Source organism: Arthrobacter sp. U41, from assembly GCF_007679325.1.
Lineage (GTDB): Bacteria > Actinomycetota > Actinomycetes > Actinomycetales > Micrococcaceae > Arthrobacter.
The window spans coordinates 193,913-249,740 of sequence record NZ_VEGI01000003.1; the positions used below are offsets into that span (position 1 = coordinate 193,913).

At 67.7% G+C, this 55,828-nt stretch carries 53 protein-coding genes, 1 tRNA gene and 1 pseudogene (2 of these 55 cut by a window edge); 27 read left to right on the forward strand and 28 right to left on the reverse strand.

All coding sequences use genetic code 11. The features are described from left to right. A protein-coding gene (locus FS787_RS12235; protein WP_144672686.1) for an aldo/keto reductase crosses the window boundary here: on the reverse strand, nt 1-461 show its start. The gene continues 508 nt to the left of window position 1, outside the view; 461 of the gene's 969 nt are visible here — the first part of the coding sequence; it begins with the start codon at nt 459-461; the stop codon falls past the left edge of the window. A gap of 124 nt (nt 462-585) precedes the next feature. Next, nucleotides 586-1,470, reverse strand: a complete 885-nt coding sequence (locus FS787_RS12240; RefSeq protein WP_144672687.1) for a helix-turn-helix transcriptional regulator — start codon at nt 1,468-1,470, stop codon at nt 586-588. A gap of 154 nt (nt 1,471-1,624) precedes the next feature. Here FS787_RS12240 and FS787_RS12245 point away from each other — a divergent pair, with 154 nt between their 5' ends. The 7 genes from FS787_RS12245 (at nt 1,625) to FS787_RS12275 (ending at nt 7,841) form a co-directional block, all read left to right on the forward strand. Continuing rightward, nucleotides 1,625-2,872: an MFS transporter gene (locus FS787_RS12245; protein WP_144672688.1), complete on the forward strand. Its 1,248-nt coding sequence runs from the start codon at nt 1,625-1,627 to the stop codon at nt 2,870-2,872. Nucleotides 2,873-2,916: 44 nt separating this feature from the next. Further along, nucleotides 2,917-3,762, forward strand: a complete 846-nt coding sequence (locus FS787_RS12250; protein WP_144672689.1) for an SDR family oxidoreductase — start codon at nt 2,917-2,919, stop codon at nt 3,760-3,762. Nucleotides 3,763-3,772: 10 nt separating this feature from the next. Beyond that, nucleotides 3,773-4,102, forward strand: coding sequence for a carboxymuconolactone decarboxylase family protein (locus FS787_RS12255; RefSeq protein WP_144672690.1), 330 nt, complete (start codon nt 3,773-3,775; stop codon nt 4,100-4,102). Nucleotides 4,103-4,126: 24 nt separating this feature from the next. Continuing rightward, nucleotides 4,127-5,011, forward strand: a complete 885-nt coding sequence (locus FS787_RS12260; RefSeq protein WP_144672691.1) for an aldo/keto reductase — start codon at nt 4,127-4,129, stop codon at nt 5,009-5,011. 72 nt (nt 5,012-5,083) lie between these two features. Beyond that, nucleotides 5,084-5,851: an SDR family NAD(P)-dependent oxidoreductase gene (locus FS787_RS12265; protein WP_144672692.1), complete on the forward strand. Its 768-nt coding sequence runs from the start codon at nt 5,084-5,086 to the stop codon at nt 5,849-5,851. A gap of 29 nt (nt 5,852-5,880) precedes the next feature. Beyond that, nucleotides 5,881-6,645, forward strand: a complete 765-nt coding sequence (locus FS787_RS12270) for an SDR family NAD(P)-dependent oxidoreductase (RefSeq protein WP_144672693.1) — start codon at nt 5,881-5,883, stop codon at nt 6,643-6,645. 80 nt (nt 6,646-6,725) lie between these two features. After that, the gene (locus FS787_RS12275; protein WP_222124071.1) at nt 6,726-7,841 is read left to right on the forward strand and encodes an FAD-dependent monooxygenase; all 1,116 of its coding nucleotides are present in this window, start codon (nt 6,726-6,728) and stop codon (nt 7,839-7,841) included. A gap of 158 nt (nt 7,842-7,999) precedes the next feature. Here FS787_RS12275 and FS787_RS12280 read toward each other — a convergent pair. The 5 genes and pseudogenes from FS787_RS12280 to FS787_RS12300 all read right to left on the reverse strand — a co-directional run. Continuing rightward, nucleotides 8,000-8,155: pseudogene (locus FS787_RS12280) on the reverse strand (DUF4193 family protein); the annotation flags it as partial. Between the two features lie 57 nt (nt 8,156-8,212). Further along, nucleotides 8,213-9,388: an ABC transporter ATP-binding protein gene (locus FS787_RS12285; RefSeq protein WP_186329181.1), complete on the reverse strand. Its 1,176-nt coding sequence runs from the start codon at nt 9,386-9,388 to the stop codon at nt 8,213-8,215. Continuing rightward, entirely contained in the window at nt 9,385-10,977 is a 1,593-nt protein-coding gene (locus tag FS787_RS12290) for an iron ABC transporter permease (protein ID WP_186329182.1), read from the reverse strand. The genes FS787_RS12285 and FS787_RS12290 overlap by 4 nt, the downstream gene beginning before the upstream one ends. Before the next feature lie 4 nt (nt 10,978-10,981). Next, complete coding sequence (locus FS787_RS12295) at nt 10,982-12,037, reverse strand: iron ABC transporter substrate-binding protein (RefSeq protein WP_144672694.1); 1,056 nt, start codon at nt 12,035-12,037, stop codon at nt 10,982-10,984. Nucleotides 12,038-12,202: 165 nt separating this feature from the next. Continuing rightward, the gene (locus tag FS787_RS12300) at nt 12,203-13,516 is read right to left on the reverse strand and encodes a glycoside hydrolase family 76 protein (protein WP_144672695.1); all 1,314 of its coding nucleotides are present in this window, start codon (nt 13,514-13,516) and stop codon (nt 12,203-12,205) included. Nucleotides 13,517-13,687: 171 nt separating this feature from the next. Between FS787_RS12300 and FS787_RS12305 the strand changes: the two genes are divergently transcribed. Both FS787_RS12305 and FS787_RS12310 read left to right on the forward strand, forming a co-directional pair. Next, complete coding sequence (locus FS787_RS12305; protein ID WP_144672696.1) at nt 13,688-14,521, forward strand: SDR family NAD(P)-dependent oxidoreductase; 834 nt, start codon at nt 13,688-13,690, stop codon at nt 14,519-14,521. Further along, complete coding sequence (locus tag FS787_RS12310; RefSeq protein ID WP_395940346.1) at nt 14,521-15,756, forward strand: acyl-CoA dehydrogenase family protein; 1,236 nt, start codon at nt 14,521-14,523, stop codon at nt 15,754-15,756. Before FS787_RS12305 ends, FS787_RS12310 begins: the two co-directional genes overlap by 1 nt. A 33-nt stretch (nt 15,757-15,789) precedes the next feature. On the opposite strand, the gene FS787_RS12315 is transcribed toward FS787_RS12310, so the two are convergent. From FS787_RS12315 to FS787_RS12325, 3 genes are all read right to left on the reverse strand, one after another. Continuing rightward, nucleotides 15,790-16,623 (reverse strand): DUF1684 domain-containing protein, encoded by an 834-nt coding sequence (locus FS787_RS12315; RefSeq protein WP_144672697.1) that lies wholly within the window; start codon nt 16,621-16,623, stop codon nt 15,790-15,792. A 95-nt stretch (nt 16,624-16,718) separates the two neighbouring features. Beyond that, nucleotides 16,719-17,948 (reverse strand): endonuclease, encoded by a 1,230-nt coding sequence (locus tag FS787_RS12320; protein WP_260982531.1) that lies wholly within the window; start codon nt 17,946-17,948, stop codon nt 16,719-16,721. A gap of 190 nt (nt 17,949-18,138) precedes the next feature. After that, nucleotides 18,139-18,765, reverse strand: coding sequence for a TetR/AcrR family transcriptional regulator (locus FS787_RS12325; RefSeq protein ID WP_144672698.1), 627 nt, complete (start codon nt 18,763-18,765; stop codon nt 18,139-18,141). A 117-nt stretch (nt 18,766-18,882) separates the two neighbouring features. Between FS787_RS12325 and FS787_RS12330 the strand changes: the two genes are divergently transcribed. The 3 genes from FS787_RS12330 to FS787_RS12340 all read left to right on the forward strand — a co-directional run bounded on the left by FS787_RS12330 (nt 18,883) and on the right by FS787_RS12340 (nt 22,892). Next, nucleotides 18,883-19,563, forward strand: coding sequence for an NADPH-dependent F420 reductase (locus FS787_RS12330; protein ID WP_144672699.1), 681 nt, complete (start codon nt 18,883-18,885; stop codon nt 19,561-19,563). Between the two features lie 165 nt (nt 19,564-19,728). Further along, on the forward strand, nt 19,729-22,545 hold the full coding sequence (gene ppc / locus FS787_RS12335; protein WP_144672700.1) for a phosphoenolpyruvate carboxylase: 2,817 nt from the start codon (nt 19,729-19,731) through the stop codon (nt 22,543-22,545). A gap of 41 nt (nt 22,546-22,586) precedes the next feature. After that, nucleotides 22,587-22,892, forward strand: a complete 306-nt coding sequence (locus FS787_RS12340) for a hypothetical protein (RefSeq protein WP_144672701.1) — start codon at nt 22,587-22,589, stop codon at nt 22,890-22,892. A gap of 53 nt (nt 22,893-22,945) precedes the next feature. Here the strand turns inward: FS787_RS12340 and FS787_RS12345 are convergent, their stop codons facing one another. Beyond that, complete coding sequence (locus tag FS787_RS12345) at nt 22,946-23,572, reverse strand: DedA family protein (protein WP_144672702.1); 627 nt, start codon at nt 23,570-23,572, stop codon at nt 22,946-22,948. Between the two features lie 90 nt (nt 23,573-23,662). Further along, nucleotides 23,663-24,640, reverse strand: coding sequence for an RluA family pseudouridine synthase (locus FS787_RS12350; protein ID WP_144672826.1), 978 nt, complete (start codon nt 24,638-24,640; stop codon nt 23,663-23,665). Nucleotides 24,641-24,797: 157 nt separating this feature from the next. Here FS787_RS12350 and FS787_RS12355 point away from each other — a divergent pair, with 157 nt between their 5' ends. Continuing rightward, nucleotides 24,798-25,454 (forward strand): helix-turn-helix domain-containing protein, encoded by a 657-nt coding sequence (locus FS787_RS12355; protein ID WP_144672703.1) that lies wholly within the window; start codon nt 24,798-24,800, stop codon nt 25,452-25,454. Beyond that, nucleotides 25,447-26,139 (forward strand): SRPBCC domain-containing protein, encoded by a 693-nt coding sequence (locus FS787_RS12360; protein ID WP_144672704.1) that lies wholly within the window; start codon nt 25,447-25,449, stop codon nt 26,137-26,139. Before FS787_RS12355 ends, FS787_RS12360 begins: the two co-directional genes overlap by 8 nt. Before the next feature lie 135 nt (nt 26,140-26,274). Here the strand turns inward: FS787_RS12360 and FS787_RS12365 are convergent, their stop codons facing one another. Then, nucleotides 26,275-27,783, reverse strand: coding sequence for a PLP-dependent aminotransferase family protein (locus FS787_RS12365; RefSeq protein WP_144672705.1), 1,509 nt, complete (start codon nt 27,781-27,783; stop codon nt 26,275-26,277). A 61-nt stretch (nt 27,784-27,844) separates the two neighbouring features. On the opposite strand from FS787_RS12365, the gene FS787_RS12370 reads away from it, so the two are divergent. Further along, nucleotides 27,845-28,474 carry a YitT family protein gene (locus FS787_RS12370; RefSeq protein ID WP_144672706.1) on the forward strand — a complete coding sequence of 210 codons (630 nt, stop codon included), beginning with the start codon at nt 27,845-27,847 and terminating at the stop codon, nt 28,472-28,474. 157 nt (nt 28,475-28,631) lie between these two features. Here FS787_RS12370 and FS787_RS12375 read toward each other — a convergent pair whose 3' ends face one another. The 7 genes from FS787_RS12375 to FS787_RS12405 form a co-directional block, all read right to left on the reverse strand. Then, nucleotides 28,632-29,495 carry a DNA-formamidopyrimidine glycosylase family protein gene (locus FS787_RS12375; protein ID WP_144672707.1) on the reverse strand — a complete coding sequence of 288 codons (864 nt, stop codon included), beginning with the start codon at nt 29,493-29,495 and terminating at the stop codon, nt 28,632-28,634. After that, nucleotides 29,488-34,608: a DEAD/DEAH box helicase gene (locus FS787_RS12380; protein WP_144672708.1), complete on the reverse strand. Its 5,121-nt coding sequence runs from the start codon at nt 34,606-34,608 to the stop codon at nt 29,488-29,490. The genes FS787_RS12375 and FS787_RS12380 overlap by 8 nt, the downstream gene beginning before the upstream one ends. Nucleotides 34,609-34,726: 118 nt before the next feature. After that, the gene (locus FS787_RS12385; protein WP_144672709.1) at nt 34,727-35,392 is read right to left on the reverse strand and encodes a DUF4232 domain-containing protein; all 666 of its coding nucleotides are present in this window, start codon (nt 35,390-35,392) and stop codon (nt 34,727-34,729) included. A gap of 101 nt (nt 35,393-35,493) precedes the next feature. Continuing rightward, nucleotides 35,494-36,276, reverse strand: coding sequence for a YcnI family protein (locus FS787_RS12390; RefSeq protein ID WP_144672710.1), 783 nt, complete (start codon nt 36,274-36,276; stop codon nt 35,494-35,496). A 135-nt stretch (nt 36,277-36,411) separates the two neighbouring features. Further along, complete coding sequence (locus FS787_RS12395) at nt 36,412-37,053, reverse strand: hypothetical protein (RefSeq protein WP_144672711.1); 642 nt, start codon at nt 37,051-37,053, stop codon at nt 36,412-36,414. A gap of 252 nt (nt 37,054-37,305) precedes the next feature. Further along, the gene (ppsA, locus tag FS787_RS12400; RefSeq protein WP_144672712.1) at nt 37,306-39,699 is read right to left on the reverse strand and encodes a phosphoenolpyruvate synthase; all 2,394 of its coding nucleotides are present in this window, start codon (nt 39,697-39,699) and stop codon (nt 37,306-37,308) included. A 149-nt stretch (nt 39,700-39,848) separates the two neighbouring features. Then, nucleotides 39,849-40,667: a pyruvate, water dikinase regulatory protein gene (locus FS787_RS12405; protein ID WP_144672713.1), complete on the reverse strand. Its 819-nt coding sequence runs from the start codon at nt 40,665-40,667 to the stop codon at nt 39,849-39,851. A 94-nt stretch (nt 40,668-40,761) separates the two neighbouring features. Here FS787_RS12405 and FS787_RS12410 point away from each other — a divergent pair, with 94 nt between their 5' ends. Together FS787_RS12410 and FS787_RS12415 are read left to right on the forward strand one after the other, a co-directional pair. Next, entirely contained in the window at nt 40,762-40,965 is a 204-nt protein-coding gene (locus tag FS787_RS12410; protein WP_144672714.1) for a hypothetical protein, read from the forward strand. 409 nt (nt 40,966-41,374) lie between these two features. Further along, nucleotides 41,375-42,151 (forward strand): type 1 glutamine amidotransferase domain-containing protein, encoded by a 777-nt coding sequence (locus tag FS787_RS12415; RefSeq protein ID WP_144672715.1) that lies wholly within the window; start codon nt 41,375-41,377, stop codon nt 42,149-42,151. Nucleotides 42,152-42,235: 84 nt separating this feature from the next. On the opposite strand, the gene FS787_RS12420 is transcribed toward FS787_RS12415, so the two are convergent. The 5 genes from FS787_RS12420 to FS787_RS12440 all read right to left on the reverse strand — a co-directional run bounded on the left by FS787_RS12420 (nt 42,236) and on the right by FS787_RS12440 (nt 46,269). Continuing rightward, the gene (locus FS787_RS12420) at nt 42,236-43,399 is read right to left on the reverse strand and encodes a S9 family peptidase (protein WP_144672716.1); all 1,164 of its coding nucleotides are present in this window, start codon (nt 43,397-43,399) and stop codon (nt 42,236-42,238) included. Between the two features lie 92 nt (nt 43,400-43,491). Further along, nucleotides 43,492-44,259 (reverse strand): SCO1664 family protein, encoded by a 768-nt coding sequence (locus FS787_RS12425; protein ID WP_144672717.1) that lies wholly within the window; start codon nt 44,257-44,259, stop codon nt 43,492-43,494. Next, a complete protein-coding gene (locus FS787_RS12430; protein WP_144672718.1) occupies nt 44,259-44,813 on the reverse strand; it encodes a DUF3090 domain-containing protein in 555 nt (184 codons plus the stop codon). The genes FS787_RS12425 and FS787_RS12430 overlap by 1 nt, the downstream gene beginning before the upstream one ends. A gap of 24 nt (nt 44,814-44,837) precedes the next feature. After that, nucleotides 44,838-45,530, reverse strand: coding sequence for a histidine phosphatase family protein (locus tag FS787_RS12435; protein WP_144672719.1), 693 nt, complete (start codon nt 45,528-45,530; stop codon nt 44,838-44,840). Between the two features lie 487 nt (nt 45,531-46,017). Next, the gene (locus tag FS787_RS12440; protein ID WP_144672720.1) at nt 46,018-46,269 is read right to left on the reverse strand and encodes a hypothetical protein; all 252 of its coding nucleotides are present in this window, start codon (nt 46,267-46,269) and stop codon (nt 46,018-46,020) included. 708 nt (nt 46,270-46,977) lie between these two features. Between FS787_RS12440 and FS787_RS18000 the strand changes: the two genes are divergently transcribed. The 3 genes from FS787_RS18000 to FS787_RS12450 all read left to right on the forward strand — a co-directional run bounded on the left by FS787_RS18000 (nt 46,978) and on the right by FS787_RS12450 (nt 48,167). Then, nucleotides 46,978-47,151 carry a hypothetical protein gene (locus FS787_RS18000; RefSeq protein ID WP_186329183.1) on the forward strand — a complete coding sequence of 58 codons (174 nt, stop codon included), beginning with the start codon at nt 46,978-46,980 and terminating at the stop codon, nt 47,149-47,151. A gap of 196 nt (nt 47,152-47,347) precedes the next feature. Further along, nucleotides 47,348-47,725: an Imm8 family immunity protein gene (locus tag FS787_RS12445; RefSeq protein ID WP_144672721.1), complete on the forward strand. Its 378-nt coding sequence runs from the start codon at nt 47,348-47,350 to the stop codon at nt 47,723-47,725. Between the two features lie 28 nt (nt 47,726-47,753). Continuing rightward, nucleotides 47,754-48,167 carry a hypothetical protein gene (locus tag FS787_RS12450; RefSeq protein ID WP_144672722.1) on the forward strand — a complete coding sequence of 138 codons (414 nt, stop codon included), beginning with the start codon at nt 47,754-47,756 and terminating at the stop codon, nt 48,165-48,167. A gap of 488 nt (nt 48,168-48,655) precedes the next feature. Here the strand turns inward: FS787_RS12450 and FS787_RS12455 are convergent. Continuing rightward, nucleotides 48,656-48,745, reverse strand: a tRNA-Ser gene (locus tag FS787_RS12455). 172 nt (nt 48,746-48,917) lie between these two features. Between FS787_RS12455 and FS787_RS12460 the strand changes: the two genes are divergently transcribed. The 4 genes from FS787_RS12460 to FS787_RS12475 are packed head-to-tail and all read left to right on the forward strand — an operon-like array spanning nt 48,918 to nt 52,907. After that, nucleotides 48,918-49,967 (forward strand): zinc-binding alcohol dehydrogenase, encoded by a 1,050-nt coding sequence (locus tag FS787_RS12460; protein WP_144672723.1) that lies wholly within the window; start codon nt 48,918-48,920, stop codon nt 49,965-49,967. A 4-nt stretch (nt 49,968-49,971) separates the two neighbouring features. Beyond that, on the forward strand, nt 49,972-50,370 hold the full coding sequence (locus tag FS787_RS12465) for a 6-carboxytetrahydropterin synthase (RefSeq protein WP_144672724.1): 399 nt from the start codon (nt 49,972-49,974) through the stop codon (nt 50,368-50,370). Nucleotides 50,371-50,377: 7 nt separating this feature from the next. Next, nucleotides 50,378-51,646: a glycosyltransferase gene (locus tag FS787_RS12470; protein WP_260982532.1), complete on the forward strand. Its 1,269-nt coding sequence runs from the start codon at nt 50,378-50,380 to the stop codon at nt 51,644-51,646. 4 nt (nt 51,647-51,650) lie between these two features. Next, on the forward strand, nt 51,651-52,907 hold the full coding sequence (locus FS787_RS12475; RefSeq protein ID WP_144672726.1) for a DNA glycosylase AlkZ-like family protein: 1,257 nt from the start codon (nt 51,651-51,653) through the stop codon (nt 52,905-52,907). Between the two features lie 55 nt (nt 52,908-52,962). Here FS787_RS12475 and FS787_RS12480 read toward each other — a convergent pair whose 3' ends face one another. Then, complete coding sequence (locus tag FS787_RS12480; protein WP_144672727.1) at nt 52,963-53,466, reverse strand: nucleoside deaminase; 504 nt, start codon at nt 53,464-53,466, stop codon at nt 52,963-52,965. Between the two features lie 62 nt (nt 53,467-53,528). On the opposite strand from FS787_RS12480, the gene FS787_RS12485 reads away from it, so the two are divergent. The 3 genes from FS787_RS12485 (at nt 53,529) to FS787_RS12495 (ending at nt 55,507) form a co-directional block, all read left to right on the forward strand. Further along, nucleotides 53,529-54,389, forward strand: a complete 861-nt coding sequence (locus FS787_RS12485; RefSeq protein WP_260982533.1) for a phosphatase PAP2 family protein — start codon at nt 53,529-53,531, stop codon at nt 54,387-54,389. Nucleotides 54,390-54,401: 12 nt separating this feature from the next. Continuing rightward, on the forward strand, nt 54,402-55,037 hold the full coding sequence (gene upp / locus FS787_RS12490; protein WP_144672728.1) for a uracil phosphoribosyltransferase: 636 nt from the start codon (nt 54,402-54,404) through the stop codon (nt 55,035-55,037). Nucleotides 55,038-55,129: 92 nt separating this feature from the next. Further along, nucleotides 55,130-55,507, forward strand: a complete 378-nt coding sequence (locus FS787_RS12495; protein WP_144672729.1) for a glyoxalase superfamily protein — start codon at nt 55,130-55,132, stop codon at nt 55,505-55,507. A gap of 18 nt (nt 55,508-55,525) precedes the next feature. Here FS787_RS12495 and FS787_RS12500 read toward each other — a convergent pair whose 3' ends face one another. After that, nucleotides 55,526-55,828, reverse strand: the final stretch of a protein-coding gene (locus FS787_RS12500; RefSeq protein WP_144672730.1) for a hypothetical protein. It continues 483 nt past the right edge of the window; only the last 303 of its 786 coding nucleotides appear in the window; its start codon lies off the right edge, out of view; the stop codon is at nt 55,526-55,528.

Consider the following 55,828-nt stretch of genomic DNA (forward strand, 5'->3'; position numbering starts at 1 on the left):
CGGACCTTGCCAGCCTTCACAAGATCGTGCAGGGCTTCCATGGTTTCCTCGACCGGGGTCTCGGGATCGAAGCGGTGGATCTGGTAGAGATCGACGTAGTCGGTGCCTAGCCGGGTGAGGGAGGCATCGATTTGTTCCATGATCGCTTTGCGTGAGAGGCCGGCACCGCCGGGTCCGTCGTGCATTTTGAACATCACTTTGGTGGCGAGGACGACGTCCTCGCGGCGGGTGTATTTCGTGATTGCCCGGCCCATGATTTCCTCGGCGGTACCGAATCCATAGATGTTTGCGGTGTCCCAGAACGTGATGCCCAGCTCGACCGCCTGCCGGAAGATCGGCTCGGCCGCGTCGTCATCCAGCGCCCAGTCGGTGAATCCGCGGGAGGAATCACCAAAACTCATCCCTCCAAGGGCGATGCGGCTGACTTTCAGGCCGGAATGGCCCAGACGTGTGTACTCCATAATGTGTCCTTTCAACGGCGCACGAGACCCAGGGCGGGGCAGGTGCAATCGGTGGTGTGAGGCGACGGGTTCCGGCGGCGACATTCGTGGAGTCCCGCCATGGTCCTGGCGGTGCTGGGGGCAGCTAGGGGTTTTGGGGTGTTGCGGCCGCGGAGTCGGTGCTCTGCTGGGTTGCGGCCCAGCTGGAGAGCAGCTGCAGGGCGTCGTGGGATGGCGTTCCGGGTTCGGCGCTGAACGTGATGAGCATCAGGCCGGGATCGGCCGTGAGTTCCAGGACTTCGAAGTCCAGAGTGAGTTCTCCCACGGCGGGGAGGTGGATGCGTTTTGATCCGCTTTTGTGCTGGTGGACGTTGTGCGCTGCCCACCGCAGCCGGAATTCATCACTGCGGGTGGAAAGCTCTCCGACGAGGTCAGAGAGCTGACGGTCGTGCGGGTCTCGTCCGGCCGCGGCCCGCAGCATGGCGACGCATTCATTCGCCGCGCGGTCCCACTCGGGTGCGAAGTCCCTCCCTCGGGGATCCAGGAAGATGAACCGGGCCTGGTTCGGCGGCAGGATCGCGGTGTCGAACTGGGCCGCGTAGAGTGCCCGGCCCATCCGATTGGCCGCGATGATGTCAAGCCTGCCGTTCTGCACGACCGCGGGCAAGTCAGTCATGGCGTCAAGCATCCGCTGCACGGTGGGCCGGACGCGCTGCTCCGAAGCCCGGGGGCGCCGGGAGCGGACACTGTTCTCCGACGCGCGGATCAGGTCCCTTAGGTGCCGCTCCTCGACGTCGTTGAGGCGCAGGGCCTGGACCAGGGACTCGAAGATGCTCTCGGAGACGCCACTGAGGTTTCCGCGCTCGAGCCGGCTGTAGTACTCGACGCTGACCTGGGCGAGCATCGCAACCTCTTCCCGGCGCAGCCCCGGCACCCGCCGCCGGCCATAAGACTGCAGGCCAACCTGCTCGGGCGTCAGCCTGGCCCGGCGGGAGGTCAGGAACTCCTGAATGTCATCTCGGATGCTCATGCCTTCAACGGTATGCCGGAGGGCTGGGCCGTAACCATGCCCTGTCAGTACATGGCTTAGGCGGGTCTGTTTACGCCCGTATGGAGCGTGGTCTCGTAGATATAGACGGCGATCAAACGCCGACCACATCCCCCTCGAAGCGAAGGTTTACTCCATGCCCTCCACCACCAAGAAAGCCAGGCTGCCGCTTGTTGTGCTGCTCCTGGCCATCGGCACGTTCCTGATGAGCACCACCGAGTTCGTCATCGCGGGCCTGCTGCCCAACATGGCCTCAGACCTCGGTGTCAGCGTCTCGCAGGCTGGGCTGCTGATTACCGCGTTTGCCATCGGCATGATCGTCGGTGCCCCCACCATCTCCGTCGCGACCATGCGCCTGCCCAAACGCCTCACCCTTATCCTGTCCCTGCTGATCTTCGCGGTCGGCCACATCGTTGCCGCCCTGAGCCCGGCGTTCGAAGTCGTGCTGATCGCCCGCGTCATTACCGCCCTGGCCACCGGTGCCTTCCTGTCCATCGCCGCTGTCGTGGCCACCTCCGCTGCCGGCCCCGCGAACGCTTCCCGCGCCATGGGCGTGATGATGAGTGGCATGGGCCTGGCGATCGTGGCAGGCGTGCCTCTGGGCTCCTTCATCGGCCAGGCCATCGGCTGGCGCGGCATCTTCTGGGCACTGGCCATCCTCGCCGCCATTGCGGCCGTGGTCATCGGCAAGTTCGCTCCCGCCGAAGACCACCAGGAAGCCATCACCCTCCGCTCCCAGCTCGGCGTGCTGCGCGAGGGCAAGCTGTGGCTCGTCCTGGCGGCGACCGCGCTGGTCTCCGGAGGATTCCTCGCCGCCTACTCCTACATCTCTCCGCTCCTGACCGAACGCACCGGCATCTCCGAAGCGGCCGTGCCGCTGCTGCTCGTTGGCTTCGGCATCGGCGCCCTGCTCGGTACCGTTGTGGCCGGGCGGACCGGGGACCGCAAACCGCTCGCCACGTACTTCGCCATCGGCGGCGGCTCAGCCCTGGTGCTCCTGATGCTGATCCCGCTCTCCACCTTCGTCGTGCCGACCATCGTGCTGGTCATCCTGCTCGGCTTCACCGGCATGGGCGTCACCGCCATCGCCACCCCGCTGGCCGTCCGCTTCGGGCACTCCGGCCCCTCCCTTGCCGCAGCCCTGACCGTCTCCGCGTTCAACGTCGGCATCGCCGCGGCGACCTGGTTCGCCGGCGTCGCCCTCGACTCCACCCTCGGTGCCACGGGCCCGGCAACGGTCGGCGCAGCCATGGCCATCCTTGGCCTGATCCCGCTGGTCATCCTGGCCCTCATGCGCGCCACCCGGACCACCACCCCGGCCCCGGCAGCCGAAACCGCCGGCCACGTCGCCGCCGCGGAGCTCGATCACGACGTCCTGGTCTGAGCCCGGCCATCCCAACAGCCACCCCAACCACCAGAGGAATACCAATGACTGAGAACAACCAAGTCTGGATGATCACCGGCGCGGGCCGCGGCATGGGAGTCGACATCGCCAAAGCCGCCCTCGCCGCGGGCCACCGGGTCGTCGCGACCGGCCGTAACACCGGCGCTGTAGGGAACGCCCTCGGCACATCGGAAGACCTGCTCATTGTGAAGCTTGACCTCACGAAGCCCGAGGACGCCGAAGCAGCTACGGCCGCAGCGATCGAGCGGTTCGGACGCATCGATGTCCTGGTGAACAACGCCGCGAACTTCTACGCCGGGTACTTCGAGGAAACCAGCGACGCGCAGGTCCGCTCCCAGCTCGAAACGAACCTGTTCGGACCCATGAACGTCACCCGCGCCGTCCTGCCCGTCATGCGCAAACAGCGCAGCGGCCACATCATCACGATCTCCTCGCAGGCAGGCATCGTAGGCGGCGAGTTCATCGCCGCGTACGCCACCAGCAAGTTCGCTGTTGAAGGATGGATGGAATCGCTTCGCTACGATCTGGAACCCTACGGGATCCGGACCACCATCGTGGAGCCCGGCTTCTTCCGCACCGAGCTTCTTGTCGAGGACGCCTCCACCATCTGGGCCGAACTTTCCATCGATGACTACGCCGCCCGCACCGCAGCGACCATCCCTGGATGGCGGGAGATGAACGGCCAACAAGCCGGTGACCCCGAAAAGCTCGGCACCGCCCTCGTCAGGATCGCCGGCGAGGACCACCCCCCGCTGCGATGGGTTGCAGGAGCCGACGCCGTTGCCGTCATCGAACAGAAAGCCCGCGACATCCTCGCCCAGATCGACGCCCACCGCGAACTCTCCATCCACCTCGCCCACGACGCCTGAGGAGTCACTCATGACCGACGAGAACACGCAATCCGACATGGAAAAGATGTTCGGCGGCTTCGCCCCGAAGCTCGTCTCCCTCACCGACGACGTGCTCTTCGGGGACGTCTGGGAACGCGAGGGACTCTCTCCTCGTGATCGGAGCCTCGCCACGATCGCCGGCCTCATCGCCGCCGGAAACATCGACCAGCTGAACTGGCACATCCCTTACGGCATCCAAAACGGCCTCACCGAGACCGAGATCAAGGAAGCCATCACCCATCTGGCGTTCTACGCGGGCTGGCCCAAGGCCGTCTCCGCGATGAACGTCGCCAAGAGCATCTTCAACAACCAGTCCTAGACGCCACGAAGGAAGAGAAGAATCATGCCTGAAAAGAACCCGTACGTCACCTTGAACAATGGTGTCCAGATGCCTGCCCTGGGCCTGGGCGTTTACCAGAGCTCACCGGAAGACACCACAGCCGCGGTCGACGCCGCGCTGCGGGCCGGTTACCGTCTGATCGACACCGCCGCGGCGTACTTCAACGAACGCGAGGTCGGCGAGGGCATCCGCCAATCCGGCGTCGACCGGTCGGAGATCTTCATCGAGACCAAGCTCTGGATCAGCGATTACGGCTACGACGAAGCCCTGCGCGGCTTCGAGAAGAGCATCGGCAAACTCGGCGACGACCAGGTCGACCTGTTGCTGCTGCACCAGCCCCTCGCCGCAGACTTCGAGAAGACCATCGCCGCCTACCAGGCGATCGAAAAGCTCCTCACCGACGGCCGAGTCCGTGCCATCGGTGTCTCCAACCAGACCCCGGCCCAGCTCGAGGAACTCATCGCCCGCACCAGCGTGGTGCCCGCCGTGAACCAGATCCAGGTCCACCCGTATTACTCCCAGCCTGAATGGCGGGCGGCCAACACACGCCACGGCATCCTCACCCAGTCCTGGTCACCCATCGGCGGCTCCTACATCTACGGCGATTACGAGAAGAACCCGCTCGAGGACCCCGTCATCACAGAGATCGCCGCGAAATACGCGAAGACCCCGGCCCAGGTCATCCTCCGCTGGCACCTCGAGCACGGCTTCTCCGCCATCCCGAAGTCCGTCAAGGCCCACCGCATCGCCGAGAACTTCGACGTCTTCGACTTCACGCTCACCTCGGAGGAGGTCGCTGCCATCGATGCACTCGACACCGGCGTGCGCGGCGGCCCTGACCCCGACTCACTGACCCTCGAGAACTACGGGTTCCCGATCCCCGCTTAAAACAGACGGACCCGGGCGGGGCGCTTGACCGTCCCGCCCGGGCCCGCCACCCTAAGGAAAAAGACCGCCAACATGGCCCGCATCTTCATCACCGGCTCAACCGACGGGCTCGGCCTCGCCAACGCCCGCACCCTTATCAACGCCGGCCACGAGATCCTGCTTCATGCCCGCACCCGGGAACGCGCCACAGCCCTGGATGACCTCGCCCCGCAGGCTGCCGGGATCGTGATCGGTGATCTGTCCAGCGCCGTCGAAACCCGGGACCTTGCCGGGCAGGTCAACAAGCACGGGCGGATGGACGCCATCATCCATAACGCCGGCGTCTACCTCTCACGGCAACGTATTGCCACCCCGGAGGGGCGTTCCCGGACGCTTGCCGTCAACGTGCTCGCCCCCTACATCCTCACCGCCCTGATCGAACGGCCGGACCGGTTGATCTACGTCAGCAGCGGCATGCACCACAGTGCCACCGCAGACCTGCAGGACATCGACTGGACCAGGCGGGGCTGGGACGCCGGCGCCGCCTACTCCGAGAGCAAGCTCCACGTCTCGGCACTGTCCGCCGCCGTGGCCCGCCACTGGCCCACGGTGCTCAGCAACTCGGTAGACCCTGGCTGGGTGCCCACCAAGATGGGCGGCCCCGGCGCGCCGGACGATCTGGCCATGGGCCACGACACCCAAAGCTGGCTCGCCGTCAGCAATGACCCCGCCGCCCTGGTCTCCGGCAACTACTGGCACCACCGCCGACAGCGGACGCCGGCACCGGAAGTCACAGACCCGGACTTCCAGGACAGGTTCACCGACAAACTCGCCGAACTGACCGGCATCACACTCTTCTGAAGAACAAACCGAGCAAGAAGGAACACAGCATGCAGTTGGAAGGCAAAATCGCCCTCGTCACCGGCGCCGGCACAGGCATAGGCCGGGGCACAGCCCGACGCCTGGCCGATGAAGGCGCGTTCGTCTACGTCACAGGCCGGAACCTCGAACCCCTCGAGAAGGTGGCCGCAGACATCGGCGGACGTGCCCGCGCCGTCCGCGCGGACGTCACAAACAAAGCCGACATGGACCAGCTCGCGGAGCTCATCCGCCAGGAACATGGCGGGCTGGACACCATCTTCGCCAACGCCGGCGGCGGCCACCCCATCCCCCTGGAACAGATCACCACCGAAGACTTCGACCGGCAATTCGGCGTCAACGTCAAAGGCGTCCTGTTCACCGTCCAGGCCATGCTGCCGATGCTGCGCGACGGAAGCTCCATCATCATCAACACCTCCATCACCGCCGACATGGGACTCAAGGACTTCAGCGTCTACGCCGCCACCAAAGCCGCGGTACGATCCTTCGCCAAAAGCTGGACAACCGACCTCAAGCACCGCCGGATCCGCGTCAACGGTGTCAGCCCCGGCGTCATCCCCACCGAGGCCTACACCACCGAGCTGGGCATGACAGAAATTCAGGTCCAGGAATACGTCGACCTCGTCACCCCCGAAGTCCCCGCAGGCCGGGTCGGCACCGCCGAAGACATCGGCGACGCCGTGATCTTCCTCGCCTCCGACGCCAGCAGCTACATCACCGGCATCGACCTCGTCGTCGACGGAGGCATGACCGCCGTCCACGCCGGCAAAGCCTGACCCCTCGCTGTGGCCCGCGACCAGAGCGGGCCACAGCACCAAAACCAACACCCCACCCCCACAGGAGACAGGAGACCCGCGTGCGCGCAGACAGCCGCCCCACCACCAAACCCACGGAGCAGCCCAGGTCACCCGGTACGGCTCTCGTTGTCGGGGCGTCCCTCGCCGGGCTCATGACTGCCCTGACGCTCTCCAGGACCGGCGTCCACGTCACCTTGCTCGAACGCTCCGATGACACCGGCCGCACCGGAGCTGCCCTCCACGTCCAGGACGGCCTCCTCGAACGCATCACCGGCCTCCCCACCGCCCACGTGCCCCAGCCCCTCGCCCCCGGGATCCAGACCTGGTTCGCCGTCCACGGCGCACTCCGCGCGGCCATAGAAACAAACCCCCTCATCGAGCTCCGCCAAAACACCACCGTGCGCAAGGTCGGCCAGGATGCACATTCCGCGTGGATCCTCACCTCGGACAAAGAAAGAATCACTGCGGACATCGTGATCGGGGCCGACGGCCACCGCAGCACCGTTCGCCGGCACATCGCACCGGAACACCCCGATGCCACCTTCGCCGGCTACGTCATATGGATCGGCATCGCCGACGAATCAGCCATCAGGGCCGGGCGCTGGCCACAAGACGTCGCGTTCCTTGGCGACAATGACAACACGCTGCTTGGCTACCCCCTCCCGGGCGCCGACGGTTCCCCCGCGCCAGGATCACGCCGCCTGGGCTGGGCCTGGTACGACTCCAGCAGAAACGGACTGCTCCGCTCCACTGGCAGCGTCAACGGCTCCGTGGTGCGGCACTCGCTCATGCCCGCCGGTATCCCGAATGCGACCTACCTGGAACTCGCCGCACAGGCCCGGGAGCTGTTTCCCTCACCCTGGAAAGATGCGATCCTCGACAGCATCGAACGGCGAGCCGTCATCGGCACACCCATCGCCGAATACGTCCCCGCACGACTCGCCAACGGCCGGGTCGCCATCGTCGGAGACGCCGCCCACGTGCCAACCCCCATGACAGGCAGCGGCTTCGCCGAATCCCTCTACGACGCCGAAACCATTGCCAACGCCATCACAGACTCCGGCACCACCACCACAGCACTGCTCAACTACGAGAGCGCAAGAATCCGCAGCGCCCGGAACCTGGTGCAATCCGGACAAGGATTCAGCCGATCCTTCGCCCGACGCGCAGCCTGAACCAATTCAGGTACTTTCCGATCACCCAAAACAGACCCAGACACACCGAAGCCCCCCGGAGTCTCCGGCACCAACCACCACCTGTGTCTCATAACTTCCGTGTCCCGAATCCCTAGGGTTTCGAGACACGTACGGCTGGAGACGGCACCCGCTGGACTTTATGAACCTGGCAAATAGGGCCGAATGGTCCATTGGGCTGCATAGCGGACACTGCTCTCCCGGGCGAGCTGGGAGCGGTGGCGGACCAATGTGCAGGAGTAGCCGGTGAATTGGTCTGCCGCCTGTGGGATGGACTGAATGATTGGTTCCTCCCCGGAGAGGGCGGTGCCGTACGGCGCTCAGCAGAACGAGGAATTTATCTTCTCCGGCGGCTAGGCCGGCGGCAGATCATCCACCGGGAACGCCACTGCTTCGCCGACGACGCGGAGGCACAGCTCCGTGCCGGGGCGGGCGATCGAGGCGTTCCAGTGCCGGATGGTGATGATTTCGCCGCCGCCGGGATAGCGGTGGTCGGCCACGGCACCGGCCGCGAGGACGGGCGGGACGGCGAGCTTGAGCCGCACAGTGGTTTCCGGCCCGAAGTAATCCGTGTCCACAACGACGCCGCGGATGGGGCCGTCCTCGGCGATCCGGATCTGTTCCGGGCGGAGCATAAGCTGGACCCGGCCCTGCGCCGGGGGCCTGCGCACGGGGATGCCGCCCAGGGAACAGGTGGCCAGCGAGCCTTCCATCCACGCGTCGAGGATGACGGCGTCGCCCAGGAATTCCGCGGTGGCGCGGTCCGCGGGGCGCGTGTAGACGATGAAGGGGTTGCCGATCTGCGCCAGCCGCCCGCCGCGCATCACCGCCACCTGGTCCGCGAAGGACAGCGCCTCGCCCTGGTCATGGGTGACCAGGATGGTGGTGACACCGGCGTCATGGAGCACTTTGCCCACGGCCCGGCGCGTGGCCACGCGCAGTCCGGCATCCAGGGCGGAGAACGGTTCGTCCAGCAGCATCAGTTCCGGTTCGCGGGCGAGGGCGCGGGCCAGTGCCACCCGCTGCTGCTGCCCGCCGGAGAGCTGGTGCGGGCGGCGCTTGGCCATGGCGGGGTCCAGCGAGACCATCTCCAGCAGTTCGGCCACCCGGGACTTCACGCCGCGGTGCCCGCCGGGGAGCTTGGCGGCGTCGAGGCCGAAGGAGATGTTCTGCCCGACGTTCAGATGCGGGAAGAGTGCACCGTCCTGCGCCACGTAGCCGACGTGGCGTTTGTGCGCCGGGACCCAGACACCTCCGCCGGCCACTTTGCCGCCGCTGAGCGAGATGCTGCCGCTGTCCGGGTGCTCAAATCCGGCGATCAGGCGCAGCAGTGTGGTCTTACCGGAGCCGGAGGGGCCTACGATCGCCGTCGTGCCGCCTTTGGCCACCGAAAGATTGACTCCCTGGAGGACGGCCTGGGAGCCGAAGGTCTTGGTGACGGAGTCGATTTCCAAATGGCTGTTGGTGCTGGTGGCCACGGAGGCGGCGATCCGCGGTTCCGGGAGCCGGGAGGGGCTGTAGTCGGTCACTGTCCCGCTGCTTTCTTGGACTGCTGGAAGAGAAGGTAGGTCATCGGTGCCGAAATCAGGATCATCAGCAGGGCGTAGGGTGCGGCGCCGGCGTAGTCGATTTCGCTGCTCTTGCTCCAGAATTCGGTGGCGAGCGTCCGGGTTCCGTTGGGGGAGAGCAGCAGGGTCGCGGTGAGTTCATTCACGATCGCCAGGAACACCAGGGCGGCACCGCCCGCGGCGGCCGGGGCGGTGAGCCGCAGCGTGACCCGGAGGAACGCCAGCAGCGGCGGTTTGCCGAGCGCCTGGGCGGCCTCGTCGAGTTCTTTCGGCGCCTGGGCCAGGCCAGAGCGGATGTTGACCAGCGCCCGCGGCAGAAAGAGCAACACGTAGGCCGCGATCAGCAGCGCCGACGTCTGGTACAGGTCCGGGGCCGCCTTGATGCTGACCGTCACGAAGGCCAGGCCCACAACGATCCCCGGCAGGGAGCTGGTGATGTAGTTGGACAGCTCCAGGGCCTTGCTGAACCAGCTGGGGTGCCGCACGGCCAGGTACGCCATCGGGAACGCGACAACGGTGGTGGCCAAGGCCCCGGCGAGGCCGTACATGAGGGTTTGCAGCAGGGCCGGCAGGAACTCGTCCGCGGCCCAGATCTCCGGGCCGCCGGCAACAATCCAGCGCAGCACGAAGGTCAGCGGAAGTCCGAAGGCCAACGCCGTGAGCGCGACCAGGAACAGCTGGGCCGGAAGGTGGTAGGCGTGCAACCGAAGACGCAGGGCACCGGCCTGGGCGCCCGAGCCGATCTTGGCGTACCGGGCACTGCCGCGGCTGCGGACTTCAATCAGGAGCAGGATCAGGCAGAGGAACACGAGGACACTGGCCAGCATGTTCCCGGCGGTGCCGTTGAAGGTGGACTGGTACTGCACCATGATCGCGGTGGTGAACGTGTCGAAGCGGATCATCGCGAAGGCGCCGTACTCGGCCAGCAGGTGCAGGGACACGAGCAGCGCGCCGCCGGTCATCGCGATGCGCAGCTGGGGCAGCACCACCCGGAAGAACGTGCGCCAGGCGCCGAGCCCAAGGGCGGCCGCGGACTGTTCGATGGCCGGGTCCAGCCGGCTGAGCGTAGCGGCGGCCGGGATGTATACGAGCGGGAAGTAGGAGAGAGTGGCAATCAGCACGCCGGACCACAGGCCCTCGAGTGACGGGACAGCGGAGACCCAGGCGTAGCTGTTGACGAACGCCGGGATGGCCAGCGGTGCGGCGAGCAGGACCGCCCACCACTTGTGACCGCGGAGCGTGGTCCGTTCCACCAGCCAGGCCCCGCCCACGCCCAGGGCCAGGCAGAGCGGCACGGTGATCGCTGTCAGCAGCACCGTATTGAGCAGGAGCTCGCCCACACGCTCGCGGAAGATCAGGGCAGCGGCGGTTTCCCACCCCGTGGCGGCCGTCATCACGATGACGTAGCCCAGTGGGATCAGGGAGAACAGGGCAATGAGGACGGCCAGGACGGACAAAGCGGAAACGCCGAAAGGCGGGCGGGGACGTTTGCCCCTGCCCGCCGTCGTCGTGCTTCCGGGAGTCCCGGGAGCCGCCAGCTTGGTTGTCACCTGGTTACAGCAGTCCTGCCTTGGTCATCAGCTCGGTGACCTTCGCGGAGTTGAGCTTGGCTGGGTCCACCGTGGGAGCCTCAAGTTCAGCGAGCGGGACCAGCTTCTCGTTCGCCGGGACATCGGAGGCGATGGCGTATTCGAAGGAGTTGCCCTTCTGGAGGATCTCCTGGCCCTGCTTGCCGGTGATGAACTTGACGAAGGCCTGGGCCGCCGCCGCGTTCTTCGAGGACTGCAGCACCCCGCCGCCGGAGACGGAGACGAACGCGCCCGGGTCCTGGTTCTTGAAGTAGAACGGGGCGACATTCTTGGAGTTCTCGCCGGTCTTGGCCTGGTCGCCGTAGTAGTAGTAGTGGTAGATCAGGGCGGCGTCGACCTCGCCGGCGTTGACCGCCTTCATGGCCGTGCTGTTGCCCTTGTAAGCCTTGGAGTTCTCCTTCATGCCCTTGAGCCATTCCTCGGTGGCGGCTTCGCCCTTGAGTTCGAGCAGGGCGGAGACGATCGCCTGGAAGTCGGCGCCGGACGGCGAAGCCGCCCACTTGCCCTTCCACTCCGGCTTGGCCAGGTCCAGCATGGACTTCGGCAGCAGGTCCTCGGTGAGTTTGGTCGTGTCATAAACCAGCACGGTGGAGCGGGCGGCGATGCCGGTCCACTTGTTGGTGGAGGGCCGGAAGTCGGCGGGCACCTGGTCGACGGTGGCCTTGTCGACGTCGGCGAAGAGGCCGGCGTTCTCCACCTGGGCCATGGCGGGGGAATTTTCGGTGAGGAAGACGTCGGCCGGGGATGCCTGGCCCTCCTGGATGATCTGGTTGGACATCTCTGTGTCCGAGCCCTGGCGCAGGGTGACCTTGACGCCGGTTTTCGCGGTGAACGCGTCCACCCATTCCTGCGTCAGGGATTCATGCTGGGCGTTGTAGACCGTGATCTCGCCGGAGATTTTGCCGTCAGCGGCGGCGCTGCTGCTGGGGGAAGTCGAGGCGCCGGAGCCACAGGCGGACAGGCCGAGCGCGGCGGTTGCGGCCAGCGCGATACCGGCCAGCGCATTGTTGCGGATCTTCATGGGGCTACTTTCTGCAAGGAAGTTCGTAGGAACCCTAGCCCCCCGTGAGCGGGGAAGTTAGGGCGTGCTCACTACGAAAAACTGTAGGTTAGCCAAACCTAAGCAACCAAGCCGAGAGCACTTTAAGTGATCAGGATCACATGAATTACGAAACTATTGCGTGACTTAATTCCCGGCCTGGGAAGCGGCGGGTGATTCCGCCGCCGGGCCCGCCTCGCCCGGCGCCGCCTCCTCAGGCGCTGTTTTCTCCGGCGCTGCGGTTTCCCGCTCACCATCGTCCGGCGCTGTCGGGTCAAACCTTCCGGCAATGGACGCGGCCGCTTCCAGCACCATCCAGGCCTGCAGCTGGGTGGAAAGTTCGACGGCGGCGCCCGCCGGGTAGCTGCGCCGGGCCGGCAGCTCGGGGCGGACGGAGAACAGGATCCTGCCGCCCTTGCGCGCCAGGGGTTCCTGGGACGACACGATGCGGCGGCCCTCCCAGAAGGCCACGGCGGTGTCGTTCACGAGTGTCGCGGCCGTACTCCGGACCTCGGGCGGAAGCCGTTCGTCGACGGCGGCCAGCGCCAGGTACCGGACGAGGATGCCGGTGAACAGCCCGCCGTCGCCGGTCCCCTCGCAGCGCAGCACCGTGGCGCTGCGCCCCATCAGCGGCGCCGGGAGGGTGAGGTTGCGGGCCACGGCGGCCACGAGCGCGGAAGCGCGGGCCAGGTTGGTGTCGCCGCCGAGTTCCAGCAGCGCGCCGAGGACCGGCCCCTGGTTGTAGGTGTAGATGGCGCTCTCCAGCACCACGTCGCCGCCCGGCGCGGTCCGCAGGCCGTCCTGGTACAGGCCCTGTTCGGGGTCGAAGAGCCGGGCATCGAGCCAGTCCAGCAGCGCCTGCGCCTTCGCGGCCTGGCCGGTGCGGGCGTAGTAGAGCGCCACGGGCGCCGTGGCCGGGGTGTTCTTGAAGTCCCGTTTCTTGCTCCAGAAGGTGCCGCCGCCCAGGTCATCCGTGGACGCGGAATCGAACTGCAGGGTGAGGCTCTGCAGGACCTTGGCGTTGCGGCGGCGTCCCGAGGCCTTGCGGCTGTCCTCGGCGAGTTTCTCCAGCCGCAGCGTGGAGAGCGCCAGCCAGGCCATGTCGTCGTAGTAGTTATTGACGAAGGTCAGGAAATTCCGCAGCCGGATCCCGGTGACCAGCCGGGAGGCGAGCCGGCCGGCGCTGGGGCGGTTCTCGCCGTCGAACCGCGTTCCGGGACGGCCCTCGGTGCCGAGTTCCCGGCGGCCGGTGTCCACGAGGCAGTCCACGTAGTGCGCCTGCCACCAGTAGTGCCAGGGCCGGGCGAGGTTCTTGACCCGGCCCGAGGGCCGCACCACCGCGGCGATGTGCGTCCCCGGCAGGAAGAAGAGCCGCTGCCCGAACAGCCTGGTCACCGAGCGGGCCGCCTCGTCTGCCCGGAACGACCAGTTGGGGGCGGTGGAAATTTCTGCTGGGGTCATGGCTCCAGCCTACTGGCGGCTGCGCGTCCGGACCGGGAGCGTCGCGGCGTCGCGGGGTGAAGGTGCGGAAAGTCCGCATTCCAGTTAACATTCACTAACTAATGTTCCCTGCAAATTCGTGGCGCTGCCCCAGCGCCGCGGCGGGTTCCGGTTCCACATCAAGGAGGATGCATGGACATCAAAGGTACAGTCGCGCTGATTACGGGCGGGGCCTCGGGCCTGGGTGCCGCGACGGCCCGGCGCCTGTTCGACGCCGGCGCCTCCGTGGTCCTGGTGGACCTGCCAACCTCCGCCGGTGATGCGTTTGCCGCCGAACTGAATGCTTGGGGGGAAGTCCATGTCGACGCCCCCGGTGCCGGCGACCGAAAAGAGGCGGCCCATAAGGCGGTTTTCGTTCCCGCCGACGTCACCAGCGAAGATGAGGTGCAGGCCGCCGTCGACGCCGCCGTCGCCCTCGGCCCGCTGCGGATTGTGGTCAACTGCGCCGGGATCGCCACCCCCGGCAAGGTCCTGGGCCGCGAAGGCGTGCTGCCGCTGGAGAGCTTCAACCGCGTCATCCAGATCAACCTCGTGGGCACCTTCAACGTCATCCGCCTTGCCGCGGCCGCCATGGCGGCCACGGAACCGGCCGGGACCGAACTCGGCGGGCCGGAGCGCGGCGTCATCATCAACACCGCCTCCGTCGCCGCATTTGACGGCCAGATCGGCCAGCCGGCCTACGCCGCCTCCAAGGGTGCGGTGCACGCCATGACGCTGCCGATCGCCCGCGAACTGGCGCGCTCGCTGATCCGGGTAGTCACCATTGCGCCGGGCATCTTCGAAACACCGATGATGGCCGGGCTGCCCCAGGAGGCCCAGGACTCCCTCGGCCAGCAGGTGCCGCACCCGTCCCGGCTGGGCAAGCCGGCGGAGTACGCGAACCTCGCGGCGCACATCGTGGAGAACGCCATGCTCAACGGCGAGACCATCCGACTCGACGGTGCCATCCGGATGGGGCCGAAATGATGCGGGCCGGCCTCGCCCAGTCCCCGGCTGCAGCTTCCGCGCCGCCTGCCTCCATCGAGGGGCTGCCGACGGCCGACTTCTTCGACTTCGAGTCGATGCTCAACGCTGCGGAACAGGCGAAGCTCGCCGAACTGCGGGAGTTCCTGGCCCGCGAGGTGGCGCCCTTCGCCGGCGACTGGTGGAACAAAGCCGAGTTCCCCGCGCACATCCTGCCCAAGCTGGCGGCCCTCGAACTCAGCGCACCGGCCCAGCGCGGCTACAGCAACCTGTTCGCCGGGCTGGTCATCGCCGAGATCACCCGCGTGGACACCTCCTTGGCCACCTTCTTCCTGGTCCACCACGACCTCTTTGTCGAGTCCCTCTACGGCTTCGGCTCCGAGGAGCAGAAAGCGCGCCTGCTCGACGACGCCGCGAACCTCCGGACCACCGGCGCGTTCGCGCTGACCGAACCGGAGCACGGCTCCGATGTGGCCGGCGGGATGGAGACCGTCGCCCGGCGTGTGCCCGGCGGCGGGCCCGACGGCGGCGACACCTGGGTGCTCAACGGCGCCAAGCGCTGGATCGGTAACGGGACGTTCTGCGACTACATGCTTGTGTGGGCGCGTGACGAGGCCGGCGGCGCCATCCGCGGCTTCATCGTGGACGCGACCCTGCCCGGTGTGACCCGGACCCGGATCGAGAACAAGATCGCGCTGCGGACGGTGCAGAACGCGGACATCGTCCTCAAGGACGTCCGGGTGGCCGAGGCGGACCGCTTCGCCGGGATCAACAGCTTCGAGGACACGAACGAACTGCTGCGCGGCTCGCGGATCATGGTCGCGTGGCAGGGTGTCGGCCAGCAGCTGGCGGCGTTCGACGTCGCCCGGCAGTACGCCGTCGAGCGCCAGCAGTTCGGCCGGCCGCTGGCGAAATTCCAGCTGGTCCAGCAGCAGCTGGTGACGATGCTTGGCAACGCGGTGGCGAGCATGGGCATGATGGTCCGGATCGCACAGCTGCAGGACCAGGGCGCCGCGGACATGCCGCAGGTGGCCCTGGCGAAGTCCTATGTGAGCGGCCGGATGCGGGAAACCGTGGCGATGGGACGGTCCCTGCTGGGCGGCAACGGGATTGTCACGGACTACCGGATGGCCAAGATTTTCGCCGACGCCGAGGCGATCTACACCTACGAGGGCTCGTTCGAGATCAACACGCTCATCGTGGGCCGCGCCGTGACGGGGGTTTCCGCGATCGTCTAGCCGGGCGGCTGCTGGCGCGTGGAACCCGGGCGCCTAGAACAGCCCGGGTTCCTTCTCCCCGGCCTCGATCCGGTAGTCCAGGCTGTTGTTCTTCACCGGCATGGGGCACGTGCCGTACGGGGTGAAGGCGCTGGGGTAGTTGATGGCCCGGTTGAAGTCCAGGCTGACGGTGCGGTTTCCCAGGGAGTCGACGCGGGGCCGGGCCGTGGAGACCTTCCGCCACTCATCGGTTAATTCCCCGTTGGTCTCGTCGTGGAATGTCACCGTCAGCGCGCCGAGCTTTTCCTCCTCGGCCTGCAGATGGAACTCGTGGTCCTTGCCAGGGAGCCGGAACACCAGTTCGCCCACGGAGCGGTGGACCCCGCCCACCAGCGGGTTGGCCGTGCCGATCGGGACGTCCACGGGCTCCGGGTAGGGAAGAAAGGTGGCCTCGACCACCAGGTCCGGCCGGTAGTCGAAGGTGGGGACGCCGTCGAACCCGGTGAACACGGGCGACGTCGAATCCCGGGTGCGCAGGGCGTACCTGTTGGCGCGCATGGCCAGTTCCACCACCACCTGCCGGCCGTCCTCGCCGCCGTACTGCACCCACAGCAGGGACTCCTCGTCGGACAGTGCGGCGATGATGGTGCCGTCCACGGGCTCGCCGGTTTCCACGAGCGTGAGCCCGTCGGCTGCCGCAGCGGTGAGGTACGCCGTCGTGCCGTCCGAGGACCAGCGACCGGGCACGAGTTCGACGGCGGCCGGCTTGTCTTCCAGCCACTGGAAGGACGTCAGCGTCAGCCAGCCGTAGTCGCTGGCCAGGGCCGTGTTGCGGCTGTTCCGGAAGCGCTGCCAGCGGGCGAGCAGGGCGTCAGAATCGGGATGCATGATGCTTGCGGGTTCCTTCCAGCGGCGAACGGCGTTGGCTACCACCCTAGGCCCCGCCCCGGCCCGCCGCTACCGGGCCGGGGCGGGAAGCAGCGTCAGTTCCAGATGGCGTCGGCGTACTCAGGGTGGTCCACGAACGGGTTGCGGTTGCCCTGCCACCGCTCGTAGATGCGCTGGTTGCGGCGCTGTTCGAAGGCGTCCGGCGGATCGATCCGGTTCCACTCCAGCAGGACACTCATTTTCCCCATGTAGGGGGCGGTTCCGTTGTTGACGAGGTTGTTCATTTCCAGGTCGGCGAAGCCGTCACCGCCTTCATAGCGGACCGCCATGTACATGATCATCCGGGCCACGTCCCCCTTGACCGCGTTGCGCGGCTCCCAGGAATCCGCGTCGGTGTAATTGCCCGGCGCCTCGGTGGACTGTGTGCCGCCGAGGTCGAAGTCCTTGTTGCCGCGGGCGGAGTTGACCGTTACATCGGTGGGCCTCAGGTGGTGAACATCGGTTCCCGGGCCGGTGGCCGTGCCGAAATCCCCGTGCGACTTGGCCCAGACGTGCTCCCGGTTCCAATCATCCACACCGCCGCCGTTGGTGGCCTTGGACTGGGAGCGCCCCGTGTACAGCAGGATCACGTTGCTGCTGTTGGCCGGGTCCTGGTCCGTGTCCTTCAGGGCGTCCCAGACCTGGTCATAGCTGAGCTTCTGCTGCACGGAGATGATCTGGTGCAGGCTGCTTTCCAGGGCCGCGCCGGTCTTGCCGGCGGCGGGAGCGTAGTAGTCGCCGGATGTGGGCGTGGGGGTGGGTGTCGGCGTGGGCGTTGGCGTTGCCGACAGGGCCATGGTGCTGGGACTCTTCAGGCCGGCGTGGGAGAAGTAGGCCGTCAGCTGCCCGGTGACGTCCACTTTCCTGCCCATCAGGGACGGCGTGGTCTGCAGGCCAAATCCGGATCGGTACTCCGTGGTGACCTGGACGTAGAGCATTTTGGCCGTGTTTGTCTCGGCGGCCGAATCGGCGATCGCAAGGGCGGTGTCGGAGGTGAAGCCGCTGCGGAGCACTGAGGTTGCGGACGTCGGCTGGCCCACGATGTAGCCGGTCACCGCGGCCGTGGAGCCGTTTTGGGTCGCGATGGCCTGGGCCACGGTGAGCGGGGCGGCGGCCTGTGAGCCGGGCGCCGCGGCGGACTGTGCCACGAGGCCGGCGAACAGCATGCCGAGGATCACGACGGCGGCGATTAGCGGATTCCGCGAATGCGCGGCGCCCACCGGTCTCGTGGCTGCGGCGGTCGCCGGTCCTGTGGTCGCAGCGGCCGGGCTGGGGGCTGGGGTCATGGCGAGCTCCTCGAAGCGGGGCGATCGCCGGGAACGGTCGCACACAGATAATTGACAGGTTTTGTCAAGACACTTCAAGATATGTCATTACGCGCCGGGCGGGAAGGGCTAATGCGTTGCGGCCGGCGGGATTTGTCCAGAGTTCGGCGTCTGTTCACCGCCAATGTCCGGAATGCCGGACGGCAGGAGTTCAGGTCCCGCCGGGTTCTGCCGTGCGCCCGAGGCTTGCGGCCACAAGTTGTGTCGCGGTGTCGCGGGCGGCGATGGCCGCCGCCGGATCGGCGTCGAGCACGCCGCTGGCGAGCCCGCCGTCGAGCACCAGGGTCAGGCTGCGGGCCAGCTGGTCCGGATCCGGGGCGCCGGCCTCCTCGGCCAGACCGCGGATCCAGGTCCGGACATGTTCCTTGTGCCCCACCGTCCGTTCGTGGACGCGCGTCCCGGAGGCGGACTCGGCGGCGGCGTTGATGAAGGCGCAGCCGCGGTACCCGTCCCGGCGGCAGGCGCTGGTCAGCGCATCAAACAGTCCGACGAGCCGGGCCGCAGGGTCGGGGCCGGCGGCTTCCGCGGCGGCGTGGAGCTGCCCGGTCCAGACGGCGTCGACCTTTTCCAGGTAGGCCAGGATCAGGTCGTCCTTGGCCGGGAAGTACTTGTAGAACGTGGCTTTCGCGACGCCCGATTCGGCAATGATCGTATCGATGCCTGCGGCCCGGAGCCCGTGGGCATAGAAGAGCCGGAAGGCCGTGGCCAGGATCTTTTCCCGGGCCTGCCCGGCGGGGGTGCGGGCGGCCTGCTTGCCCGTGGCTGCTGGCTGCGTCATGGCTCAATCGTACACAGACAAGTCTGTCTGTGATTGCTGTAGACAGATCTGTCTGATAGCGTCGTGCGCATCAGTAGACCAACCTGTCTACTCCATCGCTTTGAGAATGAGGACGCCATGAAGATTGCAGTGCTGGGTACCGGAACCGTTGGCCCCACGATCGCCGCGGCGCTGTCCGCCCTGGGGCACGACGTCGTCATTGGAACCCGAGACCCGCAGGCGACGCTGGCCCGGACCGAGCCTGGTGCGACGGGAGGCGCCCCCTTTTCCGAGTGGCACGCTGCGCATGGCGGAATCGGGGTCGGCACTTTTGCGGACGCCGGCGCCGGCGCCGACGTCGTCGTCAATGCCACCAACGGCGCAGGCTCCCTCGCGGCGCTGACAGCAGCGGGCGCAGAGAACCTGGCCGGTAAGGTGCTGATGGACATCGCAAACCCGCTGGACTTCTCCCGCGGATTTCCGCCGTCGTTGAACCCGGTGAACACGGACAGCCTCGGCGAGCAGATCCAGCGCGCCTTCCCGGAAGCCCGGGTGGTCAAGACGCTCAACACGATGACCGCCAGTGTGATGGTGGATCCGGCCAGTGTGGCCGGGGGAGACCACTCGGTGTTCATCTCCGGCAACGACGCAGCCGCCAAAGAGACCGTAGCCGGTTTGCTGAAGGACTTTGGGCACCGGGACATCATCGACCTGGGCGACATCACCACCGCGCGCGGCGCCGAAATGATCCTGCCGATCTGGCTGCGCGTCTGGGGCGCGCTCGGCACCGGGGCGTTCAACTTCAAGGTGGCCCGCTGACCCGGCCGGCCGGGTCGGGGGCCGCGTCCGGTGGGGCCGCCGACACTATCTGAGACGGATTCCCTGCCGGGCGCAGCTGCGGGTAGCATCCTTAGGGAAGAAAGTAACCCGGCTCACAGTATCCAGCGCAGTGTACGAGCCAAGTCCTCTCGAAAGATATTTTCCATGGCTGACACTGCAATGCATTCCGGCACCGATCTCGCGGCCGAACTCCGGGCCGACGTCCGCCGGGTGTCCACCCTCCTCGGCGAATCACTCGTCCGCCAGCACGGCCCCGAGCTCCTGGATCTCGTGGAGCAGGTGCGCCTGCTGACCAAGGAATCCAAGGAAGCCGCCCGCGGCGGTGCGGACGCCACCGGGCCGTGGAGCTCGTACGACGTCGTGGCCCAGGTCCGCGAGCTGCTCGGCTCCCTGCCCCTCGAGCAGGCGACCGACCTGGTCCGCGCCTTCGCGTTCTACTTCCACCTGGCCAACGCCGCAGAACAGGTGCACCGGGTCCGCGGCCTGCGCACCCGGCAGGAAAAGGACGGCTGGCTGGCCAAGGCTGTCGCCGACGTCGCCAGCCAGGCCGGCCCGTCGGTGCTGCAGGATGTGGTGAACGAACTCGACGTCCGGCCCATCTTCACCGCCCACCCCACCGAGGCCTCCCGCCGGTCCGTGCTGGACAAGGTCCGCCGGCTCTCCGACATCCTGGCCGTGGCCACGGCGGAGGGCACCTCGGCGCGGCGCCGCCAGGACCGCCAGCTCGCTGAAGTCATCGACCAGATGTGGCAGACGGACGAGCTCCGGCAGGTCCGGCCCACTCCCGTGGACGAGGCCCGGAACGCGATCTACTACCTCACCGGCATCCTGGGCGACGCCATGCCGGAGATGCTCGCCGATCTCTCCGAACTGCTCGCCGAACACGGCGTCAGCCTCCCCGTAGAGAAGGCCCCCCTCCGCTTCGGCTCCTGGATCGGCGGCGACCGGGACGGCAACCCCAACGTCACCGCAGCTGTCACCCGGGAGATCCTGCAGATCCAGAACCAGCACGCCGTCCGGATCAGCATCGGCCTGATCGACGGGCTCATCTCCATCCTGTCCAACTCAACGGCGCTCGCCGGGGCGGACCAGGAGCTGCTGGACTCGATCGACGTCGACCTGGGGAACCTGCCCGGCCTGGACCGGCGGGTCCTCGAACTGAACGCCCAGGAGCCCTACCGGCTCAAACTCACCTGCATCAAGGCCAAACTGCTCAACACCGCGCGGCGCGTCTCGGCGGGATCGGCGCACGAGCCCGGCCGCGACTACACTGCCACCGCGGAACTCATCGCCGAGCTTGGCCTGCTGGAGCGCTCGCTCCGCAACCACCACGCCGGGCTCGCCGCCGACGGCGCCCTGGCCCGGGTCCGCCGCGCCATCGCCTCCTTCGGCCTGCACCTGGCCACCCTCGACATCCGCGAACACGCTGACCACCACCACGACGCCGTCGGGCAGCTGATGGACCGCCTCGGCGGGCCCGGCGTCCGGTACGCCGAACTCAGCCGTTCCGAACGGCTGGAGGTGCTGGGTTCGGAACTGGCCTCGCGCCGCCCGCTGTCCGGCCACCCGATCAAGCTCGACGGCGTCGCCGACGGCACCTATGACGTCTTCCGCGAAATCCGGCGGGCCCTGCGCACGTACGGCCCGGACGTAATCGAGACCTACATCATCTCGATGACCCGCGGCGCGGACGACGTCCTGGCGGCGGCGGTGCTGGCCCGCGAAGCCGGGCTGGTCAACCTCTTCGGCGAGGCCCCGTATGCCAGGATCGGCTTCGCGCCGCTCCTGGAAACCGTGGAGGAACTGCGGGCCTCGGCCGAGATCGTGGACCAGCTCCTCTCCGACGCCTCCTACCGCGAGCTGGTCCGGCTGCGCGGCGACGTCCAGGAGGTCATGCTCGGCTACTCGGACTCCAACAAGGAATCCGGTGTGATGACCAGCCAGTGGGAAATCCACAAGACCCAGCGCAAGCTCCGGGATATTGCCGCAAAACACGGCGTCCGGGTGCGTCTCTTCCACGGCCGCGGCGGTTCCGTGGGCCGTGGCGGCGGGCCGACCTACGACGCCATCATGGCCCAGCCGAACGGCGTGCTGGAAGGCGAAATCAAGTTCACCGAGCAGGGCGAGGTCATCTCCGACAAGTACTCCCTGCCCGAGCTCGCCCGCGAGAACCTTGAGCTCTCGCTCGCGGCCGTCATGCAGGGCTCCGCGCTGCACCGCACCCCGCGCACCTCGGAGGACCAGCGCGAACGCTACGGCCACGTGATGGAGACCATTTCCGACGCCGCGTTCGCCCGGTACCGCACGCTCATCGACGACCCCGACCTGCCCGCCTACTTCATGGCATCCACCCCGGTGGAACAGCTGGGATCCCTCAACATCGGCTCCCGTCCCTCCAAGCGCCCCGATTCCGGCGCCGGGCTCGAGGGCCTGCGGGCCATCCCGTGGGTGTTCGGCTGGACCCAGTCCCGCCAGATCGTCCCGGGCTGGTTCGGCGTCGGCTCCGGGCTCAAGGCCGCCCGCGAGGCCGGCCACTCGGCCCAGCTGGTGGAGATGATGGACGGCTGGCACTTCTTCCGCTCGGTGCTCTCCAATGTGGAAATGACGCTGGCGAAGACGGACATGGACATCGCCGGCTACTACGTCTCCACGCTGGTCCCGGAGGAGCTGCACCACCTGTTCCGCGCCATCCGGGCCGAGTACCAGCTGACCGTCACGGAGATCCAGAACCTGACCGGCGAGGACCTGCTGCTTGACGCGCAGCCCACCCTGAAGCGCTCACTGGAGATCCGGGACCAGTACCTCGACCCGATCAGCTACCTCCAGGTGGAACTGCTGCGCCGGGTGCGATCCGAGGCCGCGGGGGAGGGCATGCCCAACGCCGAGATCGACGAACGCCTCCAGCGTGCCATGCTCATCACAGTCAACGGTGTGGCGGCGGGCCTGCGCAACACCGGCTAGTCCCTCCGGGGTCCGGCCGGCAGTCCCGATAGGGTTGAGGCATGCCGTCCTTCCAGACCAGACTGAAGATCACCGGGCTCAAGCCGGGCAACCCGCCCGAGGCCGTGATGGCTGCCGCCGTCGAAGCGCTGGAGACCCGGCACCACGTGGAGGCGAACCAGCTCGACTTGGCCGGCGGGGTTCCGCAGCTGAACCTGCGGTTCCTCGTGGAGCCCACCTCCCACAGCGGCGAGAACAGCCAGGCGCTCGAATCGGCAGCGATGATGCGCGACGCCGTCGAACGCGTTGCGGTGACCGGCAACCTCATGGTGCTCCGCCGCAACCGCGGCCGCTGGGCACCCGTTTAGCCGCTGACCGGCCCGAAATTCGAGCCCGGAATTCCGCAGTTCAGGGGTCCGGTTCAGAAGTCGAGTTCCTCGTTGGGGCCGTCCACCACCGGGGAGCTGTTGCCGCGCCTGCGCGTGACAATGATGCCCACCCCGGCGCCGATCGCGATCCCGATCCCGGCGCCGATCAGTGAGCTCGCCCAGAACGGCAGCCCGGTTGCCGTGCCCGTGACATAGCCCAGGCTGACGGACCAGACCGCCCAGAGGAGGCCGCCGAGGGCTGCGCACAGGCTGAAGCCGCGCGTGGAGACGTTGGCAATTCCGGCGGCGGCAGTCGTCGCGAGCCGCCCGCCGGGGATAAAACGGATTCCGATGATGGCCCCATACGTGGTGGACCGGCCCGCCTTCCCGATCGCCGTGTGAACGGCCAGATGGAACGTGCGGCCCCACCGCCAGCGGTCCAGGGTGCGGCTCAGGCGCCGTTTGAACAGCTGGAACACCAGGATGTCTCCGAGCCAGGACGCCGCCGCGGCGAGGAGCACCACCAGTAACGCGTTGGCCCGCCCGACGGCGGCCAGCGCCCCGCCGGTGATCACCACCATCTCGGACGGGATGGGCGGGAAAATGGCATCGCCCATAACCACCGGAACGATCCAGAAATAGATCGCGTCCCGCCAGGTGTCCGCGCTGCCGAAGTCCATGGCCACAAGGTACCGCACTTCCGCCCGGACGCCCGCCCGTGCCGGCGGGCGGCCAAGTGGGGATACTGGTGCGGCTGCGGGCCCGTCCGGTTAGCGTGCTTCGCTGAGCTCCAGACCGCTGCGGTACTCCACCGGCTTGCCCGTGATGGGGTCCACGAACCGGATCCCGCGCGCGAGGAGCTGGAGCGGCTTCGAGTAGTCGTCCGGCGCCTTGTCCAGCAGCTCCGGGTAGAAGGCGTCATTGACGATCCCCAGTCCCAGCGAGGCCATGTGCACCCGTAGCTGGTGGGTCTTGCCCGAGTGGGGCTCCAGCCGGTACAGCGCGCGGCGACCGGTGGCGCCGTCGGACGTTTTGTTGGGGATACCGGCGCCGGGCACCTCCGGGGCGGGACCGTCAAAGGTCCGCAGCCGCTCAATCCGGGTCTCGGCGTTGGGTTCGCCGTCGATCACTTCGGCGAGGAGATAGCTGCGGGACTTCGTCATCCGGTTGCGGACCACGACGGGGAACTCGACGGCGTTGTGCCCGGGGGCGGGCGTGGCTGCGGACACGCACTCGTATTCCTTCTGGACCTGGCGCTTTTCGAAGAGCACCTGGTACTTGCCCCGGGTTGCGGGGTTCGTGGAGAGCAGCAGGATGCCGGCGGTCATGCGGTCCAGCCGGTGCATGGGGATCAGGTCCGGCAGGTCCAGCTGGTTCCGGAGCCGGACGAGGGCCGATTCCTGGATGTAGGTGCCGCCGGGGGTGGTGGGCAGGAAGTGCGGCTTGTCCACTACGAGGAGGTGGTCGTCCTGGTGCAGGATGTTCAGTTCCACCGGGATCCGAGCCTCCGGCGGCAGGGTGCGGTAGTACCAGATGAAGGTGTGGTTCCGCAGCGGGGTTGCCCGGTCCAGGGGGACGCCGGCCTCGCCCACGATCTCGCCGGCGTCGAAACGGTCCTCGATGCCCTGGGGATCGATGTGGCCCCAGCGGTGCATCATGTAGTCCATCGCGGTATCCCACGGCCCCTCGTCCGGGAGGCGGAGACGGGTCGCGTTGACGCCGTCGCGCACGGGCAGGGGGGATTGCATCACCGGTCCATTCTACTTTGCCGGCCCGCCCCGCCGTTTCGACGGTTCCGTGCCCACACGACGTTTCTGCGCGTCGAGTCGGCGGCGAACCGTCGAGACGGAACCGACGGAAAAAAAGTTCTTGACAAATAAAACTGTCGGTAGCCAAACTTGAAGCATGTTGGACATCGCAGTGATTGAAGACCCGGCCGCGGCGGAGGCGTCCCTGGACCCCATCCGGACGCGCATCCTGATGGAACTCGCCCAACCGGGCTCGGCCACGCAGCTCGCCGCGAAGGTGGGCCTGCCGCGGCAGAAGGTGAACTACCACCTCAAGGCCCTGGAACGGCACGGGCTGGTGGAGCTGGTGGAGGAGCGCCGCAAGGGCAACGTCACAGAGCGCATCCTGCGGGCGAGCGCCGCCTCCTACCTGATCTCCCCGGCCGCACTGGCCTCGGTGGCCCCGGACCCCCACCGGTTCACTGACCGCTTTTCGGCATTCTGGCTGCTGGCGCTCGCCAGCCGTATGGTCCAGGAAACGGGCCGGCTTATTGCCGGGGCCGCGGCGGCCAGGCAGCCGCTCGCCACCTTCGCCATCGACGGCGAGATCACCTTCCGCACGGCCGCGGACCGGGCCGCCTTTGCCGAGGAACTCGGTGTCGCCGTGACCCGGCTCGTGGACAAATACCACGACGGCGGTCCAGCGGGCCGGGCGGGCGCCTCCGCGGGCGGCGGACGCAAGCACCGCCTCGTCGTCGCGCTTCACCCGTCGCTCAAGACACCAGTCACGGCATCACCCACCAACCCACCAGCTAAGGAGCAGGACAATGACTGACAAACGGAACTTTGAAATCATCGTGGACACGGAACTGCCCGCCACGCCGGAACGGGTCTGGGAGGCGGTCACCAAAAACGAGGCGGGCTGGATGTTTCCCACGGATGAGTGGCCGTCCGTTCGGCCCGTGGAAGACTATCCCCGCCATCTGGTGTCTCGAATGGAGGGCCCGGACGGCTGGTTCAACCAGCTGGAGCACGTTCTGGAACCGCTCGACGGCGGCCGCGCCCGGCTGCATTACGTCCACAGCGGCATCTTCGCCGAGAACTGGGACCAGCAGTACGACGGCGCCAGCAAGCACACCGAGTTCTATTTGCACACGCTCGGCCAGTACCTGCAGTATTTCGACGGCAAACCGGTGGTCTTCACCGACGTCCAGGCCCCTCCCGCCTCGGCCGCGCCCGACGGCTTTGTGCGGCTCAAGAAGGCCATGGGCATTGAAAGGGCGGCGGCCGGCACCGCTGTGGAACTGGAGCTCGACGGCGTCGGACGGCTCTCCGGAGAAGTGGACTTCGCCAACGAGAACTTCCTTGGCCTGCGCACCGCGGACACGCTGTACCGGTTCTTCGGCCGTAACGCCTTCGGCGCCACGGTGGGCATGACGGTCCACGACTTCAGCGGCAGCGGAGACTCCGATGCCACGGCGAGGGCCTGGGGCGGGTTCCTCGAGAAGGTCTACGCCTGAGCGGTCGGTCCTGGCGCGTCGCCGTCACCCGCGGTGGCGCGCCGGCAACGCCCAGCCCGCCGTGCGGCGCAGGAAGTGTCTGACGCCACTCCAAGTACCTGGCGACACCGGAATGACGCGGCGCCCGGCACGGCGTCAGGCGATGGCCGCGGCGGGAGGGGCGCCGAGGTTGCGGCGCAGCTGGGGGGAGGCGGACAGCTTGTCCTGGGCGGCACGCAGCGCCAGCACAGCGGTTTCCAACTGGTCCGGCGGCAGCGTGAACGGGACCCGGAGGTAGTGTTCGAAGGCGCCACCCGTGCCGAAGCGGGGACCGGCCGCGAGCCGGATGCCGAAGTCCGGGGCCACCACGGCCAGTGCGGTGCTGATCGGGGCGGGAAGGCGGCACCATACTGACAGGCCGCCGTCGGGCCGTTCACCCTGCCAGTCCGGCAGGTGTCCGGCGATGAGGTCCAGCAGGGCGTCCCGGTTGTCCCGCAAAGTGGCCAGCCGGGCAGGGAGAGGCTCGGACAGGGCGTTCACCAGATGCGCCGCCGCCAGCTGTTCCACCACCGGCCCGCCCAGGTCCATGGTGGTGCGGGCGGCGGCGAAGCGCTGGATGAGGGATTCGTCGGCCCGGATCCAGCCGGTCCGCAGCCCCGCCCAGTGTGACTTGCTGAGGGAACCGATGGAGACGACGGCGGGGCTGAAGGCAGCCAGCGGCGTGGAGGCGACGCCGTCGAGGTTCAGCTCCCGCAGTGTCTCGTCCACCACAAGAACGGTGCCGGCTGCTGCGGCGGCGCGGACCAGCCGGCGCCGCTGGGGATCGGACATCAGGCGGCCGGTGGGGTTGTGGAAGTCCGGGACCACGTAGGCCATGGCGGGCCGCTGCTGCATCAAGGCGGCCTCGAGGGCTCCCACGTCCCAGCCCGCACGTGCCCCGGCACCCGTTCCTGCCGGGGCGCCGAAGTGGACGGCGGGCATGGCCACGGGCACCAGCCGGCAGCCCGCGGCCCGGATGGCATCGATGGCATTGGGGTAGCTGGGGTGCTCCACCAGGACCTTGTCGGACCGGCCGGCCAGGGTGCGGAGAATGATGTTCAGCGCGTGCTGCGCCCCGGACGTCACCAGAATCTGCTGCACGGTGGTGGGCACGCCGGCCGCCGAATAGTACCCGGCGATGGCTTCCCTCAACGGCTGCACTCCGAGGGCGTCGTAGCCGAAGCCCGGGAGCAGCGCGGGCAGCTCGGTCAAGGCGGAGGCGAACGCCCGGTGGACCACTTCGCCGCTGGCCGGCAGCGAGGCATACGCGAGATCCAGGATGCCGGCCGGAACGGCCAGCCCCGGAGCGCCGCTGAGGTTCAGCCCGCTTCCCCCGCCGCCACCCGGACCGGACTGCGGGATACATGTCCGGCCGCGGCTGCCCTGCCCGCTGCTGAGGAAGCCCTGCTCGCGGAGCAAGGAGTACGCGGCGGTGACGGTGGTCCGGCTGATGCCGAGGGTCGCGGCGAGGGCCCGTTCGCTGGGCAGTGCGACGTCGAGCGGCACACGGCCGTCCAAGACCAGGAGGCGGACGACGTCGGCGAGCTCCCGGTAGGCGGGTGCTGCGCCGAGGTTCCACTCGCCGAGCAGCCGGGCCAGGGAACCGGGGTTCAGGGATCCGGACATAGAGCCAGTATTTCAAACTGGCTATGGAATGCAAGGCCAGTTGTCCGGGAGGATGGAGTCCATGATGACCCGCAGGCTCCTCCAGCTCCTCATTGGCCTCGCCATGTACGGCATATCCCTGGCCATGTTCATCAGGGCCGGCCTCGGGCTGGACCCGTGGGATGTGTTCCACCAGGGACTCGCGGTCAAAACGGGACTGAGCATCGGCACGGTGGTGGTGATCGTCAGCTTCCTCGTGCTGCTCCTATGGATTCCGCTGCGGCAGTGGCCCGGCATCGGCACGCTGTGCAACGCCGTGCTGGTGGGCGTCTTCGCCGACGTCGGACTGGCGCTGATCCCCGAGTTCTCCCACCTGGGCGGGCAGGCCGGGATGCTCGCGGGTGCCATCCTGCTCAACGGCATCGCCTCCGCCTGCTACATCGGTGCCCGGCTGGGACCAGGGGCGCGGGACGGGCTGATGACCGGACTCGCGCGGCGCACGGGCTGGTCCGTGCGGACGTCCCGCACCGGCATTGAGGTGGTGGTGCTCGCCGCGGGCTGGCTCCTGGGCGGTTCGGTCGGCGTCGGGACCGTGCTGTACGCCCTGGCGATCGGCCCGCTGGTGCAGCTACTGCTGCCGCGGTTCACCGTCCCGGAGCTGAAGAAACCAGCATTCCCGGCAACCGCCGATCCGGCAGTCGCGGCGCCCTGAGCCAGGCGAGCATTGAGCCCTGAGCCCTGAGCCCTGAGCCCTGAGCCCTGAGCCCTGAGTCAGATGGCGTGCGGCGAGAGCCCTGGTCGCCGTGGGCAGTGCGCCCCGGGCCAGGCCGGCAGCCCGGAGCCGTGCGGCAAACGCCGCGGGCATGGAACTAGGCCGGTCCCGGCGCTGGCTGGCACGTGGGGCAGTAGTAAATGTCCCGTTCTTCCGTGCCGGTGGCCGTGGCTAGGACGCCGCGCCGCACCGGGGTCCTGCATTTCAGGCAGGGCTGGTGTTCGCGCCGGTAGACCCAGTAGCCCGGCAGCCCGGAGGTCCGGCCCACTGCAGCACCGCGCTGATTCAGCACGGTGGTCCGGCGCCCGGGGCCCAGATTGGCCTCCAGCAGGAGCTTGGCATCGGTGATCATGGCAGCCACGTCGGTGACGGAAGAGACCGGCGCCGCCGGGTGCACGCCCGAGAGGAAGCAGGCCTCGCAGCGGTAGATGTTGCCGATCCCCGCGAGGTTCCGCTGGTCCAGCAGTGCGACGCCGATCGGGACGTCGGGCGCGGCACGGATCCGCCGCTCCGCCTCGGCCAGGTCCCAGTCGGGACCCAGCAGATCCGGGCCAAGGTGGCCCACGACGGCGTTTTCCTCGGAGGTGCGGACCACCTCGAGGATGCCGAGCGAGAATCCGACGGCGTCTGCCGCGGCGGTGCGCAGCACGCAGCGGGCGGTGAAGCCGGGCTTCCGCCAGCGTCCGCCCGGAGGGTAGACCTGCCAGGTGCCTTCCATCTTGAGGTGTGAATGGATCGTCAGCCGGTCCGGTTCCGCCGGGGTGGCGCCGCCCGGCTTTGCTGGGCCTTCCACCCGCATGAGCAGGTGTTTGCCACGCGGAACCACCTCGGTGACTGTCCAGCCGTCGAGTTTGAGCGTGGCAAAGCGCGGCACGCGGAAATCGGAAGAGATCAGTTGCTGGCCGGCCAGCGCGGCATGAAGCTGGGCAGCCGCGCGGAAGACCGAATCGCCCTCAGGCACGGATTCTCAGTCCTTTGGGTGTGGAGTAGGCGCCGGCGTGGGCCAGGGCGGCAGCGATGGGTGTGTCCAGGATGCCGTGGCCGTTGACCTTTTCCATGATCAGCTTGTCCACCGCGCCCCGGGTGACCACACCCACCAGGGCCGCGCCGGCCGCCGCCAGGACGTCCGTGTCCTCGCTGAAGGCCAGCAGGGTCTTGCCGCCGCGTTCCACGTACAGGACCAGGGCGCCGTCGACCAGGACCACCAGGGCGCCGGCCTTCCGGCCGGGGCGGTGGCCGGTTCCCGCGTCGACGTTGAGGGCGGGCCAGGGCAGGGCGGCGCCGTAGGGGTTGGCGGGGTCCGTCGCGGCGAGGGCCAGGGCCACGGGGTCGGGCTTATGGAGTTCGGTGTCCTCGGCGTACGAGCGCAGCCGGTCCACCGTTGCGGGCACGGCAAACTGTGCTGCGCCAAGGTGCTCGATGAAGTAGCCGCGACGGCACCGCCCGGCTTCCTCCAGCCGGGCCAGGACCTTGTACATCAGCCCAAAGCCTCCCAGGATGTTCTCGGCCATGACGGAACCGCGGGTCACCACGCCGTACCGGTCAAGCAGGAGTTCCGCGGTGGCCCGGGCATGGATGGTGGCGTCCAGCTCGGGTGCCGGGAGGGCGGACCAGCGGCCTGCGGCCAGCGGGGGAGTGGGAGCCGTGCCGGTGGCGGAGCCGTACCGTCCGCCGGTCAGTCCGGGGGATCCCAGCAACCCGGTGCCGTGGGCGCGTCCCAGCCGGCTCATTCTGGGCGCCCGGGCCCGCGGCGCGCGGGCAACCTGACGGTGCGCGGTGTGGCCGCTGGCAATCATCGCCCGGACCGGGGCGAAGGTGTCGCCGGTGATTCGGCCCGCCCAGGCGAGGTCCCAGAGCGCTGAGACCACGTCCTGGTCGCTGAGCACCGCATCCATGCCGCCGGCCACCTCCGTGAGTTGCCGGAAGAAGTAGCCGCCGCCGTTGGTGCGCAGGTGGTCCAGCAGCCGCTGCTGCGCGTCGCCGGGTTCGAAGTCGAGGGCAGGGTTGAGGGTCAGTTCGGCCGAATCGGCCAGGTGCAGGCTCACCCAGCCGTCGTTGCCGGGCAGTGCGCCCGCGCCGGACCAGAGCACCTCTCCGGCCGCCATCAGCTCGTCGAGCATGGCGGGCTGGTAGTCGGACACACGGCCGGCGAGGACCAGCGGTTCCCAGGCTGAGGCGGGAATGGGCACACCGGACAGCTGGTCGACGGCGGTGATGATCCCATCCAGTCCGCGCAGCGCCGACTGACCGCGCCGGCCCGGGACGCGGACGTTCTGCCAGGCCGGCAGGAAGCGGCCATACGCGGCGGCGTCCACGGGCTCCACCTCGGCACGCAACGCGGCGAGCGAGCGGCGGCGGAGCTTGCGCAGGACTTCAGCGTCACACCATTCGCTGATGCCGGAGAGCGACGGGACTGCGGGGGCGGCGGTGGCCGGCGCGGCGCCGTCGGTCCCAGAGACCGCCTCGGCGTCGGGGGAGGCCTGGGGTGCAGGCGGGGGTGCGGCGTGCGGGCGGAACTCGCCTTCCACCACGCGGCCGTCCGCAGCGAGCCGCTTCAGCGCAGTGCCCACGACGGCGACGCCGAGTCCCAGCCGGGCGGCGGCCTCGGCGGAGGTGAAGGGCCCGTGGGTGCGGGCGTAGCGGGAGACGAGGTCGCCCAACGGATCTGCGACCGGCTCGATGAACGCCAGCGGCACCCCCATTGGCAGGGGTACACCGAGGGCGTCGCGCAGCCGGGCGGCATCCTCCACGGCGGCGTGCCGCTCGGCGCCGCCGATGTTGACTTTGATGGCGCGGTTGGTGCGCTGGAGCGCTGCAAGGTGGGCGGCGGCGTCGGCGACGGGGGCTGCGGCCTCCACCGCCGGTTCGGCGCCCGGACTCTGGACGAGCCCGACCTCGTGGCCAGACCCGGCCGGCTCGTCAGGCGCTGCCTCGGACCCAAGCCGGGCCTCCGCGCCGGCCCCGACGATCGGGCCCGGACCATTCTCCGTGCCGGGCCCAACCGACGGTTCGAGCCGCGCGGCGACTTCCTCCGGCGTCAGCGGGCCCAGCAGCCGGAGCAGGTCCGCCACCCCTTCGAGCCCGCGGACCTTCCGGTCCGGCGCGAGGCGCTGCAGCTCCCGCTCGGTGGCGTCAATGACCTTGGCATCGAGCAGTTCACGCAGCTCCACCCGGCCCAGGAGCTCATTGAGCAGGGTCGAATCCAGCGCCAGGGCGGCGGCCCGGCGCTCGGCCAGCGGGGAATCGCCCTCGTAGAGGAACTGCGCCACGTAGCCGAACAGCAGCGACTTCGCGAACGGCGAGGGCTGCTGGGTGGTGGTCTGCAGGATCCGCAGCTCGCGGCGCTCGATGGACGCCGCGATGTCCTTCAGCGCCGGAAGGTCATAAACATCCTGCAGGCACTCGCGGACGGTCTCAAGCACGATCGGGAAGGTGGGGTACTTCCGGGCGACGTCCAGCAGCTGGGCGGAACGTTGGCGTTGCTGCCACAGGGGCTGCCGTTTGCCCGGATTCTGCCGGGGCAGCAGCAGAGCCCGGGCGGCGCACTCGCGGAAGCGGGAGGCGAAGAGGGCGCTGCCGCCGACCTCCGCCGTCACGATCTGTTCCAGTTCCTCCGGGTCGAACAGGAACAGCTCGGCGCCGGGCGGCTCGTCCTCCATCATGGGCACGCGCAGCACGATGCCGTCGTCGGCGGCCATCGCGGAGCCGTCCATGCCGTACCGCTGATGCAGCCGCTGCCCGACGGCGAGGGCCCAGGGCGCGTGCACCGGCATGCCGAACGGGCTGTGCAGCACCACCCGCCAGTCGCCGAGTTCGTCGTGGAAGCGCTCCACCACCAGGGTGGTGTCGCTGGGTACCACCTCGGTGGCCAGTTTCTGCTCGGAGAGGTACTGGATGAGGTTGTTGGCGGCGAAATCGTCCAGGCCGCTGGCCTTGCAGCGTTCGGTGGCCGGCCCGACGTCGGACGCGGACAGTTCGCGGACGAACGCCCCCAGGGCGCGGCCCAGGTCCACCGGGCGGCCGAGGGAGTCGCCCTTCCAGAACGGGAGTTTGCCCGGCTGGCCGAAGGCGGGGGACACCAGGACGCGGTCGTGGGTGATGTCCTCGATTTTCCAGCTGGTGGCGCCCAGCGCAAACACGTCGCCCACACGCGATTCGTAGACCATTTCCTCGTCGAGCTCTCCGACCCGGCGCCCGCCTTTGGCTGCGGCGGCCGACGGGCTGGCCGCCCTGCCGTCGCCGCCGGAGGACCCGGTCCCTTCCGTCTCGGTGCCGACGATGTAGACGCCGAAGAGCCCGCGGTCCGGGATGGTGCCGCCTGAGGTGACCGCCAGGCGCTGCGCTCCGGGGCGTCCCTCAATGGTGCCGGCGTTCCGGTCCCAGATGATCCGGGGACGCAGTTCCGCGAACTCGTCCGAGGGGTAGCGGCCGGCGAGCAGATCCAGGGTGGCCTCGAAGGCGGAGCGGGGGAGTGAGGCAAACGGCGCCGACCGCCGCACGGTGCCGAACCAGTCCTCCACATCGATGGCGCCCAGCGCCGTGGCCGCCACGGTCTGCTGGGCCAGGATGTCCAAGGGGTTTGCGGGGATGTAGAGCCGCTCGATCTTGCCGGCCAGCATCCGTTCCACCGTGATGGTGGTGTGCACCAGATCCGCGCGGTGTTTGGGGAACAGGACACCCTGGGAGACCTCGCCGACCTGGTGCCCGGCGCGGCCCACCCGCTGCAGCCCGCTGGCTACGGACGGCGGGGATTCCACCTGCACCACGAGGTCCACGGCGCCCATGTCGATGCCGAGTTCCAGAGAGGATGTGGCCACAACGCAGCGCAGCCGGCCGGATTTCAGGTCGTCCTCGATCAGGGCCCGCTGGTCCTTGGAGACCGAGCCGTGGTGGGCCCGCGCCAGGACCGGATCGGCCCCGGCGGTGCTGCCGGCCTGCGCCATCATGTGGGCCGGCGTCGCCGTGGAGCTTGGCAGCGCGGCGGCCGCGCCCGCCGGGGCTCCGGCCGGCACGGGTTCGAAATCGGGTGCCCCGGCGCCGAGTTCCCCCCAGCCGCCGCCGGCCGCCATGAGCTGCCGCTCGGCGTAGATCTCGTTGAGCCGGGCGGTGAGGCGTTCGGCCAGGCGGCGGGAATTGGCGAATACAATGGTGGACTGGTTGGCCAGGACCAGGTCCACGATCTTCTCTTCCACGTGCGGCCAGATGGACGCCTGCGGCTGCAGCCCGGACGCCGGGCCGGAGTCGAACGCGCCGGCCGCGCCCTGCAGATCGGACATGTCCTCCACCGGGACGGAGACCGTCAGGTCCCAGGTTTTCTTCGACGGTGGGGCCACGATCTCCACGGGCGCGGAACCGGCGAGGAACTGGGCCACCAGCTCCTTGGGTTCCACGGTGGCCGAGAGCCCGATCCGCTGGGCGGGCTTTGGAAGCAGGGCGTCGAGGCGTTCCAGCGACACGGCCAGATGGGCGCCTCGTTTGGTTCCGGCGACGGCATGGACCTCGTCGACGATGATGGTGTCCACCTCGCTCAGCGTCTCCCGCGCCTTGGAGGTCAGCATAAGGAACAGCGATTCGGGCGTGGTGATCAGGATGTCCGGCGGGTTGCTCAGCAGCGCGCGGCGGTCCGACGCCGGGGTGTCACCGGAGCGGACGCCCACGGTGATCAGCGGCGCGGGCAGGCCGAGGCGTTTGGCCGTCTGGGTGATCCCGATCAGCGGGGCGCGCAGGTTGCGTTCGACGTCGACGCCCAGCGCCTTGAGCGGCGAAATGTAGAGCACCCGGGTGTTGCGTTTGGGCGCCTTCCGCCGGGGGCCCTTTCCGGTCTCCATGCCGGGCAGCGACTCGGGCTCGGCGGGGGCCGAGACCAGCAGCCGGTCGAGCGCCCAGAGGAAGGCCGCGAGCGTCTTTCCGGACCCGGTGGGAGCCACCACCAGCGCGTGCGCGCCGGACGAGATCGCGTTCCACGCGCCGTTCTGGGCCGGGGTGGGCGCGCTGAATGCGCCCAGGAACCAGTCCCGGGTGGGCCGGCTGAACCGGTCAATGGCGTCTGCTGAGAGTGTGCCCTGCCCCTTCATTCCTCCATCATGCCCTAACGCACCGACAGGAAATGCCGGGCCGCAGCCCGGGCAGTATCACCAGACGTGGCGTCCGCGGCCGGGAGCACCGCAAAGTCTCACCTCGGCGAGAGAAAAGCTACTTGGCTGCGAAGGCGCCGATGGTCAGCAGCGTGGGACCGGCGTTGCTGCAGGCGCTCCGGGGCTGGGCGACGAAGAGCGACGCGGTGTCCTCCGGCGGGTAGATACGGAAGCCGGCGGCGGGAGTCACGCTGCAGTCCGGGTAGTTGGCGGCCTGGGAATAGCGCAGGGTGGCGGCGCCGGCCTGGCCCGGTGCGAGGAGGACGCCGGCGGCGGAGGTTGACTCGTCACGGGCCGCAGCCGCGCCGATCGGGGCGCCGGTGGCGTTCGCGGTGAGGGAAACGCCGGCGAAGCCCTTCAGCAGGCAGGGCCCGGTGCCGGAATTTGTCAGGATCAGCTTCATGTAGACGCTGCCGGCCGCGCCGCCGCCGGTGGAATCGACGGTTGCCGTCAGCCCGGCGGACCTGCACAGCGCGGGACCGGCAGGCGCGGACGACGCCGGTGCGGCGGTTGAAGCGGAGGCAGAGGCGGGGGTGCCCGTGGCTGCGGCGGAGGCAGCGGGCGCACTGGCGGCGGGGGCGCTGCTGGAGCTGGCGGGGGAGGACGCCGGGGTACTGGATGTCTGGGACTGCGCAGCGCCGGCCCCGCAGCCGGCGAGGAAGAGCGCTGCCGCGGCTGCCGCCGTCGTAAATGCCAGTCTGGTGTTGAATCGCTGAGCCGTCATGGCACCACCTTCATGCCCGGCACGGCCCGAGTCAACGACGCCACGACGGCCGCTCCCGATTGATGCCCGGATTGTGATTTCCGGGCATCAACCGAGGTCAGCTAGTCCTTGGGTGCCGAGCCCGGTGCCGAAGCGGGGACCGGAACGGGCTTGTTGTTCCGGCTGCGGGCGAAGGCGAGGCCGCCGAGGGCGAGGCCGCCGACGCCGGCCACCAGCCCTGCCCAGCTCCGGGCCTCGGCGCCGTCGTTGGTCACTGCAGCGGCCTGGACCGTCTCCGGTGCGGTGTCCGACGCGCTGGCGGCATGGGCTGAGTGCCCGTCAGCCGCAGCGGCAGCCGTGACCGCCACGGACGGCGCCGGCGCCTTCAGCGAGTGCGGGTCCTGGCCGTCGGCGGGCAGCTGGGACCAGTCCGTCTGGCCCACTTCGCAGTTCTGCAGCGTGGGGAAGTACAGGGTCTTTCCCGCAACGTCCGGCAATTTCACCGACAGCACCAGGGCGTCGCGGAGCTCCGGTTCCAGCGGCGCCTTGGCGGTGTAGACGATCTTGCTGGTCCGCTTGGTAATGGAGGTGCCGTCCGCGAGTTTCTTGGGCTCGGCCAGTTGTTCGGTGACCTTCTGGACCGTCCAGTTCGGGTTGACCGTGGGCTGGGCATCGTTGAGCTCGGCGGGCAGCGTGATGGTCACCTTCGTGGTGCCCGACTCCTCGCAGCCGTGCGGGATCCCGAAGGTCAGCAGTGCGTAGGAGTTCGCGGTGGTCTTATCCGGGGTGACACCGACGTGTGCCGAGGCGCCCGAAATACCAGCGAGCATCAGGGCCGCAGTTCCACCGGCCACGGCGGTGGCAGTGAGGGTGCGGCGCAGAACGGGAATGGAAGAACTCTTCATGGGGTGCCTTTCAGGCGCGCGCTGCACAGGGGCAGCGCAAGGAAATGGGAGGCCAGCGCGGCAGGGCTGCTGATGATCCGGTGCCGAGGGGGCCCGGATGTCTTGGCAATGGCGCGGCCGCGGCCGGCAATAAGGTCAGGAAGACACGACGACGGCGGGCGGCCCGCGGCGGCAATCGCGCCGGAGGTTCCGCCACGGCAGCGGGACGGAGTCTTCTGGCCAGCCGATGACCGCCGCCGGTGCCGCCACGGCAACAGGTGCTGCCGGGACCGGGAGCCTCAGCAGCGGGCGGAGCCAGGCCGCGAGGGCCCACAGGGCCGCCTCGCCCCTGGCGAGAAGAACAGCGCAAAGAAGCGTTGCCAGGGCGTGGCCGGCAAGCATCAGCAGGGAAAGCGATGAAAGCTGTGAATCCATCCCGGACACCGCGAGCTCGCCGGTGCCGCCGACCGGCAGGGGAACCGGGCCGAGGTGGTGCGCCGCCGGGCTTCCCGCCGGTTCGTACCCTGTTCCGGGCGCAGGACCGCTGAAAACAGTGAAGGCGTTGTGCAGGACCAGTTGCCCGGCGCCCAGCAGCCCCGCGATGGCGGGAAAGTTCAGCTTCAGCCGGGTGGCAGTGGTGGACGCCAGCCCGGTCAGCGCCAGCAGGGCCAGAAGGATGCCGGGGGAGGGGAGATAGCCGCCGGCCAGGGTGTGTGCTCCGGCAGCGAGGGACAGCACGGTGAGCGCCACCATGGCCGAGCGCAGGGCGTGGAACGGTGCTCTGGCGGGTGTGCGCACAGAACCTCCCTTCACCGGCTGCTGCCATGGTCACTCCCGGGGCGTTTTCGCCTGCGGGCTGTCCCCCGATTCTACCGGCCGGGCTTCGAAAAACCTCCGGCGGGTGTGGACGGTGCCCGGACGGCGTCCAGGCGTCCAACGTGGGCGGGCTTCCAAGGGAATGTCGGGGGCCGTGCTGACCGGCAAACAGGAAACCCCGGTCCGTGGACCGGGGTTTCCCTCTCGCCGTGGACTCAGCTCACGGTGGACCGTCTAGCTGACCGGGGCGGCGGCAGCCGTGCCGGCGAGGCGCAGCCAGGTGTCCACCACCGTGTCAGGGTTCAGCGAGACGGAGTCGATGCCTTCGTCCACCAGCCACTCGGCGAAGTCCGGGTGGTCGCTGGGCCCCTGGCCGCAGATGCCGACGTACTTGCCGCGCGCCTTGCAGGCGGCGATGGCCATGCTCAGGAGCTTCTTTACGGCAGGGTTCCGCTCATCGAAGCTGTTCGCGACGATCGAGGAGTCGCGGTCCAAGCCCAGGGTCAGCTGGGTCATGTCGTTGGAGCCGATGGAGAAGCCGTCGAAGTAGTCCAGGAACTCGTCGGCCAGCAGCGCGTTGGACGGCAGTTCGCACATCATGATGACCTCGAGGCCGTTTTCACCGCGGCGCAGGCCGTTCTCGGCGAGGAGGTCAATGACGCCGCCGGCCTCGTCCAGGGTGCGCACGAACGGGATCATCAGCTTGACGTTGGTCAGGCCCATCTCGTTGCGGACGAAGGACAGTGCCTCGCACTCCAGGTCGAAGCAGTCCCGGAAGGACGGCTCGAGGTAGCGCGAAGCACCGCGGAAGCCGATCATCGGGTTCTCTTCGTGCGGCTCGTAGGCCGGTCCGCCGAGGAGGTTGGCGTATTCGTTGGACTTGAAGTCGGACATCCGCACAATGACCGGCTCCGGCGCGAACGCCGCGGCGATGGTGGCGACCCCTTCCGCCAGGCGCTTGATGTAGTAGTCGCGCGGGCTGTCATAGGCGGCGATCCGCTCCCGGATTTCCGCAATGACGTCGTCCGGCTGCTCGTCCAGGTTCAGCAGCGCCTTGGGGTGGATGCCGATCTGCCGGTTGATGATGAACTCCAGCCGGGCCAGGCCCACGCCGTGGTTGGGCAGCTGCGCAAACGTAAAGGCCTGTTCGGGGGTGCCCACGTTCATCATGACCTTGACCGGGGCCTCAGGCAGCTGGGTGATCTCGGTTTCCTCCACCACGAAGTCCAGGAGTCCCTCGTAGATCAGGCCCGTCTCGCCGTCGGCGCAGGACACGGTCACCTCAAGCCCGTCGGAGAGGGCATCGGTGGCGTCGCCGGTGCCGACGACGGCGGGAATCCCCAGTTCCCGGGCGATGATGGCCGCGTGGCAGGTGCGTCCGCCGCGGTTGGTCACGATCGCGGAGGCGCGTTTCATGATCGGTTCCCAGTCCGGGTCGGTCATGTCGGCCACCAGGACGTCGCCGGTCTTGAAGGCGGCCATCTGGTCGATCGCGGTGAGGATGCGGACGCTGCCGGCGCCGATGCGCTGGCCGATCGCGCGGCCCTCGACCAGGACCCGGCCGGTCCCGTTCAGGCGGAAGCGGCTCAGGCTGCCGGAGGCCCGGCGGGACTGCACGGTTTCCGGGCGTGCCTGCAGGATGTACAGGCCGCCGTCGATCCCGTCCTTGCCCCACTCGATGTCCATCGGGCGGCCGTAGTGGTTTTCGATGGCGACGGCGTGCCGGGCGAGCTGTTCGACGTCGTCGTCCGTGAGGCTGAAGCGGTTCCGCAGCGAGGCTTCCACCGGGACGAAGTCAATGGTGTGGCCCACTTCGCGGTTGCTGGTGTAGGTCATCTGGAGGGCCTTCTCGCCCAGCCCTCGCTTGAGGATCGCCGGGCGGCCGGCCTCCAGGGCCGGCTTGTAGACGTAGAACTCGTCCGGGTTGACGGCGCCCTGGACCACGGCCTCGCCGAGTCCGTAGGAGGAGGTGACGAAGACGGCGTCCTGGAACCCGGATTCGGTGTCCATCGTGAACATCACGCCGGAGGACCCGACGTCGGAACGCACCATGCGCTGGACGCCCGCGGAAAGGGCCACTTCGGCGTGCTCGAACTTGTGGTGCACACGGTAGGCGATGGCCCGGTCGTTGTAGAGGGACGCGAAGACATCCTTGATGGCCTGCAGGATGTTCTCGATGCCGCGGACGTTCAGGAAGGTTTCCTGCTGGCCGGCGAAGGAGGCGTCGGGAAGGTCTTCCGCCGTCGCGCTGGAGCGGACGGCCCAGGAGAGGTCCTCGGAGCCGCCGTGCTTGTCCACCAGTTTCTGGTAGGAGGAGCGGATCTGCGCTTCAAAGTCCGGCAGGAAGGGTGTCTCGCGCATCAGCGCCCGGATTTCCTGGCCTGCTGCCGCCAGCGCCGTCACGTCGTCGGTATCCAGCCCGACCAGCCGGTCGGCGATCTGCTGGTCCAGGCCCGAGTCGGACAGGAAGCTGCGGTAGGCGTCGGCAGTCGTGGCGAAGCCGTCCGGAACCTGGACGCCGGCAGACGTCAGGTTCTGCACCATCTCGCCGAGGGAGGCGTTCTTCCCGCCCACCCGGTCCAGGTCCTTGAGGCCGAGTTCTGAGAACCACAGGATGTCTGTCGTCATGGTTACTGCTCCTTTGCAGATGATGGCATGCGGTATCGCCGCCCCGCGTGGGGCGCTCGCCGGTTGAGGGCGCAATTCCTGTCCACAGTGACAGGTCTCCGCCGGTGTTTCCACCTGATGTGGTCCACGCAACACTTGTGAAGCGGCGCCTAATGCTTCAGGTTCATCTTCTGGAGGATGGTGGCGGCCATTTCCTCCACGGAGACGCTGGCCGAATTGAGGTAGGGAATCCCGTGGGACACGTACAGCCGCTCGGCGCTGCGCAGCTCAAAGCCGCACTGGCGAAGGGACGCGTAGGGCGAGCCGCGGCGGCGTTCGGTGCGCACCTGGCTCAGGCGCAGGGGATTGGTGGTGAGGCCGAAACACTTCGAGATGAATGGCCGCAACGGTTTGGGGAGACCTTCGCGTTCAAAGTCTTCGTCCACCAGTGGGAAGTTCGCGGCGAAGATGCCGTGCTGCAGCGCCAGGTACATGGTGGTGGGTGTTTTGCCGCAGCGGGACGGGGCCACCAGGATGACCTGGGCCTTTTCGAGCGCGCGCAGGCTCTGCCCGTCGTCGTGCTCCATGGCGTATTCGACGGCGGCCATCCGGGACTGGTAACGGGCGGCGTTGCCCAGTCCATGGGCCCTGCCCGGTTCCCCACTGGACTGGGTGCCCAGGGCGCGCTCCAGCTGCCCGACGTGGGTCCCGATGAGGTCCACGATGATTCCCTGGCAAGTTCCTAGGGTCTGGCGGATGTCCGCGCCGACGGCGGTGGAGAAGACGATCGGCTGCAGGCCGGTTGCGGCCAGGTTGTCGATCACCTTGACCACGGCCCGGGCCTGGTCGACGGTGGTGATGAAGGGGACCGTGATGCGGTCGAACTCGTTCGAGGGGAACTGCGTCAGCAGGGTGTTGCCGAGCGTTTCTGCGGTGATGCCCGTGCTGTCCGAAAGGAAGTAGACCGGGCGGGGAGCTTCGTTGGTCATGTACGCATTGTGCCCCAGTGCGGGCCGCGGGGTTGTTCCATGACGCTCCGGGCGCCGGGGAGTAGGGTGTGTCTCACGCCACCAAGGGAGCCCCATGAGCTACAAATTTCGGACCGTCAAGGTTCGCGGCACGGACCTGGTCGGAACCATTGCCCGCAAGCATGGGAGCCCGGCGGAAATCTACGAGACCGCGAAGGACCCCAGCACTTCCGTGGTGCCCGTGTATTTCCAGGAAACCGGCGAGGTGCGCTTCTTCGACCGCTCGGTGCTGGAGGACGTGGTGGCCCCGGCGGGCTAGCTGTTGACGCGAACAGTCCTGAAGCGGGTGCGGAATTCGAAAAACGTGACCGCATAAACACGGCAAAGCAGAATTTTCAAGTCAAATCGATGCCTATTGCCTGCCAGGGATAAGCCGTTTAGCCTGACGGTGGGATCTGGCCCGGGCATCTTTCTGGGGAGAGACCATTTCGGTGTTCCGATCGAGCCGGATTCCGCAAAGGCTGGCTCCATGGTCTCAAAACGATGGAGCCAGCTTGCAGGAAACCCGGGACCCACTTAACTGGTCGCATGTCCATGCATCTGGCATTTTCCCCCATTTTGATTAGCGGCAGCTGCCCCGGATTGTGAGCTTAGGGTCGCTATGCCCAAGTAGGAAGGGCCCGAATTGGGCTGGGCGTAGGGTGGAAGTTGGACGAAAGGAACAATTCATGAAGAAAATCCTCATGGTACTGACCAGCGTTTCCGAGATCGGCGATACCGGAGAGAAGACCGGCTACAACGTGGCCGAAGCTGCACACCCCTGGAAGGTCTTCAAGGATTCCGGGCATTTCGTCGACTTTGCGTCCATCCAGGGAGGCCAGCCCCCGCGCGACGAGGTGGACAAAGAAGATCCCATCCAGGTCGCCTTCACGGAGGACGAGACCACGCGCGCCGGTCTCTACAACACTGCCCGCGTCGACGTCGTTGATCCTGACCAGTACGACGCCGTCTTCCTCGTAGGCGGCCACGGCACCATGTGGGACTTCCCGGACAGCGAAGGCCTGCAGAACCTCGTAGCCAGTGTCTACAACGCCGGCGGCGTGGTGGGCGCGGTCTGCCACGGACCGGCCGGCCTGCTGAACGTGGAATTGGAGAACGGGTTCCGCCTCGTCGAGGGCAGGAAGGTGGCCGCCTTCACCAACGACGAGGAGGTTGCCGCTGGGAAGGACACGGTCATCCCGTTCTTTTTGGCGGACCGGCTTGAGGAACAGGGCGCAACCCACGTCTCCGCCGGTGTCTTTGAGGAGAAGGTCGTGGTGGACGACCGGCTGGTGACCGGCCAGAACCCGGCGTCAGCGGCCGGCGTGGCCAAGGAGATGGAGAAGCTCCTGGCAGAGGTCATCCATCAAGAAAAAGCAGAGGAGCAGCACGAGGCGGAGGCTCTGCGCGCCGAAAAGGACGCCGAGAAAAACGCCAAGAAGGCTGCCGCGGACGCGGAGCACTAACACCAACTGCGCACTGAACTGGCGGTCACCCCCGACGACGAGGCGGCCGCCGGTTCTCGTCCGTACGCAAGCACCACAATGTCACTATTTCTTTGCAGCGCCCGCGTTCGTGCTTGCAGCCTGCAACCACGTGGTGAGAACCTCGCAGGCGAGCTCGATGTTTCCCATTTGGCAGTGCTGGTCGGCCTGCTCCGCTCGGGTAAACATGCGAGTTGTGACGCTTCGGGCTGCCGTGAGCGCTTGAGCCTGGGCTTTGGTCAGTGACGGCGGTTGGAAGGCGTCGTGCTCGCCGCACATCAGCAGCACATCCTGGCTCACCCGCCCGCTGTCCAGGTGCTCGGCGTTCATTCCCAGGAACCACTCGGCGACGTCGGCCGGATCGTCGCTGTCGAGCATGTAGAGGACCTGATTGACCACAACGCGCAGGGTCGGCAACAGCCGGGCGCGGGTGCGCACGCTCCAGCGCATGAAGCGCCGGTGCCGCACCATCGTGCGGATCGGGCCGCGCAACACAGGTGGGACCCTGTGAAGCCAGTCGTAGACCGGCGGCCAAGCTACAACACTGTGGATGCGGGGCTCGCGTCCTGCGGCACGCAATGCCCAGTAGCCGCCCATTGAGATGCCGACCAGTGCGGCCCGATCGAGGCGGAAGTGGTCCAACACCGCCCCGACCGGCTTCTCCCAGTCGTGGTCGAAGGTGAGTCCATTCAATGTCCTCGCCCCGCCTTGTCCCGGGCCCTCGAAGGCAATCACGTCGAAACCGGCGGCGGCGACACGCTGACAGATGGGGAAGAACTCTTCGATCAGGGAGTCGAACCCGCCGTGCAGCAGCACCGTGACGCCACTTGGTGTCCCGACCGCCGGAAACGAATAGGCTGGCAGCGCCGCGCCGGCGTAGGGGATCGCGTGCCGGACGATGGCAGTATCTGCGAATGCGGTGTCGACAAGCTCTAGGTAGCGGCGGTAGCGATCCGGTTTCTCCGCCGACCGTGGTGGCGTGAAGAACTCCGCGATCCTCTCATAACCCGCCGCCTGCCGCGGCCGGGCCTCGGCGGCCGCCCGGCTGGATAAGGCCTCGAAGACGGCGACACAGTCAGGCATCGACCGAATGCGGGCCGCGGCGTCCACCAGCTCGTGGCGGTCGGCGAAGCCCAGCGCATATGCCCGGTTGAGTTGATAGTTGATGAAGTCCCGTCGATGGAACCGTTCGAACCCCACTGGCAGGGCCACAAGCTCGGGATCGCTCATGTCGCCAGCGTACTCCCGGAAGAAGCGGACTCGCCTAGGTGTACTCAGCCATCAACGTGAGACAGCCTGCGAAGCCCGTAGCCGTAGCTCCCCTAGAACAGCGGCCAGGGCACCGCCGACATCTCACCGCTCGGAGCCGGAAACCGCCCTGCCAAACGCAACCGGGCGCAGCGCGCGGCGAGCGATGCGATTTCCTCGGCGCTGAGCAGGTCAGCCAAGCTTCGGCCCAACTCACCGTCCAGTCCTGCGCTGACACGGTCGATGCCCTCAAGCTCCTCGACTGTCAGAACGTCTCCCCGCCACCCCCACAGCACCGTACGCAGCTTGTGGTCACGGTGAAAGGTAAGCCCGTGGTCCACGCCGTGCCGGTGTCCGTCTGACATGGCAAGGATGTGATCGCCTTTGCGGTCGGCGTTGTTCACGACGACGTCGAACACCGCCATGCGTCTGAGCGCCATAGTGTCCTCGTGAACGAGGGCGACCATCCGTCCGGTCTCATCCTGACCCTCGAGGACGTGTTTCCAACCGGTCTCCGGTACGTCGTCCGACGGAACGAGGTCCACGGCGTTCTGGTCGGGGTCTGTCTCCTGCCACAGCTGCACCATTCCTTCGCCTAACGGACCATCTCGCAGCCAGGTGTGTGGCACGACGTTCCAGCCAAGGGCCTCCGAGACCAGGTAGGCGGAAACCTCCCGGTGGGCAAGGACGCCGTCGGGAAAATCCCACAGCGGTTTCTCTCCGGCTATCGGCTTATAGACAACGGTGGTGTCTCCGATACTGCCCACGAAGGTGGCGTTCGACGCCGTCGTAATGCGCCCGGTGAGCGTCAGCTCGGCCGTCACCAGGTCGGGCGACGGCATCAGGCCTCGGGAAGGGTGCAGACGTGCCCGTCGGCGTCTATGGGGTAACCGCAGAGCGGGCACGCGGGACGCCCGGCGCCCACAACCTCTCGCGTGCGCTTGGCAAATGCGCGGGCGGTGCCAACCGGCATCCGCACCAGCAGCATTTCGGGTACGTCGGCGTCATCCTCATCAAGCGATTCGTCGTCGTTATCGGCGTCGACATCGGTGATCGGGTAGGCCTCTATCACGATCTGCGCGGTCGTCGGGTCCCAACCTAAATTCATGGCGCCCGTCCGAAACTGCTCCTGAACGGCTTCGAGCTGGTCATTGTCAACCAGTTCAATGGGTGTGCTGGCGGGAACGCTGTGGGGGTTGCCCTCGACGTCGCGAAGCTGATCGAGGATCTCGTCGATCTTCTCCGCGAGCAGGGCCGACTGCTGCTTCTCCATGGCGATACTGACGATCTGGTTCCCTGCCCGCACCTGCAGGTAGAACGTCCGTGCCCCGGGAAGGCCAATGGTGCCAACGACGACCCGATCAGGCCAGTCGAACTCATGAACGCGTGTAGGCATAAGAGCATTTTAGGCACAGGCGCTTCATGGCGCCTTTTGCCCTGCACCGCCGCCCACCGGCGCATCGCCAGAGCGGATGCCGTTCGAGAGCCACGACAGATCACCCGCGTCGGTGTTAGTCGCGTAGACGCTCGGCCGGCTGGCGGCGTACCGCACGATCGATACGGAGGCGGGGCCCACGTTAATACGCTGGAACAGGTCAAGGTGCATGCCGAGCGCGTCGGCGAGGATTGACTTGATGATGTCACCGTGACTCACCGCCACCCACACGGCCTCTGGCCCGTACTCGGCTTCGAAGGCTGCATCGTGGCGTCGGATCGCTGCCACGGACCGAGCCTGCATCGCGGCCATGGATTCACCGCCGGGAAAGACGACGGCGGACGGTTGCGACTGCACAACCGGCCACAACTCCTCCGTCGCGAGATCACTGAGCGTTCGGCCCTGCCACTGGCCGTAATCGCACTCGGTGAGATCGAGCTCGACCGGCGCGTGCGGTGTGCCAGTCTGGCGGTCGAGGATGAGCTGGGCAGTCTGCTGACAACGCTCAAGAGGGCTCGACACCACCCCGACCAAGGGCACGGCCGCGAGCCGGTCTCCGGTCAGAGCCGCTTGGGCCCGCCCGATCTGGTCCAGGCTGACGCCGACGGCCCGACCCGCCAGCAGTCCAGTGGCATTGGCCGTGGTGCGGCCGTGCCGCACGAGAATAACTGTCGCCATCCACCCAGCCTAACCACCCGCTCGATGGCGGGGTGAACCGTCCCGGGTCGGGCGCGAACAGGCAGATAATGCACTAGCGGGACCCGTCAAGCACGCCGACGCGCTCAACGCCGCCCAGACGGACTCGGCAGCCAATGAACGGGCCGATGGCAAAGCAAAGGCCCCTGCTTCCCTTGTAAACAAAGGGAAGCAGGGGCCTCGCTATCTGGCGGTGACGGTGGCACTGCGGACGTGGCATCCGGCAGGTTATACGAAGTTCTAGGGGGTTATGCGGATTTTCGTATAACCCCCTAGAACTTCGTATAACTCGGTATAACTGCGGTCTTGCTGCGGGGTTGAACCCGGCGGAACCCCTATGGCCCGGGCCAGGTGAATATGGCAGTTTGACTTAGGACCGGTGTGACGGCTGGAACGACCGATGTCATCCCTTCGTCCAGACCAAGACCAGGGAACGCGACATTAGATCCGAAGGACACCTCCTGTCGGGCTACTGTAGATTGTCCGGGACGCCGAACCGCCTTCCAATGAGTACGCGAATGGCCGCGAGTAGAGGCTGATCTTCCAGCGCAATGCCATCGCCCCCGTAATGCACACCCGTTTCGTCACCCACTGCTTCTATGTCAAAAAGGTTGAGGACGTCGGCCACGCGAACCTGATACTCGGTGGCGGTCATTTGGCGAGACACACGAACTGGAATTGTGCTGAGTTTGCGCGCGACCTTAGCGGCGGATTCATTCATGGGCGCACTCTTGCATGGCGTTCCGCCATTTCACAAGGGGGGCTTCGGACCTGGCCCGGGAGTATGAGGCGACAATAGGCTCGCGGGAGCTGGGCCCATCCTCCCGCGGCACCCGCCGGCAAAACCCCGTCGGCGCAGGTTCCTATAGCGGCGGATCGTCCTGACACCCACCAGGCTGCTGGCAGCTTCTTCGCCCGAGAGTGCGCAGTCAATCCACAACATAATGACCGTTATGTTGTGGGCGTTGATGTCAGGAGCGGGCCGGCTCCGAAGCGACCGGATCACGGTCTGACTCTGATCCACGCTCCTGTCAGAAACGGCCAACGCATTTGGCCCCACGGATCTCCGGCCGTTGGCGGGATCCTCTTACTGAAGAAGAGTCAGGGCTCCGCCCCATAGGACCAGAACCAACCCCAGGAACGCCACGGCAGCAGCGATCTTGCGACGTCGTCCCAGGGGTGCGCCCTTTAAGCGAGGATCTCTTGCTCCGTACACGGATGCGGTGACTCCAATAGCCACTCCTACGATGATCAGTACCAAGTTCACAATCAACCTTCGTCCGCAGAGAGTAAGGGCTATCAAGCGTAGGTGACGCTAAGCGCGCCTAGCCGGAGCGACCCCCGCGAATAGAAGACTTGTTCACATGTGCATAACCTTGTGGAGAACGTGTGTTCGATAAATGTCCAGCATCCGTCCTAAAATTGAAGCGTGATCAAGACAGGCTCTCCCGAGGACATGGACCGGATGGTCGCGCGCCTGGACGCCGACAAAGTCCGTCCGATGGACGACACCTCGCCGATCCGGGACTTCCCGAAGTACGGCCGCCCCCTGGTGCAGGTCGGTGAGATCTACGGCAAAGCCGTGGCCTGGTCACACAGCTAGGGCCTGATCGAATGGCTGGATGCCTCCGGCAAGTATCACCTGGGCTGGGCGCAGTCAGCGAACATCAAGCGCGTGACTGCAGAGGAGTAGCAGGGCAGCAGCGGGCTTTAGCGGGTGAGTCGTCGCAGCTGCCGGTTGTGATGTGCTCCGCCAGATACCATCCGATTATCCAAACCAAACCTGGACAGGTGAAGGCATGCTCGCAGAGGTAAAGCAGTTTCAGTGGACCGACATCGAGGATGACGCTGTCGCTCCTGACTTCCCGACTCTCCTGGAGATGTTCGTGACGTCGCCCGGCCACGCGGCGGTCCTGCGGTACGAGGTCGCCGTGACAACGATAGAGGAACTGACGCTGCGGATGGACTCCCAGCCCTGCATCGCCGGGCATGGGCAGGTGATTGTTGCCGAGTTTGATCGTCAAGCTATCGAGTCCTTTCTTCGGTCCTCGGTGGCCCAAGTGTCCGCTGATTCCTGGGAGGAGCTGGATCTTGCACTGGGACGGTTCGGGAGGTCTGAGTTCAACATGACGGATGCATATTGGACTCCGGATCCATGGGGGGATCCTGCCACGTAGGCCGGTTCGCGCGTGCGAGACTGACACTGTGACCATCGACCTCAAAGCCATGCTGCATCGGGTCGTTGCTGAGATGTTCGACGAGAATTTCACGGTGGAAGATACGACTGCCGGCGATGATCCCTCGCGCCCCGCAGTCCGCGTGATCAGCCATCTAGAAGAGGGCCGAACCGCAATCATCCGGGCCTCTTACGTGTGGATGGAGGCTTTCATTCCCGAACTGAACGTGCGGGCATCCAGCAGCCCTGACGAAGATGACGTGGAGCAGGACAAGGAAGATGAGCTTCGAGGGATCTGCCTTGTTATGCGGGCCTATCTTCGGGGCGAAGGGCGCATCGAACAACGGCGGCGGTGGTTCCGCCGGGGTACGGTCCCGGTCCTGATCATCGACGTGGACGGCCACCAGTGGCGTCTTGGCCGGAATTGGGGGTCGGTGAGCTAGCCGAGGTGAGCTTAGCTGGGTCGCCTCGCCGTGGCCGCGGATGTCGAGCTCACGCATCGTCGCCCAGGCACTTCTTATAAGTAGGGTTCCCTCCGCTGAGAGACGCCCGGCTGCCGACAGAGGCCCGCAGGAACCCCCGAAAGGGCCGTCCCCTTACTCGTCTAGTTCGAAGTCGAGATCAAGGTCCCGTGGTGTTCTCAGTCGCCGCCAGGTTGAAGCGACCCCGGCGGTGGGCAGGGTTGAAGCAATGGGCATCCGGTCCACGGTGAGCGGGGCAGGGTGACTCCCGAGGCCGTGACGAGGCTGGCTCAGATGGAGCTTCCATCTCTAAGGTGAAGGATCTCGAAGCCGCCGCAGGGACAGGCGGCGCGGCTCCCGCGCGTGCATTAGCATCCCGTTTCGGCGGCAGCCCTCGAAATAATGCACCAAAAATGCACCACGAAGCGTCCGGAAATGCAGAAAACCCCCGGTTTCCCGGGGGTTTTCATTGGCGGTGACGGTGGGATTTGAACCCACGTTGGCTTTTACACCAAACAACATTTCGAGTGTTGCACCTTCGGCCGCTCGGACACGTCACCAACCTGACTAGGGTACCGGAGCAAAGCGCTCATCCACAAAACGGCGGCCCCGCCGCCCGCGAACGGGACCCCGCCGCCCGCGAACGAACCCCTGCGAACCCGCCACCGGCGGCGCGCCCGTGCCGCCGGCACTTCCGCGCACCTGCGGCAGGGGACTAGATTCATAAGCAAGATGAGTACTTCAGACCAGCTACCTGCACAGCACGCCACCGCCACCGCATATTGGACCGTCGGCCCCGAGAAGGGGGAGCTCCGGCGCGAGGACCTGCCGGCCCCCGGCCCCGGGGAAGCACTGGTCCGCACCATGTTCTCCGGGATCAGCAAAGGCACCGAGCTGGTGGTTCACAACGCCCGCGTCCCGGAATGCGTGGCCGAGGAAATGGCCGCGCCGAACCAGGAAGGCTCGTTCCCGTCCCCGGTGAAATTCGGCTACCTCTCCGTCGGCGTCGTCGAGGACGGCCCGGCTGACTGGCTGGGCAAAACGGTCTTCTGCCTGTACCCGCACCAGGACCGTTACATCGTCCCGGTGGAGTCGCTCACGGTGGTCCCGGACGATGTTCCCGCCCGCCGCGCCGTGCTGACTGGCACCGTGGAGACCGCGATCAACGGGATCTGGGAGGCCGGGCCCCGCCTGGGCGACCGCGTCGCCGTGATCGGCGCCGGCCTCGTCGGCGGCATGGTGGCCAAGCTCCTGGCCGGTTTCCCGCTCGGCCGGCTGCAGCTAATCGACATCGACCCCGCCAAGCGGGCGTTCGCCGACACACTCGGCGTCGAGTTCAGCCATCCCGACGACGCCCTGCCGGACTGCGACATCGTCATCCACTGCTCCGCCTCGGAGGCAGGCCTGGAGCGCGCCCTGCAGCTCGCGGGCGACGACGGCGACGTCATCGAAATGTCCTGGTACGCCGACCGCAAAGTCAGCGTGCCGCTGGGGGAGGACTTCCACGCCCGCCGGCTCTCCATCCGCGCCAGCCAGGTGGGCGTCGTGGCCCGCGCGCGCCGCCACCGCCGCACCAACGCCGACCGGCTCCGGCTCGCCGTCTCGCTGCTCTGCGATCCCGGGTTCGACGTGTTCCTCACCGGATCCTCCGCCCTCGACGAGCTGCCCGACGTCGTCCAGCAGCTTTCCGACGGCACGCTGGACGCGCTCTGCCACGTCATTGAATACCCCGTCATCGACTATCCCGCCACCGAATCCGCCACAACAGAAGGCCCGAGGTAACTACGTGTTCAGCCTGACCGTCCGCCGCAATTTCATGATCGCCCACAGCCTCCCGCGCCCGGCGTTCGGCCCCGCCCAGGGCATGCACGGCGCCACCTTCGTCACCGAAGTGACCTTCCGCCGCCGGACCCTCAACGAGGATTCGATTGTCCTGGACATCGGCGAGGCAGGTGACGTGCTGGATTCGATCCTCGAGGGCCTCAATTACAAGAACCTGGACGAGCACCCGGACTTCGCCGGCAGGCTCAGCACCACCGAAGTACTGGCCCAGTACGTGGCCGACGCCGTGACGGCGAAAATCCGCTCCGGCGCCGACGGCCGGGAACTGGCCGGACTGGACGTCACCCTGCGCGAAACCCCCGATGCCTGGGCCAGCTATTCACTCGACTTCGAAGCCAGCTAGGACTCCGGTGCCGGCCAGGCAGACGGCCCAGCCCGGCGGCCCCCGGCTCCGGCTCGTGGTGCCCGGGAACGTGCGCCACAATTCCGGCGGCAACGTCTACAACGCCGCCCTCGCCCGGGAGCTCGCGGCCCTGGGCGTTGAAGTGGAGACCTGCCAGGTCGACGGCGGCTGGCCCGTCGGCAGCGCGGCGGACCGGAAGCGGCTGGCCGCGCTGCTGTGCGACGACGGCGGAGCCGCCGGGCGTGCAGCTGGAGCCGCCAGGAATTCCGACGCCGGGCACGCCGTCACGCTTGTTGACGGGCTCCTCGCCTGCGGAGCGCCCGACGAGCTGGAAGCAGCCGCGGCCGCCGGCCGGCTCGCCTGGATCCTGCTGCACATGCCGCTTGACGACACCGGCCTGAACGAAACCGGGCTGGAACTCCGGGCGCTGCGGGCGGCGGCCGGGGTGATCTGCACCAGCACATCGGCCGCGGCCGGGATCCGGGCCAGGCACGGGCTGGATGATGTCCTGGTTGCCCTGCCCGGGACCGACGCCGCCGCGCTGGCCGCCGGATCTGAGCCGCCGCATCTCCTGGCCGTCGCCGCCCTGCTGCCGAACAAGGAACAGTCACTGCTCCTCGACGCGCTGTCACACCTCACGGACCTGCCGTGGACGGCGTCGCTGGCAGGCTCCGACACCGCGGACCCGGCCTATGCCGCGCAGCTCCGGGACACCGTCACCCGGCTGGGCCTGCGGGACCGCATCCGGATCCCGGGGGAGCTGAGGGGCGCGGAACTCGAGGCGGAATGGGCCGCGGCGGACCTCAGCCTGCTCATCTCGCGGGCGGAGACCTTCGGACTGGTGGTCACGGAGTCGATTGCGCGGGGTATCCCGGTGGTGGTCCGGGCCGGCACCGGTGCGGTGGAAGCCCTCGCGGCCGGCACGCCAGCGCCAACACCCGGTCCACCTCCCGCACCGACTCCCGCAAGGGCGGACGCGCCACCCCCCGCGCCCGCGGACAGCGTACCCGCCCTGCCGGGCACCGCCGTCGCCCTCGGCGCAGACCCGGCTCCCCTCGCGGAGGTGCTGCGGCGCTGGCTGTCCGACCCCGGGGTCCGCACCCGCTGGCGGGCCGCGGCGGTGGGCGCCCGGGACCGGCTGCCCGGCTGGGACACCACGGCCCGGGCCGTGCGGGACGCCGTGACGCCGGACCGCCTGGCCGGTCAACGGTCAGCCGCCCCGGAGGAAAATCCGGCGCCGGAACATTCCCCTGCGCACCACACGGGTGGACAATGACCTAATGACGCCCCAGCCCCTGACCACGCAGCCCCTGACGGCGAACGCGCCGCCGGCCCGGACGCTCACCCGGGAGCGGCTCCGCGCCTGGGCCTGGCACAAACAGGGACTGGACGGCTCCCTGGCCGGCTGCACCCCGGAGCAGGTGTTCGCCCGGGTCGGCTGGGCGCGTTCCGTCGGAGGCGCCAACCCCTACCTCACGCTTTTCGCCCGGTCCGGCATCCGCCGCGAACGGGTGGACGCCGACGTCCTGGCGCGCCGGATCCTGGAACTCCCGGCGGCCCGCGGCTGCACCTACGTCCTGGGCCGCGAGGACTTCGCCTGGGCGTTGCAGCTCGGACAGGACGCCGCCGAGGCCGCCGTCAAAGTCGTGGGCAGGCTTGGTGTGGACCGCGGTGAAATCGCGCTGCTTGAGGAGCAGGTGCTGCACACCCTCGCCGAGGCCACCGTCCCGCTGGATCCCCGGCAGCTCAAGGACGAACTCGGCGAATCCGTGCGGAACCTCGGCGAGGAAGGCAAGAAAAAGGGTGCCACCACCACACTGCCCACGGCCCTCGGCATCCTGCAGTCACAAGGCAGGATCCGCAGGGTCCCGGCCAACGGGCGCCTCGACCAGCAGCGCTACGCCTACGAACTCTGGAACCTGCCACCGAGCCCGCTCGACGCCGACGACGCCCGGGCCGAGCTGATCCGCCGCTACCTGGCCTGGACCGGCGGGGCCACGTTCAAGCAGTCGCAGTGGTTCACGGCGTTCACGGTAGCCCAGAGCAAGGCGGCGCTGGCCGCGTGCGGCGCCGTCGAGGTTCCCACCGCCGCCGGGGAGACGCTGTGGATGCTGCCCGACGACGTCGAACAACTTGCCGCGTTCGAGGAACCGGCCGATGAGCAGATCCAGCTCCTCGCCGGAACCGACTCCCTCGCGTTGCTGCGGCGCAACGCCGCCGACCTGCTGGCCGACGAGGACCAGCACATCAAAGCGCTGGGCTCGCTGGCGCTCCAGGCGGACCTGCCGGACCATCCCATCGTCGACCGGGGCCGGATCATCGGGCTGTGGCAGTACGATCCCGGGAAGGAACGGATCGTGCCCTGGCTGTTCCACGGGACCACTGACGCTGTGAGCAGGCGGATCGCCGACGTCGAGGACTGGATCCGTGAGGACCTCGGCGACTTCCGGGCCTTCAGCCTCGACTCACCGGCCACCCGGCAGAAGCGGATCGACGGCCTGGCGGCAGCCGCGGCAGGCGCCTCAGCCGGCAGTTAGCGCGGCGGGGACACCGCCGGCAAACCGCGATGGCAAGGGTTCAGGGTTCAAGCGTTCAGGTGCCGCGATGCCCGGCAAAGAATTCCCGCAGGAGCGCAGCGCACTCCTGCTCCCGGATGCCGCCATACACTTCCACCCAGTGGTTGAGCCGGCGCTCGCGGAGGACATCGAACACGGAGCCGGCGGCCCCGGCCTTCTCGTCCCACGCACCAAACACCACCCGCGGAATCCGGGCCAGCACCACGGCCCCGGCGCACATGGCGCAGGGTTCCAGCGTCACCACCAGGGTGCAGTCCGCCAGGCGCCAACCGTCACCAGGATTGCCGCCTTGGTTTTCGAGTTCCCGCAGCCGCGCCGCAGCTGCGCGGATGGCCACCATCTCAGCGTGCGCCGTCGGATCCCCAAGCGCCTCCCGCTCGTTGCGTCCGGCGCCGAGCACGGCGCCGTCGGGACCGATGACGACGGCGCCGATCGGCACGTCCGCCGTGGCCAGCGCGGCACGCGCCTCGGCGAGGGCAAGGCCCATCCATTCGGCATGCCGCGGCTCGGGGGAAGTCATGGCTCAATGATAGTTTCGAACACTAAGCAAGCTGTGCAGCATGGAGCAGGCAGGAGACAGAAGTGAGTACGTTCACTGAGCGCTGGGGCAAATGGGTGGTCCCCTACGCGGCCTTGTGGATCACCATGCTTGTGGGCGGCGCGATCGTCGTTGTGCTGGCGCTCCTGGGCGCCGAGGTGTACGAAAGCGTCGTCGACGAGGCGGGACTGGCGAACCTGGACAAACCGGCCCTGGCCCTTGCCGAGGACCTGCGCACGCCTGAGCTGAATGCCGCGGTCACGGGCTTCACGAATGTCGGCGGAAGCATCGGGATGCCGATCCTCGCGAGCATCCTCACCGCGTGGCTCACCTGGGTGAACCGCACGTGGCGGCCGATCATCCTGGTCTGCGGCGCGGCCGCCGTGTCCATCAGTGCCACGACGTTCAGCAAGGACCTTGTGGGCCGTTCGCGCCCGGATTTCATCAACGCCGTCCCGCCGTATGAGACCTCCCCGTCCTTCCCCAGCGGCCACGCCCTCAATTCCACGGTGGTCATCGGCGTCCTGGTCTATTTGACCTGCCTGCAGCTGAAAAAGACCTCGGCGCGCATTGCCGTGATCGCCGCGGGACTGGTCTTTGTCCTGGCGATGGGACTGAGCCGGGTCTTCCTGGGCCATCACTGGATGACCGATGTGATCGCCGCCTGGCTCCTGGGCCTGGCCTGGCTGGGCATCGTGATCCTGGCCCACCGGCTGTTCCACGTGATCCGGCACCGGGAGCATGCCGGCCCCGCACCAACGTTTGACCACCCCGCGCACCTCCGTGAGGGCCGTGCCAGTTCCCCCGGCGGGGGAGAGGAGAGCACCGACGGCAGCAGCACTCCGGAGAGCAAGGACGACGTCGGCGCCCGCGGCTCAACGGGGAGGCCCCCGGCCGCCGGGTGATAGTTTTGACCCATGCGCACTTTCGTTGTGGACCACCCGCTGGTCGCCCATAAGCTCACCGTTCTGCGGGACAAGAACACTCCGTCCCCGGTCTTCCGCCAGCTCACCGAGGAACTCGTCACGCTCCTGGCGTACGAGGCCACCCGCGACGTCCGCACCGAACCGGTCACTATTGAGACGCCGGTCAGCACCACCATCGGCACCGCTTTTACCAAGCCCACCCCGCTGGTGGTCCCCATCCTGCGGGCCGGGCTCGGCATGCTCGAGGGCATGACCAAGCTGGTCCCCACCGCCGAGGTCGGCTTCCTGGGCATGGCCCGCGATGAAGAGACCCTGGACATCATCACGTATGCCGAGCGCCTGCCCGAGGACCTCACCGACCGGCAGATCTTCGTCCTGGACCCCATGCTGGCCACCGGTGGCACGCTGCGCGAGGCCATCAAGTTCCTCTTCAAGCGCGGCGCCTCGGACGTGACCTGCATCTGCCTGCTGGCCGCTCCGGAAGGCCTGGCGAAACTGGAGGAAGAGCTCTCCGACGCCAACGTGACAATCGTGCTCGCCTCGATCGACGAGAAACTCAACGAGAAGTCCTACATCGTCCCCGGCCTGGGCGACGCCGGCGACCGCCTCTACGGAGTGGCCGGGTAACCACCCTCCGGGCGTGGAACCAGTCCGCGGCGGGTTCCACGGGCTTGGGATTGCCCTACCGGAAACCCCCGTCCGGGACTAGCCTGTGCCCCATGGACTGGAAACTCGAACTTGTGTTTGTCCCGGTATCCGATGTGGACCGCGCCAAGGATTTCTATGTCAACAAGGTGGGCTTTAACGCCGACTTTGACGAACGTCCCATGGACGGCATCCGTTTCGTCCAGCTGACCCCGCCTGGCTCAGGGTGTTCGATCGCCATTGGGGAGGGCCTCACCGACGCCCCGCCGGGCACCGCCCCCAGCCTGCAGCTTGTGGTCAGCGACATCCAGGCCGCCCACCGGCAGCTCAAGGGCAACGGCGTGGACGTCAGCGACGTCGACGTCCAGGACTGGGGGCACTTTGTCTACTTCGCCGATCCCGACGGCAACAAGTGGGCTGTGCAGTACATTCCCAACCGCCCCAGCGGCTAGGCCGCGCCTGCCCGGTGTTTAGTACCAGTTGTTGGCGTAGTGGAAGTTCAGGGCCTCACACGGGGAGCCGTAGCGGTCCTTGACGTACTCCAGGCCCCAGTTGATCTGGGTCCGGTAGTTGGTCCGGTAATCGGCGCCCGCGCTGGCCATCTTCTCGGCCGGCAGGGACTGGACCACTCCGTAGGCCCCGCTGGTGGGGTTGGTGGCAGTTGTCTCCCAGTCCGATTCCTTGGTCCAGAGCGTCTTGAGGCACTGCATCTGGCTGGGGGCCCAGCCATAGGAACCGAGCTTGCTCGCCGCGTAGGCCTGCGCGCCGGCCGG

Excerpts from the sequence above, each read along its gene's own strand:
- FS787_RS12320 (WP_260982531.1), bottom strand. The coding sequence starts at position 17,948 with ATGACCCCAGCCCCCAGCCCGGCCGCTGCGACCACAGGACCGGCGACC.
- FS787_RS12265 (WP_144672692.1), top strand. The coding sequence starts at position 5,084 with ATGGCCCGCATCTTCATCACCGGCTCAACCGACGGGCTCGGCCTCGCC.
- FS787_RS12445 (WP_144672721.1), top strand. The coding sequence starts at position 47,348 with ATGCTCGCAGAGGTAAAGCAGTTTCAGTGGACCGACATCGAGGATGAC.
- FS787_RS12425 (WP_144672717.1), bottom strand. The coding sequence starts at position 44,259 with ATGCCGTCGCCCGACCTGGTGACGGCCGAGCTGACGCTCACCGGGCGC.
- FS787_RS12330 (WP_144672699.1), top strand. The coding sequence starts at position 18,883 with ATGAAGATTGCAGTGCTGGGTACCGGAACCGTTGGCCCCACGATCGCC.
- FS787_RS12430 (WP_144672718.1), bottom strand. The coding sequence starts at position 44,813 with ATGCCTACACGCGTTCATGAGTTCGACTGGCCTGATCGGGTCGTCGTT.
- FS787_RS12255 (WP_144672690.1), top strand. The coding sequence starts at position 3,773 with ATGACCGACGAGAACACGCAATCCGACATGGAAAAGATGTTCGGCGGC.
- FS787_RS12370 (WP_144672706.1), top strand. The coding sequence starts at position 27,845 with ATGATGACCCGCAGGCTCCTCCAGCTCCTCATTGGCCTCGCCATGTAC.
- FS787_RS12325 (WP_144672698.1), bottom strand. The coding sequence starts at position 18,765 with ATGACGCAGCCAGCAGCCACGGGCAAGCAGGCCGCCCGCACCCCCGCC.
- FS787_RS12440 (WP_144672720.1), bottom strand. The coding sequence starts at position 46,269 with ATGAATGAATCCGCCGCTAAGGTCGCGCGCAAACTCAGCACAATTCCA.
- FS787_RS12365 (WP_144672705.1), bottom strand. The coding sequence starts at position 27,783 with ATGTCCGGATCCCTGAACCCCGGTTCCCTGGCCCGGCTGCTCGGCGAG.
- FS787_RS12405 (WP_144672713.1), bottom strand. The coding sequence starts at position 40,667 with ATGACCAACGAAGCTCCCCGCCCGGTCTACTTCCTTTCGGACAGCACG.
- FS787_RS12340 (WP_144672701.1), top strand. The coding sequence starts at position 22,587 with ATGCCGTCCTTCCAGACCAGACTGAAGATCACCGGGCTCAAGCCGGGC.
- FS787_RS12345 (WP_144672702.1), bottom strand. The coding sequence starts at position 23,572 with ATGGACTTCGGCAGCGCGGACACCTGGCGGGACGCGATCTATTTCTGG.
- FS787_RS12410 (WP_144672714.1), top strand. The coding sequence starts at position 40,762 with ATGAGCTACAAATTTCGGACCGTCAAGGTTCGCGGCACGGACCTGGTC.
- FS787_RS12240 (WP_144672687.1), bottom strand. The coding sequence starts at position 1,470 with ATGAGCATCCGAGATGACATTCAGGAGTTCCTGACCTCCCGCCGGGCC.
- FS787_RS12380 (WP_144672708.1), bottom strand. The coding sequence starts at position 34,608 with ATGAAGGGGCAGGGCACACTCTCAGCAGACGCCATTGACCGGTTCAGC.
- FS787_RS12300 (WP_144672695.1), bottom strand. The coding sequence starts at position 13,516 with ATGACCCCAGCAGAAATTTCCACCGCCCCCAACTGGTCGTTCCGGGCA.
- FS787_RS12420 (WP_144672716.1), bottom strand. The coding sequence starts at position 43,399 with ATGAGCGATCCCGAGCTTGTGGCCCTGCCAGTGGGGTTCGAACGGTTC.
- FS787_RS12270 (WP_144672693.1), top strand. The coding sequence starts at position 5,881 with ATGCAGTTGGAAGGCAAAATCGCCCTCGTCACCGGCGCCGGCACAGGC.
- FS787_RS12475 (WP_144672726.1), top strand. The coding sequence starts at position 51,651 with ATGACGCCCCAGCCCCTGACCACGCAGCCCCTGACGGCGAACGCGCCG.
- FS787_RS12415 (WP_144672715.1), top strand. The coding sequence starts at position 41,375 with ATGAAGAAAATCCTCATGGTACTGACCAGCGTTTCCGAGATCGGCGAT.
- FS787_RS12355 (WP_144672703.1), top strand. The coding sequence starts at position 24,798 with ATGTTGGACATCGCAGTGATTGAAGACCCGGCCGCGGCGGAGGCGTCC.
- FS787_RS12310 (WP_395940346.1), top strand. The coding sequence starts at position 14,521 with ATGCGGGCCGGCCTCGCCCAGTCCCCGGCTGCAGCTTCCGCGCCGCCT.
- FS787_RS12245 (WP_144672688.1), top strand. The coding sequence starts at position 1,625 with ATGCCCTCCACCACCAAGAAAGCCAGGCTGCCGCTTGTTGTGCTGCTC.
- FS787_RS12460 (WP_144672723.1), top strand. The coding sequence starts at position 48,918 with ATGAGTACTTCAGACCAGCTACCTGCACAGCACGCCACCGCCACCGCA.
- FS787_RS12250 (WP_144672689.1), top strand. The coding sequence starts at position 2,917 with ATGACTGAGAACAACCAAGTCTGGATGATCACCGGCGCGGGCCGCGGC.
- FS787_RS12305 (WP_144672696.1), top strand. The coding sequence starts at position 13,688 with ATGGACATCAAAGGTACAGTCGCGCTGATTACGGGCGGGGCCTCGGGC.
- FS787_RS12260 (WP_144672691.1), top strand. The coding sequence starts at position 4,127 with ATGCCTGAAAAGAACCCGTACGTCACCTTGAACAATGGTGTCCAGATG.
- FS787_RS12390 (WP_144672710.1), bottom strand. The coding sequence starts at position 36,276 with ATGAAGAGTTCTTCCATTCCCGTTCTGCGCCGCACCCTCACTGCCACC.
- FS787_RS12385 (WP_144672709.1), bottom strand. The coding sequence starts at position 35,392 with ATGACGGCTCAGCGATTCAACACCAGACTGGCATTTACGACGGCGGCA.
- FS787_RS12350 (WP_144672826.1), bottom strand. The coding sequence starts at position 24,640 with ATGCAATCCCCCCTGCCCGTGCGCGACGGCGTCAACGCGACCCGTCTC.
- ppsA (WP_144672712.1), bottom strand. The coding sequence starts at position 39,699 with ATGACGACAGACATCCTGTGGTTCTCAGAACTCGGCCTCAAGGACCTG.
- FS787_RS12495 (WP_144672729.1), top strand. The coding sequence starts at position 55,130 with ATGGACTGGAAACTCGAACTTGTGTTTGTCCCGGTATCCGATGTGGAC.
- FS787_RS12435 (WP_144672719.1), bottom strand. The coding sequence starts at position 45,530 with ATGGCGACAGTTATTCTCGTGCGGCACGGCCGCACCACGGCCAATGCC.
- FS787_RS12480 (WP_144672727.1), bottom strand. The coding sequence starts at position 53,466 with ATGACTTCCCCCGAGCCGCGGCATGCCGAATGGATGGGCCTTGCCCTC.
- upp (WP_144672728.1), top strand. The coding sequence starts at position 54,402 with ATGCGCACTTTCGTTGTGGACCACCCGCTGGTCGCCCATAAGCTCACC.
- ppc (WP_144672700.1), top strand. The coding sequence starts at position 19,729 with ATGGCTGACACTGCAATGCATTCCGGCACCGATCTCGCGGCCGAACTC.
- FS787_RS12315 (WP_144672697.1), bottom strand. The coding sequence starts at position 16,623 with ATGCATCCCGATTCTGACGCCCTGCTCGCCCGCTGGCAGCGCTTCCGG.
- FS787_RS12360 (WP_144672704.1), top strand. The coding sequence starts at position 25,447 with ATGACTGACAAACGGAACTTTGAAATCATCGTGGACACGGAACTGCCC.
- FS787_RS12295 (WP_144672694.1), bottom strand. The coding sequence starts at position 12,037 with ATGAAGATCCGCAACAATGCGCTGGCCGGTATCGCGCTGGCCGCAACC.